At 71.5% G+C, this 56,086-nt stretch carries 51 protein-coding genes and 1 pseudogene (1 of these 52 cut by a window edge); 33 read left to right on the top strand and 19 right to left on the bottom strand.

The genetic code is table 11. From position 1 onward, the window contains the following. The 3 genes from ABZ896_RS21085 to ABZ896_RS21075 form a co-directional block, all read right to left on the bottom strand. Nucleotides 1-324: the 5' end (the start) of a cellulase family glycosylhydrolase gene (locus tag ABZ896_RS21085; protein ID WP_360930986.1), read on the bottom strand. It extends 1,203 nt beyond the left edge of the window; 324 of the gene's 1,527 nt are visible here — the first part of the coding sequence; it begins with the start codon at nt 322-324; its stop codon lies beyond the left edge, outside the window. Nucleotides 325-433: 109 nt separating this feature from the next. Next, complete coding sequence (locus ABZ896_RS21080; RefSeq protein ID WP_360930983.1) at nt 434-1,243, bottom strand: ABC transporter permease; 810 nt, start codon at nt 1,241-1,243, stop codon at nt 434-436. Then, nucleotides 1,240-2,208, bottom strand: a complete 969-nt coding sequence (locus tag ABZ896_RS21075) for an ATP-binding cassette domain-containing protein (RefSeq protein ID WP_360930980.1) — start codon at nt 2,206-2,208, stop codon at nt 1,240-1,242. Before ABZ896_RS21075 ends, ABZ896_RS21080 begins: the two co-directional genes overlap by 4 nt. 100 nt (nt 2,209-2,308) lie before the next feature. Here ABZ896_RS21075 and ABZ896_RS21070 point away from each other — a divergent pair, with 100 nt between their 5' ends. Continuing rightward, nucleotides 2,309-3,103, top strand: coding sequence for a TetR/AcrR family transcriptional regulator (locus tag ABZ896_RS21070; RefSeq protein WP_360930977.1), 795 nt, complete (start codon nt 2,309-2,311; stop codon nt 3,101-3,103). On the opposite strand, the gene ABZ896_RS21065 is transcribed toward ABZ896_RS21070, so the two are convergent. Next, nucleotides 3,065-4,102, bottom strand: coding sequence for a WD40 repeat domain-containing protein (locus tag ABZ896_RS21065; RefSeq protein ID WP_360931016.1), 1,038 nt, complete (start codon nt 4,100-4,102; stop codon nt 3,065-3,067). The genes ABZ896_RS21070 and ABZ896_RS21065 overlap by 39 nt on opposite strands. A gap of 139 nt (nt 4,103-4,241) precedes the next feature. Between ABZ896_RS21065 and ABZ896_RS21060 the strand changes: the two genes are divergently transcribed. Then, a complete protein-coding gene (locus tag ABZ896_RS21060; protein ID WP_360930974.1) occupies nt 4,242-4,916 on the top strand; it encodes a GDSL-type esterase/lipase family protein in 675 nt (224 codons plus the stop codon). 38 nt (nt 4,917-4,954) lie between these two features. Here ABZ896_RS21060 and ABZ896_RS21055 read toward each other — a convergent pair whose 3' ends face one another. Then, nucleotides 4,955-5,239: a hypothetical protein gene (locus ABZ896_RS21055; protein WP_360930971.1), complete on the bottom strand. Its 285-nt coding sequence runs from the start codon at nt 5,237-5,239 to the stop codon at nt 4,955-4,957. A 177-nt stretch (nt 5,240-5,416) separates the two neighbouring features. On the opposite strand from ABZ896_RS21055, the gene ABZ896_RS21050 reads away from it, so the two are divergent. Next, a complete protein-coding gene (locus ABZ896_RS21050; RefSeq protein WP_360930968.1) occupies nt 5,417-6,058 on the top strand; it encodes a PASTA domain-containing protein in 642 nt (213 codons plus the stop codon). Between the two features lie 12 nt (nt 6,059-6,070). On the opposite strand, the gene ABZ896_RS21045 is transcribed toward ABZ896_RS21050, so the two are convergent. Then, on the bottom strand, nt 6,071-6,610 hold the full coding sequence (locus ABZ896_RS21045; RefSeq protein ID WP_360930965.1) for a YcxB family protein: 540 nt from the start codon (nt 6,608-6,610) through the stop codon (nt 6,071-6,073). 39 nt (nt 6,611-6,649) lie between these two features. After that, nucleotides 6,650-6,787, bottom strand: a complete 138-nt coding sequence (locus ABZ896_RS21040; protein WP_360930962.1) for a hypothetical protein — start codon at nt 6,785-6,787, stop codon at nt 6,650-6,652. Nucleotides 6,788-6,954: 167 nt separating this feature from the next. On the opposite strand from ABZ896_RS21040, the gene ABZ896_RS21035 reads away from it, so the two are divergent. Continuing rightward, the gene (locus tag ABZ896_RS21035; protein WP_360930959.1) at nt 6,955-8,592 is read left to right on the top strand and encodes an alpha/beta hydrolase; all 1,638 of its coding nucleotides are present in this window, start codon (nt 6,955-6,957) and stop codon (nt 8,590-8,592) included. Between the two features lie 50 nt (nt 8,593-8,642). On the opposite strand, the gene ABZ896_RS21030 is transcribed toward ABZ896_RS21035, so the two are convergent. Together ABZ896_RS21030 and ABZ896_RS21025 are read right to left on the bottom strand one after the other, a co-directional pair. Beyond that, nucleotides 8,643-8,795, bottom strand: a complete 153-nt coding sequence (locus ABZ896_RS21030; RefSeq protein ID WP_360930956.1) for a winged helix-turn-helix transcriptional regulator — start codon at nt 8,793-8,795, stop codon at nt 8,643-8,645. Next, nucleotides 8,792-8,917 (bottom strand): hypothetical protein, encoded by a 126-nt coding sequence (locus tag ABZ896_RS21025; RefSeq protein ID WP_360930953.1) that lies wholly within the window; start codon nt 8,915-8,917, stop codon nt 8,792-8,794. The genes ABZ896_RS21030 and ABZ896_RS21025 overlap by 4 nt, the downstream gene beginning before the upstream one ends. A gap of 75 nt (nt 8,918-8,992) precedes the next feature. On the opposite strand from ABZ896_RS21025, the gene ABZ896_RS21020 reads away from it, so the two are divergent. Further along, nucleotides 8,993-9,937 carry an NADP-dependent oxidoreductase gene (locus ABZ896_RS21020; protein WP_360930950.1) on the top strand — a complete coding sequence of 315 codons (945 nt, stop codon included), beginning with the start codon at nt 8,993-8,995 and terminating at the stop codon, nt 9,935-9,937. Nucleotides 9,938-10,014: 77 nt separating this feature from the next. Here ABZ896_RS21020 and serC read toward each other — a convergent pair whose 3' ends face one another. Beyond that, nucleotides 10,015-11,133 (bottom strand): phosphoserine transaminase, encoded by a 1,119-nt coding sequence (gene serC, locus ABZ896_RS21015; RefSeq protein ID WP_360930948.1) that lies wholly within the window; start codon nt 11,131-11,133, stop codon nt 10,015-10,017. A 113-nt stretch (nt 11,134-11,246) separates the two neighbouring features. Between serC and ABZ896_RS21010 the strand changes: the two genes are divergently transcribed. The 8 genes and pseudogenes from ABZ896_RS21010 (at nt 11,247) to ABZ896_RS20975 (ending at nt 22,003) form a co-directional block, all read left to right on the top strand. Beyond that, entirely contained in the window at nt 11,247-14,168 is a 2,922-nt protein-coding gene (locus tag ABZ896_RS21010; protein ID WP_360931013.1) for an FAD-binding and (Fe-S)-binding domain-containing protein, read from the top strand. Between the two features lie 132 nt (nt 14,169-14,300). Continuing rightward, nucleotides 14,301-14,885 carry a hypothetical protein gene (locus tag ABZ896_RS21005; protein WP_360930945.1) on the top strand — a complete coding sequence of 195 codons (585 nt, stop codon included), beginning with the start codon at nt 14,301-14,303 and terminating at the stop codon, nt 14,883-14,885. A 59-nt stretch (nt 14,886-14,944) separates the two neighbouring features. Continuing rightward, nucleotides 14,945-15,421, top strand: a complete 477-nt coding sequence (locus ABZ896_RS21000) for a GNAT family N-acetyltransferase (RefSeq protein ID WP_360930942.1) — start codon at nt 14,945-14,947, stop codon at nt 15,419-15,421. Nucleotides 15,422-15,504: 83 nt separating this feature from the next. After that, nucleotides 15,505-16,489, top strand: a pseudogene (locus ABZ896_RS20995) (peptidoglycan bridge formation glycyltransferase FemA/FemB family protein). 178 nt (nt 16,490-16,667) lie between these two features. Continuing rightward, the gene (locus ABZ896_RS20990) at nt 16,668-16,802 is read left to right on the top strand and encodes a hypothetical protein (protein WP_360930940.1); all 135 of its coding nucleotides are present in this window, start codon (nt 16,668-16,670) and stop codon (nt 16,800-16,802) included. A gap of 71 nt (nt 16,803-16,873) precedes the next feature. After that, complete coding sequence (locus ABZ896_RS20985; protein WP_360930938.1) at nt 16,874-18,784, top strand: ABC transporter ATP-binding protein; 1,911 nt, start codon at nt 16,874-16,876, stop codon at nt 18,782-18,784. Between the two features lie 41 nt (nt 18,785-18,825). Continuing rightward, the gene (locus ABZ896_RS20980; RefSeq protein WP_360930935.1) at nt 18,826-19,782 is read left to right on the top strand and encodes an EamA family transporter; all 957 of its coding nucleotides are present in this window, start codon (nt 18,826-18,828) and stop codon (nt 19,780-19,782) included. 484 nt (nt 19,783-20,266) lie between these two features. Continuing rightward, nucleotides 20,267-22,003 carry an ABC transporter ATP-binding protein gene (locus tag ABZ896_RS20975; protein WP_360930932.1) on the top strand — a complete coding sequence of 579 codons (1,737 nt, stop codon included), beginning with the start codon at nt 20,267-20,269 and terminating at the stop codon, nt 22,001-22,003. Here ABZ896_RS20975 and ABZ896_RS20970 read toward each other — a convergent pair whose 3' ends face one another. After that, nucleotides 22,004-22,747, bottom strand: a complete 744-nt coding sequence (locus tag ABZ896_RS20970) for a class I SAM-dependent methyltransferase (RefSeq protein WP_360930929.1) — start codon at nt 22,745-22,747, stop codon at nt 22,004-22,006. Between the two features lie 488 nt (nt 22,748-23,235). Then, nucleotides 23,236-23,814: an XRE family transcriptional regulator gene (locus ABZ896_RS20965; protein ID WP_360930927.1), complete on the bottom strand. Its 579-nt coding sequence runs from the start codon at nt 23,812-23,814 to the stop codon at nt 23,236-23,238. A 113-nt stretch (nt 23,815-23,927) separates the two neighbouring features. On the opposite strand from ABZ896_RS20965, the gene ABZ896_RS20960 reads away from it, so the two are divergent. The 10 genes from ABZ896_RS20960 (at nt 23,928) to ABZ896_RS20915 (ending at nt 36,344) form a co-directional block, all read left to right on the top strand. Further along, nucleotides 23,928-25,496 carry an MFS transporter gene (locus ABZ896_RS20960; protein WP_360930924.1) on the top strand — a complete coding sequence of 523 codons (1,569 nt, stop codon included), beginning with the start codon at nt 23,928-23,930 and terminating at the stop codon, nt 25,494-25,496. Nucleotides 25,497-25,591: 95 nt separating this feature from the next. Further along, nucleotides 25,592-26,386, top strand: a complete 795-nt coding sequence (locus tag ABZ896_RS20955; protein WP_360930921.1) for a TIGR03084 family metal-binding protein — start codon at nt 25,592-25,594, stop codon at nt 26,384-26,386. Beyond that, a complete protein-coding gene (locus tag ABZ896_RS20950; protein ID WP_360930918.1) occupies nt 26,383-28,065 on the top strand; it encodes an acyclic terpene utilization AtuA family protein in 1,683 nt (560 codons plus the stop codon). The genes ABZ896_RS20955 and ABZ896_RS20950 overlap by 4 nt, the downstream gene beginning before the upstream one ends. After that, a complete protein-coding gene (locus tag ABZ896_RS20945) occupies nt 28,062-29,660 on the top strand; it encodes a carboxyl transferase domain-containing protein (protein WP_360930915.1) in 1,599 nt (532 codons plus the stop codon). Before ABZ896_RS20950 ends, ABZ896_RS20945 begins: the two co-directional genes overlap by 4 nt. A gap of 108 nt (nt 29,661-29,768) precedes the next feature. Further along, the gene (locus tag ABZ896_RS20940; protein WP_360930912.1) at nt 29,769-31,616 is read left to right on the top strand and encodes a biotin carboxylase N-terminal domain-containing protein; all 1,848 of its coding nucleotides are present in this window, start codon (nt 29,769-29,771) and stop codon (nt 31,614-31,616) included. A gap of 42 nt (nt 31,617-31,658) precedes the next feature. Next, nucleotides 31,659-32,789 carry an acyl-CoA dehydrogenase family protein gene (locus tag ABZ896_RS20935; protein ID WP_360930909.1) on the top strand — a complete coding sequence of 377 codons (1,131 nt, stop codon included), beginning with the start codon at nt 31,659-31,661 and terminating at the stop codon, nt 32,787-32,789. A 17-nt stretch (nt 32,790-32,806) separates the two neighbouring features. Beyond that, nucleotides 32,807-34,366, top strand: coding sequence for a 4-coumarate--CoA ligase family protein (locus tag ABZ896_RS20930; RefSeq protein ID WP_360930906.1), 1,560 nt, complete (start codon nt 32,807-32,809; stop codon nt 34,364-34,366). Continuing rightward, entirely contained in the window at nt 34,363-35,097 is a 735-nt protein-coding gene (locus ABZ896_RS20925; RefSeq protein ID WP_360930903.1) for an enoyl-CoA hydratase family protein, read from the top strand. Before ABZ896_RS20930 ends, ABZ896_RS20925 begins: the two co-directional genes overlap by 4 nt. Further along, nucleotides 35,085-35,723: a TetR/AcrR family transcriptional regulator gene (locus ABZ896_RS20920; RefSeq protein WP_360930900.1), complete on the top strand. Its 639-nt coding sequence runs from the start codon at nt 35,085-35,087 to the stop codon at nt 35,721-35,723. Before ABZ896_RS20925 ends, ABZ896_RS20920 begins: the two co-directional genes overlap by 13 nt. A 435-nt stretch (nt 35,724-36,158) precedes the next feature. Next, nucleotides 36,159-36,344: a hypothetical protein gene (locus ABZ896_RS20915; protein WP_360930898.1), complete on the top strand. Its 186-nt coding sequence runs from the start codon at nt 36,159-36,161 to the stop codon at nt 36,342-36,344. A gap of 16 nt (nt 36,345-36,360) precedes the next feature. Here ABZ896_RS20915 and pdxH read toward each other — a convergent pair whose 3' ends face one another. Then, a complete protein-coding gene (gene pdxH / locus ABZ896_RS20910) occupies nt 36,361-36,990 on the bottom strand; it encodes a pyridoxamine 5'-phosphate oxidase (RefSeq protein WP_360931010.1) in 630 nt (209 codons plus the stop codon). Nucleotides 36,991-37,219: 229 nt separating this feature from the next. Between pdxH and ABZ896_RS20905 the strand changes: the two genes are divergently transcribed. Beyond that, the gene (locus ABZ896_RS20905; protein ID WP_360930895.1) at nt 37,220-38,338 is read left to right on the top strand and encodes a citrate synthase 2; all 1,119 of its coding nucleotides are present in this window, start codon (nt 37,220-37,222) and stop codon (nt 38,336-38,338) included. A 38-nt stretch (nt 38,339-38,376) separates the two neighbouring features. Here ABZ896_RS20905 and ABZ896_RS20900 read toward each other — a convergent pair whose 3' ends face one another. Next, nucleotides 38,377-38,985 carry a TetR/AcrR family transcriptional regulator gene (locus tag ABZ896_RS20900; protein ID WP_360930892.1) on the bottom strand — a complete coding sequence of 203 codons (609 nt, stop codon included), beginning with the start codon at nt 38,983-38,985 and terminating at the stop codon, nt 38,377-38,379. Nucleotides 38,986-39,080: 95 nt separating this feature from the next. On the opposite strand from ABZ896_RS20900, the gene ABZ896_RS20895 reads away from it, so the two are divergent. The 3 genes from ABZ896_RS20895 to ABZ896_RS20885 all read left to right on the top strand — a co-directional run bounded on the left by ABZ896_RS20895 (nt 39,081) and on the right by ABZ896_RS20885 (nt 42,179). Beyond that, the gene (locus tag ABZ896_RS20895; RefSeq protein WP_360930889.1) at nt 39,081-39,860 is read left to right on the top strand and encodes an oxidoreductase; all 780 of its coding nucleotides are present in this window, start codon (nt 39,081-39,083) and stop codon (nt 39,858-39,860) included. Between the two features lie 325 nt (nt 39,861-40,185). Then, nucleotides 40,186-40,635: a GNAT family N-acetyltransferase gene (locus tag ABZ896_RS20890; RefSeq protein WP_360930886.1), complete on the top strand. Its 450-nt coding sequence runs from the start codon at nt 40,186-40,188 to the stop codon at nt 40,633-40,635. A gap of 122 nt (nt 40,636-40,757) precedes the next feature. Next, entirely contained in the window at nt 40,758-42,179 is a 1,422-nt protein-coding gene (locus ABZ896_RS20885) for a PAS domain-containing protein (RefSeq protein WP_360930883.1), read from the top strand. A gap of 162 nt (nt 42,180-42,341) precedes the next feature. On the opposite strand, the gene ABZ896_RS20880 is transcribed toward ABZ896_RS20885, so the two are convergent. Beyond that, a complete protein-coding gene (locus tag ABZ896_RS20880; protein ID WP_360930880.1) occupies nt 42,342-43,118 on the bottom strand; it encodes an SIS domain-containing protein in 777 nt (258 codons plus the stop codon). 251 nt (nt 43,119-43,369) lie between these two features. Between ABZ896_RS20880 and ABZ896_RS20875 the strand changes: the two genes are divergently transcribed. After that, the gene (locus ABZ896_RS20875) at nt 43,370-44,062 is read left to right on the top strand and encodes a metal-dependent transcriptional regulator (RefSeq protein ID WP_360930877.1); all 693 of its coding nucleotides are present in this window, start codon (nt 43,370-43,372) and stop codon (nt 44,060-44,062) included. 634 nt (nt 44,063-44,696) lie between these two features. Then, complete coding sequence (locus ABZ896_RS20870; protein ID WP_360930874.1) at nt 44,697-45,626, top strand: alpha/beta hydrolase; 930 nt, start codon at nt 44,697-44,699, stop codon at nt 45,624-45,626. A 26-nt stretch (nt 45,627-45,652) separates the two neighbouring features. Here the strand turns inward: ABZ896_RS20870 and ABZ896_RS20865 are convergent, their stop codons facing one another. Genes ABZ896_RS20865 through ABZ896_RS20855 form a run of 3 tightly spaced genes read right to left on the bottom strand, consistent with a single transcriptional unit; the run spans nt 45,653 to nt 48,738 of the window. After that, a complete protein-coding gene (locus tag ABZ896_RS20865) occupies nt 45,653-47,254 on the bottom strand; it encodes a transporter (protein WP_360930871.1) in 1,602 nt (533 codons plus the stop codon). A 26-nt stretch (nt 47,255-47,280) separates the two neighbouring features. Beyond that, nucleotides 47,281-48,051, bottom strand: a complete 771-nt coding sequence (locus tag ABZ896_RS20860; protein ID WP_360930868.1) for an ABC transporter ATP-binding protein — start codon at nt 48,049-48,051, stop codon at nt 47,281-47,283. Between the two features lie 24 nt (nt 48,052-48,075). Further along, on the bottom strand, nt 48,076-48,738 hold the full coding sequence (locus ABZ896_RS20855; RefSeq protein ID WP_360930865.1) for a bifunctional DNA primase/polymerase: 663 nt from the start codon (nt 48,736-48,738) through the stop codon (nt 48,076-48,078). A 336-nt stretch (nt 48,739-49,074) separates the two neighbouring features. Here ABZ896_RS20855 and ABZ896_RS20850 point away from each other — a divergent pair, with 336 nt between their 5' ends. Together ABZ896_RS20850 and ABZ896_RS20845 are read left to right on the top strand one after the other, a co-directional pair. Then, a complete protein-coding gene (locus ABZ896_RS20850) occupies nt 49,075-50,460 on the top strand; it encodes a transcriptional regulator (protein ID WP_360930863.1) in 1,386 nt (461 codons plus the stop codon). 700 nt (nt 50,461-51,160) lie between these two features. Then, complete coding sequence (locus tag ABZ896_RS20845) at nt 51,161-52,957, top strand: hypothetical protein (protein ID WP_360931007.1); 1,797 nt, start codon at nt 51,161-51,163, stop codon at nt 52,955-52,957. A 34-nt stretch (nt 52,958-52,991) separates the two neighbouring features. On the opposite strand, the gene ABZ896_RS20840 is transcribed toward ABZ896_RS20845, so the two are convergent. Next, nucleotides 52,992-54,332, bottom strand: coding sequence for an ABC transporter substrate-binding protein (locus ABZ896_RS20840; RefSeq protein WP_360930860.1), 1,341 nt, complete (start codon nt 54,330-54,332; stop codon nt 52,992-52,994). A 117-nt stretch (nt 54,333-54,449) separates the two neighbouring features. Here ABZ896_RS20840 and ABZ896_RS20835 point away from each other — a divergent pair, with 117 nt between their 5' ends. Together ABZ896_RS20835 and purU are read left to right on the top strand one after the other, a co-directional pair. Beyond that, nucleotides 54,450-54,950, top strand: coding sequence for a hypothetical protein (locus tag ABZ896_RS20835; protein WP_360930857.1), 501 nt, complete (start codon nt 54,450-54,452; stop codon nt 54,948-54,950). Between the two features lie 67 nt (nt 54,951-55,017). Further along, the gene (gene purU, locus ABZ896_RS20830) at nt 55,018-55,899 is read left to right on the top strand and encodes a formyltetrahydrofolate deformylase (protein WP_360930854.1); all 882 of its coding nucleotides are present in this window, start codon (nt 55,018-55,020) and stop codon (nt 55,897-55,899) included. Nucleotides 55,900-56,086: the final 187 nt, after the last annotated feature.

Here is a 56,086-nt window from a genome sequence, read left to right as displayed (position 1 = left end):
CTTGAAGATGTCGTCGCTGAACGGGATGCGGATCGTGTTGTAGCCCAGCGACTTCATCTGGTCGATCATGGACTTGTAGTCGCGGGACCAGAGGCCGTGCACGACGTAGTTGCCGGTCTCGAAGCCGAACCAGTTGATCCCGGCGATCCGGACCGGCTGCCCGGACGCGTCCAGGATCTGGCGGCCGCTGGTGTGCCAGTACCCGGCGCCGGCCTCGGCCACCCGGACCGGCCCGGCCTCGGCGGCGTGCGCCGACTGCGCTCCGACCAGGAGCGGTAACAGAAGTACCGCCGCGCACAGCACTCTTCGCAAGCTGCGGAACATGTCGCTGCTTCCTCTCGAAGGGGCGGGTCCGGAACGGGGTGGGAGCGCTCCCACCACCCGGCCCCTCCCATGGAAGTCAGGTCACATGGACACGTCAAGACACGGGACGCTACCTACTGAGCTTCTGGAACCTCCGTACCGCGAGCGGCAGGAAGACCGCCGTGAGCACCACCGGCCACACCCCGGCCATCAGCAGCGCGTGCCGCTCGACCCAGGAGTCGCCGCCGCCCACCGGTGTGCCGAACAGGTCGCGGGTGGCCGCCGCCGTCGAGGAGATGGGGTTCCAGGCCGCCACCGCGCCCAGCCAGTCGGGCATCAGCTGGGGGGCGACGAAGATGCTGGAGATCATCGTGAGCGGGAAGGCGACCGCGAACAGGCCGCCCGCCGCCTCCGGGTTGGGGACCATCAGGCCCAGCCAGACCCCGATCCAGATCAGCGCGAACCTGAGCCACAGCAGCAGTCCGAACGCGGCGAGGAAGCCGAGTCCGCCGTCCGGACGCCAGCCCATCGCCACCGCGGTGAGCATCATGATGGCCAACTCGGCGCAGGCGACGAGGAGATCGGTCACCCCGCGGCCCGCGACCACCGCGGAGGAGGCCATCGGCATCGAGCGGAACCGGTCGATCACGCCCTTGGTGGCGTCGTACACCACGAGGGTCGCGGTGTTGATGAAGCCGAAGGCCATCGTCATCACGAACATGCCGGGCATCAGGAAGTCCTTGTAGTCCCCGCCGCCGGGCACCTGCATGGCGCTGCCGAAGACATAGCCGTAGAGCAGGACGGAGAGGATGGGGAAGCCCAACTGCCAGGCGATGTTGACGGGTTGGCGGCGGTAGTGGGTGAGGCCGCGGCGGACGATGTTCCAGACGTCGGCCAGGGCCCAGTAGGTACGGCCGTGGGTGGCCTCCAGCGTGCTCACGCTGTCTCCTCCTTCTCCGTGCGGTGTCCGGTCAGGCGCAGGAACACGTCGTCGAGGCTCGGCCTGCGCAGTCCGATGTCCTCGACCCGCACCCCCTCGTCCTGGAGGGTGCGGGCGACCTCGGTGAGGGCGGCGACCCGGTCGACGACGGGGGCGTGGACCCGCAACTCGCCTTCCTCCGCCTCGGGTTCGCCGTCGCTGACCCGGGCGACGACCTTCACCACGCGCGGGATGTCGGTCCGCTCGGCGACCACGACCTCGATACGGTCGCCGCCGACCCGGTCCTTGAGCCCGTCGGGGGTGTCGTCGGCGATGGAGCGGCCCTGGTCGATGACGGTGATGCGGGAGGCGAGCCGGTCGGCCTCCTCCAGGTACTGGGTGGTCAGCAGGACGGTGGTACCGCTCGCCACCAACGCCCTTACGGATTCCCAGACTTCGCCGCGGCTACGGGGATCGAGGCCCGTCGTCGGCTCGTCGAGGAAGAGCACGGCGGGCGCGAGGATCATCGAGGCGGCGAGGTCGAGGCGGCGCCGCATGCCGCCGCTGTACTTGCCGACGCCCTTGTCGGCGGCGTCGGTGAGGTCGAACTGCTCCAGGAGCTCGGCGGCCCGCAACTTGGCCCGCCTGCCGCCGAGGTGGAAGAGGCGGCCGAACATCTCGAGGTTCTGCCGGCCGGTGAGCACCTCGTCCACGGCGGCGTACTGCCCGGTGAGGCCGATCCGCGCCCGCACCTCGCGGGGGTGCCGGGCCACGTCGAGCCCGGCGACGGTGGCCCGGCCGCCGTCCAGCCGGACCAGCGTGGACAGGATGCGGACGGCCGTGGTCTTCCCGGCGCCGTTCGGTCCGAGCAGACCGTGCACGGTGCCCTCGCGGACGGCCAGGTCGAAGCGGTCGAGGGCGCGTTTGTCGCCGTAGCGCTTCTTCAGGCCCTCGGCGTGGACGGCGTGTCCGTCGTCGGTGGTCATGGTTCCCCCTTCTCTCCCTTAACTGAGTACACCGTACCCGATTACGCGTACGCCGTACCCGGTTTTTCGCCGCCCCCGCCGCCGGAACTAAGCTGCCCCCATGACGAGCAGCGGTGACACCAGCGGGAGCGGCGACATCGTCCGCACGCTCGAACTGCTGTGGGACAGCGGGCCGCGGCCCAGCAGAGGGCCCAAGCCGGGGCTGACCCTCGACCGGATCGTGGAAGCGGCCGTCCGGGTCGCGGACGCGGAGGGGCTGGACGCGGTCTCGATGCGCCGGGTCGCCACCGAACTCGGCACCGGCGCGATGTCCCTGTACCGGTACGTGCCCGGCAAGGCCGAGCTGCTCGACCTGATGCTCGACCGCGTCCAGCGCCCCTCCGAGAACCCGGCCGACCTCGGCGACGGCACCTGGCGCTCCGCCCTGGAGGCGATGGCCCGCGCCACGCTCGCCCTCTACACCCGCCACCCCTGGCTGCTCGGCGTCAACCAGTCGCGCCCGCTGCTCGGCCCGAGCGCGCTGGACGGCATGGAGAAGGTGCTCGACCGGATCAAGCCGATGGGACTGACCGACCCGGAGCTGGTGTCGGCGGTCATCGCGGTCGACGGGTACGTCGTCGGGGCCGCGCGCACGCAGGTCTACGAGCGGGAGGCCGAGCGGACGTCGGGCATGACGACCGCCGAGTTCTACGCGGCCCAGGCGCCGTTCATCGAGAAGGTCATGGCGACCGGCCGCTACCCCGTGCTGGCCTCCCTCGCCGAGGACACCTGGAGCGCCGGCTTCGACCACTTCGAGTTCGGGCTTCAGCGGATCCTGGACGGGCTGGAGACGTGCGTACGGGCGCGGGTGCGGGCGTCAGCGGCGGCGGAACAGGCGGCGCAGGCCGAGGAGTAGGGCGATGCCGACCACGACGGCCACGCCCCCGACCTTGATGGTGTCACCGCCGGGGGTGCTGTCGCCGTCCGCCGAACTCCCGCTCCCCGAAGGGGACTTGGCCGAGTCTCCGCCGGGTGCGTCCTGCGCCTCCACCACGCTGTCGGCGCCCTCCATGCCGAGCAGGATCTTCGTGCCGTCCGGCGAGTAGGAGACGGACTCGCCCTGGCCGAGGGGGACGCTGATGCGGCCGCCGCGCTTGAGGTCGCCGCCGTTCCAGTCGTACCAGATACCGCCGAAGTAGCCGCGTACGACGACCCGTTGGCCGTCCGGGGAGAAGGCGGCGTCGGTGGCCCACAGGTCGACCGGCTTGACCGGCTTGAAGACGTTGGTGCCCGAGGAGGAGAGGGTCGCGGGGCCCTCGTAGAGGTGACCGCCGTCCTCCTGCTTGTCGATGATGTAGACGCGGCCGGTCTTGGGGTGGACGAGGAGGGACTCGGCGTCGCGGGAGCCGTCGGTGTACTTCACGACGTACTGCGTCGCCCTGATCGACTGGTCCTTGAGGACCTTCGGCTCGGGCAGCTTGTAGATCCAGACGAAGGGCCAGGTCACCCCGTCGTTGTCGCCGATGTCGCCGACCCAGAGCTCGTTGTCCGGGCCCATCTGGATCGCCTCGACGTCCCTCGGGGTGCCGACGCCGGTCATGGTGATCCGGGCGACCGTCCTGCCGGTGGCGCTGTCGACGGCGTAGAGGTAGGCGCCGGTGTCCTGGTCGTTGTGGGTCCAGTAGATCCCGGGGTGCTGCCGGGAGGCTGCGAGGCCGCTGGACTCGGTGATCCGGGGGTCGGAGATCGTGAACCCCCTGTCGCCCTTGCCGTCCGCGTCGGCGGAGGCGGTGCCGGCGGCCGAGGTGGTTTCGGCGGCGGAGGCGGCTCCGGCGGCGGAGGCGGTTCCGGCGGTGGGCAGGGTGAACACACCCACGAGCAGGAGCCCGGCGAGCAGGGCGGACGGTCGGCGCATGGCGACAAGCCTGCCATCCGGCTGCGCCCGCTGTGCCGGGTCGGCCGCGGTGGGGTGGGCGGGCGGGGTGGGAATCTTCACAGCCCGGAGATTGCCCAAGATCTGCTACCCGCCGGTAAGAATCACCGATGATGGGCGCATGCTGCGATTCATGTCCGTCGGTGACTCCATGACCATCGGCAGCGCCGGCGAACACACGTGGCGCTACCGCCTGTGGCAGCACCTGCGCGACTCCTACGGCGGCCCCTTCGCGCTCGTGGGCCCGCGCGAGACGCTGTACGACAAGGCGACGGACACGCCCACGTCGTACGAGTACGCCGATCCGGACTTCCCCCGCGCCCACCTCGCCGGCTGGGGCGAGGGCTGGCTGCACATGGCTCCGCTGATCGGCGAGGCGGTGCGGACGCACCGGGCGGATGTGCTCCTGGTGTCGTTGGGCCTGATCGATCTCGGCTTCTACACGAACGCCGAGCAGACCGCCGAGAACGCGGCCCGGTTCGTGGCGGCGGCGCGGGAGGCGAACCCGCGGGTCGCCATGGTGCTGCTGCCGGTGATCCCGAACGTCCGCGCGGAGTCCGACGCGCCCTTCGCCACGCAGGTCTCCCTCTTCAACGACCTCCTCGCGAAGACCGCCTCCGACCTGGACGAACCGCGCTCGCCGCTGCTGCTGGCGTCGCCGCCGGTGTCGTACGACATCAACCACGACACCTACGACGGCACGCACCCGAACACGAGCGGCGAGCACAAGATCGCGGCGGCGTTCGCGGACGCGATGCACCAGGCGTGGGACCTGGGCGAGCCGTACGGGGCCTGAGGGGGCGGCCGTCCTCTGGGAGGCGGTGCGGACCCGTCCTAGGCCGCGTCGATGGCCGCCCGCACCGCTTCCAACAGCGCGGCCAGGCCAGGGGCTTGCTCCCACTCCTCGGCCGTGTACCTCCATATATGGCACCTGCCCCGGAACTCCGGTCGACCGTGCCCGATCTCCACGACCCGCTTCCCCTTGCGGTCGGGGCTGGTGACGCGTACGTACATGTGCCGTATGTGGAAGCGAATGGGGCCGCCGCCGAAGATCTCGAGTATCCGCCCGTCGAACGAGTAGAACTCCCTGCCGACCGTGGTCGTGATCTCGTCGTTCATGGGGGGAACCCTATGCACGGTGATCAGCCGGTGCCAGGCCGTGCGGCGTCGAAGGCCGCGGGCGGCCCGCTACCCGCACCACTCCTTCAGGGCACAGCACCATCGTTCGGCCACGGAGCCACTGGCACCGCCCGTACTCTCCCCCTCCGTCAATCCGCGCATCACTGGGGGGCAACCATGGCGAACTGGAGACTCATCGGGGGCATCACGGCCGGCGTGCTCGTGCTCGGGGGCACCGCGACCGGCTGCGGGCCCGGCAACACCGCGAGTGGCGGGGGCAGTACCACCCCGAGCGCGGCTGCCAGTGAGCCGGCCGAGAGTGCCGGTTCGGTCGCCGAGAAGAAGACCGTCCCGAACTTCGTCGGCAAGGGGCTTCAGTCGGCACAGGACGAGGCGCAGGCGGCCGGGTTCTACAACCTCGACTCGCACGACGCCCTTGGCCGCGACCGCCTCCAGGCCCTCGACCGGAACTGGAAGGTCTGCTCGCAGAACCCCGCCGCAGGGAAGACGCTGTCGGTCGATACGGAGCTGGACTTCGGCGCGGTGAAGTTGGAGGAGAGCTGCCCTGCGAAGGACCAGGGCGAGCCGACGGCTGCCGGTGCGACGATGCCCGACTTCACGGGGAAGTCCGTGAAGTCGGCACGTGCCGCGCTCGACTCCAGTACGTCGATCACGGTGAAGGACGCGACCGGCGAGGATCGGTTGATTCTTGTCGAGTCGAACTGGCAGGTGTGCACACAGGATCCGAAGCCGGGCGTGAAGCTGACCGGGCAGCCGGTGACCTTCACGGCGGTCAAGTACGAGGAGAGTTGCCCCTGACCGGACGAAGCACTACTGCGCTCGCGTCGCGTTGCGGTCGAGGATTTCGCGGAGGCGGTCGGCGTCGGTGGGGTCGCCTAGGCCGCGCTTGGGCAGGACAGTGAGGCAGGTGGCGTTTCGGTCGGCGCTGAGCAGGACGAAGACGTCCCGGCCCTCGCGGTAGCGCGGCTGCGCCGCCCAGTTGACCGTCGTGGTGCTGTTGTCCGTGACGATCGTCAGCCCCTCGTCGGTCACCGTCGCCCGGTACTCCCCGTGGGGCTGAGCCGCACGCAGCAGCTGGCGGCCCTGCAGTCTCGGCAACAGGAAGAGCAGGACGGCGGCGGAGACGAGCGCCCAGACCGGCAGGAACACCGGTATCTCCCCCTGGGCCAGCTGGACGGCGGAGAACACACCCGCGAAGACGAGTGCCATACCGATGAGCCACTTCTGTCTCCGTGCCGACCGGCTGGCCCGTCCGCGCTCACGCAGCCCGGCGACGAAGTCCCCTGCCGTCGGCCGGTACGCCAGCTCCACCACGCCTTGTTCGGCGTCCCGCCCCATGTTCATGACCATGAGGCGGGATGGTACAAGGACGCGACTCCCGGACAGCACCTAAGGGAGTGGCCCGTCGAAGAGCAGCACGGCCACCACCATGTACGTCGGAATGGCCAGTGCCACGGCCAGTCCGGCGAGGGCGCCCCAGAGGGTCAGGCGTCTGCTGGTTCTCGCGTAGTCGTCGTCCTTCGTCATGTCTGTAGTGAACAGTGCGCTCGCCGCGCCCAAGCACCCCCTGATCAAAGGAGATTCAAATCTCTCGTTCAGGTGTTTCTCATTCGGGCGTATCTTCGGCAGGATTCGGTCGGGATCGTGAGGCTTTCGGTCCTGACCCCCAACCCCCCATGTGCTGAGGGAAGTTCATGAGAAGAAGCGCAGCTGTGCTGTGTGGTGCGGCCGTTGTCCTCGCCGGGACCGTCACCGCCGTTCCCGCGGAGGCCAGTACGTCGGCAGTCTCGGCCACCGCCCTTCCCGCGAAGGTCAGTTGGAAGAAGTGCGGGACCGACGACTACCCGACCCTGCAGTGCGGGTCGGTGAAGGTGCCGCTCGACTACGCCAAGCCCAAGGGACGCCAGATAACCCTGGCCCTGTCCCGGGTGCCGCACACCGCGAAGAAGTACCAGGGCCCGCTGCTGGTCAACCCGGGTGGTCCCGGTGGGAGTGGGCTGACGCTCGCCGGGTTCGTGGCCTCCAGTCTGCCCAAGGCCGTCGCCTCCCAGTACGACGTCATCGGCTTCGACCCGCGCGGCGTCGGCAAGAGCACGCCCGCCCTCGACTGCAAGCCGGGGTACTTCAACCCCGTGCGCCCGGCCTCCGTCCCGAGCACACCCGCGATCGAGAAGGCCAACCTGGAGCGCGCCAAGTCCTTCGCCGCCGCCTGCGGCCGCAAGTACGCGAGCGTGCTGCCGTACATCAACACGATCAGCGCCGTGAAGGACCTGGACTCGATCCGCAAGTCCCTCGGCGCGAAGAAGATCAACTACTTCGGCTACTCGTACGGCACCTACCTCGGCCAGGTCTACGCGAAGCTCTTCCCGACCCATGTGCGCCGGCTGGTGCTCGACTCGATCGTGAACCCCGACGGGGTCTGGTACGACGCCAACATCTCGCAGGACTACGCCTTCGACGCCCGCCACAAGGCGCTGATGGCCTGGATCGCCAAGTACGACTCCACGTACAAGCTCGGTACCGACCCGGCCGCGATCGAGGCCAAGTGGTACGCGATGCAGGCCGAGTTGGCGAAGAAGCCGGCCGGCGGCAAGGTGGGCGCGGCCGAGCTGGAGGACACCTTCCTGCCCGGCGGGTACTACAACGGCTACTGGCCCTACCTGGCCGACGCGTTCGCCGCGTACGTCAACGACAAGAACGCCGACCCGCTGGTCGAGGCGTACGAGAACTTCGCCGCGATCGACGCCTCCGGTGACAACGGCTACAGCGTCTACGCCGCCGTACAGTGCCGTGACGCCTCCTGGCCGCGGGACTGGAAGCAGTGGCAGAAGGACAACTGGGCGGTCTACGCGAAGGCGCCCTTCAACGCCTGGAACAACGCCTGGTACAACGCGCCGTGCGCCTTCTGGCCGACCAAGTCGCTGAAGCCGGTGAACGTCGCCAACTCCAAGCTCCCGCCGGTCCTGCTCTTCCAGGCGACGAACGACGCGGCCACCCCGTACCCGGGCGGTGTCCGGGTCCACCAACTCCTCAAGCACTCCAGCCTCGTTGTCGAGCAGGGCGGCGGCAACCACGGCATCACGCTGAGCGGCAACGCCTGCCTCGACAAGTACCTCGCGAAGTACCTGACCGACGGTACGGTCCCGCGCGGCCACGGCACGGCGGACGCGACCTGCAAGAAGCTCGCCGACCCGAAGCCGCTGGAGTCCCAGTCCCAGTCCCAGTCCCAGGCACAGTCCAAGTCGGCCAAGTCCCTGAGCACGGACTCCTCGCCGCTCACCGCGGTGCCCGGCGGCGCGAGCCTCCACGGCATGCTCGGCTTCCGCGGCTGATACCGACCTGAACTGCCCAGAGGGCGCCCGGTGTTCACCACCGGGCGCCCTCACTGTCGTACGGGCGCCACCGCCTCCTCGGCCACACGCGCGGCACGCTCGTCGAACTCCACGCGCGGTGGCACGGTCGGGTACACACTGCGGGTCAGCAGGCCCTCGCGTTCCAGGGCGCGCAGGGTCGAGGTCAGGACCTTCGGGGTCACCCCGCCACCAGCACCAGCATGGTCCACTTGCTCGCGATCAGTTCCAGCACCGCGCGGGTGGGGCAGTCGCGCAGGAAGACGTCCACGCCGCCGTGTTTCCTCAGGTCGAAACCGGTATCCATGAGGAACCTCGATATCAGAGAAGTGCCTTCTTCCGCCGCCCGATCGGCGGTCGGAGGATGACACCCGTGACATCCATGACACGCACGACGCGTATGCAGGCCATCGTCCAGTCCGTCTTCGGCGGTCCCGAGGTGCTCGTCGCCACCGAGACCGACGTCCCCGAACCCGGCCCCGGTGAGGTGCTGGTGCGGGTCGGGGGCGCCGGGGTCAACCCGGGGGACGCCGTACTCAGATCCGGGCGGGTTCCCGACCTGGTCGCCCTGCCCTGGACGCCGGGCAACGACCTGGCCGGGACCGTCGAGCGGGTCGGTGCGGGGGTGACGCGGTTCGGGCCGGGGGACGAGGTGTACGGGATGCTGCCGCTCTCCCCGCGGGGCGCGTACGCGGAGTTCACCGTCGCGCCCGCCACCGCGCTGGCGCCGAAGCCGAAGAACCTCGACCTCGCGCACGCGGCGGCCGTCCCCCTGGTCGCGATCACCGCCTGGCAGGCGCTGTCCGTACTGGCCCAAGTCCGCCCCGGTGACCGGGTGTTGGTCCACGCGGCGGCGGGCGGTGTCGGCCATGTCGCGGTCCAGCTCGGCAAGGAGCTCGGCGCGTACGTCATCGGGACCGCGCGCTCGGCCAAGCACGACTGGCTGCGCGAGCTGGGCGCGGACGAACTGGTCGACTACACAACCGGGGACTTCCGCAAGACCGTTGAGCCGGTGGACGTCGTTCTGGATCTGGTGGGCGGCGCGTACGGGCCGCGCTCCCTCGACGTGCTCAAGCCGGGCGGGCTGCTCGTCGGCGCGTCCATCGATCCCGGCACGGACGAACAGGCCGCCGCCACAAGGGGATTGCGGTACGTCTGGGTCACCGCCGAGCCCGACGGCCGCACTCTGGAGCCGATCACCGAGCGCATCGAGACGGGCCGGCTGCGGGTCGCCGTAGAACGCGCCTATCCGCTGTCCGAGGCATCCGAAGCCCACCGCGCGATCGAGGAACGCCGTACGACCGGCAAGCTTGTACTGGTGCCCTGACCTCGAGACGTCTCCCTGAACACGACGAAGGGCGCCCGGAGTTCACCGGGCGCCCCTCATCGTCGTAGAGCCGAGAACTACAGCTTCTCGATCACGTAGTCGATGCACTTCGTCAGCGCCTCGACGTCCGCCGGGTCGATCGCCGGGAACATCGCCACGCGCAGCTGGTTGCGGCCGAGCTTGCGGTAGGGCTCGGTGTCGACGATGCCGTTGGCGCGCAGGACCTTGGCGATCGCGGCCGCGTCGATCTCGTCGGCGAAGTCGATCGTGCCGATGACCTGCGAGCGCTTCGCCGGGTCCGTGACGAACGGGGTCGCGTGCTTGGACTCCTCCGCCCAGGTGTAGAGACGGGTGGACGAGTCCTTCGTGCGGGCCGTCGACCAGGCGAGGCCGCCCTGGCCGTTGATCCACTCCAGCTGCTGGTTCAGCAGGAACAGGGTGGACAGCGCAGGGGTGTTGTACGTCTGGTTCTTGCGGGAGTTGTCGATCGCCGTCGGGAGCGAGAAGAACTCCGGGATGTGGCGGCCGGACGCGTGGATCCGCTCGGCGCGCTCGATCGCGGCCGGGGAGAACACGCCGATCCACAGGCCGCCGTCGGAGGCGAAGGACTTCTGCGGGGCGAAGTAGTAGACGTCCGTCTCGGCGATGTCCACCGGGAGGCCGCCGGCGCCGGAGGTCGCGTCGACCAGTACCAGGGAGCCCGCGTCCGCGCCCGCGACCCTCTTCACAGGGGCCGCGACGCCCGTGGACGTCTCGTTGTGGGTGAAGGCGTAGACGTCGACACCCGCCTCGGCGACCGGCTCCGGGTGAGTGCCCGGGTCGCTCACGACGACCGTCGGCTCGGAAAGCCACGGCGCCAGCTTGGACGCCTTCGCGAACTTCGACGAGAACTCGCCGAAGGTCAGGTGCTGCGACTTGTTCTCGATCAGGCCGTGCGTGGCGACGTCCCAGAACGCGGTCGAGCCGCCGTTGCCGAGGATCACCTCGTAGCCCTCGGGCAGCGAGAACAGCGCGGAGATGCCCTCGCGCACCTGGCCGACCAGGTTCTTGACCGGGGCCTGGCGGTGGGAGGTGCCGAGCAGGGACGTACCGGTGGCGGCCAGCGCGTCCAGCGCTTCCGTCCGCACCTTGGAGGGGCCCGCGCCGAATCGACCGTCGGCGGGCTTGATGTCAGCGGGAATCTGGATCTCAGCCACGGAGCGAGGTTAGCCGGTCGGGGAAACGTGGACGAAATGTGGTCCGTCGGCTGAGACGTGGGTCCGGTCGGCGGACGGGCTGGGACGCTGGTCCCATGAGTCCTGTGAGTCCCATGACGGGTCTGGAAGCCGCGCTGAGCAAGGCCGTACGGGGCGAGGTCGCCTTCGACGTCACCTCGCGGGCCCTGGTCACCATGGACGCCTCCAACTACCGGCGGGTGCCGCTCGGGGTGGTCGCGCCGCGGGACGCCGACGACGTGGCCGCCGTGCTGGAGGTGTGCCGGGAGCGGGGGGTGCCGGTCGTGGCGCGGGGCGGGGGTACGTCCATCGCCGGGCAGGCCACCGGCACCGGGGTCGTGCTCGACTTCACCCGGCACATGAACCGGGTCGTGGCGCTGGACCCCGGGGCGCGGACCGCCGTCGTCCAGCCCGGGCTCGTCCTCGATCGGCTCCAGGAGGCCGCCGCCCCGCACGGGCTGCGCTTCGGGCCCGACCCCTCCACCCACAGCCGCTGCACGCTCGGCGGGATGATCGGCAACAACTCGTGCGGGTCGCACTCGGTGGCCTGGGGGACGACCGCCGACAGCGTCCGCGAGCTGGACGTGATCACCGCGCGCGGGCAGCGGCTGCGGCTCGGGCAGGAGTGGGCCGGGGCGCCGGAGGGGCTGCGCGAGCTGGTCGACGGGGAGCTGGCCCGGCTGCGGACCGGCTTCCCCGAGCTGCCGCGCCGTATCTCCGGATACGCCCTGGACGCGCTGCTGCCCGAGCACCGGGCCGATGTCGCCCGCTCCTTCTGCGGCAGCGAGGGCACCCTCGGCATCGTCACCGAGGCCGTCGTACGGCTGGTCGAGGCGCCACGCGCGCGTGCGCTCGCCGTGCTGGGGTACGCGGACGAAGGCGTGGCCGCCGAGGCCGCGGCCGGGATCCTGCCGCACGGCCCCCTGACAGTAGAGGGCATGGCGGCCGACCTGGTCCCTTCGGCGGCCGCGCTGCCCCGGGGCGGCGCCTGGCTCTTCGTGGAGACCGGCGGCTCCTCCGAGGCGGAGGCACGCGCGCGTGCGGAGGAGATCGTGCGCGCGGCCGATGTCCTCGACTCCCTCGTGGTGACCGACCCGGCCGGCCAGCGCGCCCTGTGGCGGATCCGCGAGGACGCCAGCGGTACGGCGACCCGCATGCCGGACGGCTCCGAGGCCTGGCCCGGCTGGGAGGACTGCGCGGTCCCGCCGCGGCGGCTGGGCGCGTATCTGCGGGACTTCCGCGGGCTGCTGGGGGAGCACGGGCTGCGCGGGACGCCGTACGGCCACTTCGGCGACGGCTGCATCCACGTCCGCATCGACTTCGACCTGCTCAGCGATACGGGCGTGAGTCGCTTCCGGCGCTTCTCCGAGGAACTCGCCGACCTGGTCGTCGCGCACGGCGGCTCGCTGTCCGGGGAGCACGGGGACGGGCTGGCGCGCGCCGAACTGCTGTCTCGGATGTACGGCGACGACATGGTCGCCCTGTTCGAGCGCGCGAAGGCCGTCTGGGACCCGGACGACCTGCTCAACCCGGGCGTGCTCGTCCGCCCGGCACCCCTCGACGCCGACCTCCGCTTCGCCGTCCTGCCCCGCGAGCCGGTCGACGTGGCCTTCGGCTACCCGGCCGACGGCGGTGACTTCTCCGCGGCCGTACGGCGCTGCGTGGGCGTCGCGAAATGTCGTACGACGTCGGCGACCGGGTCCGCCGTGATGTGCCCGTCCTTCCGGGCGACGGGGGAGGAGGCGCACTCCACGCGGGGCCGGGCCCGGCTGCTGCACGAAATGCTGGCGGGGGAGCGGGGTGGGGTGGTCACCGACGGCTGGCGGTCGACGGAGGTGCGGGACGCCCTCGACCTCTGTCTGTCCTGCAAGGGCTGCCGCTCCGACTGCCCGGTCGAGGTCGACATGGCCACGTACAAGGCGGAGTTCCTGCACCACCACTACGCGGGGCGCCGGCGCCCGGCCGCCCATTACAGCATGGGGTGGCTGCCGGTCTGGCTGCGCTGGGTGGCCCGTACGCGCACCGCCCGGCTGGTCAACGTGCTCGCGGCGGTACGACCCCTCGCGGCCCTCGCCAAGCTGCTCGGGGGGATCGCGCCGGAGCGGAGCATCCCGCGGGTGGCGCGGCGGACGTTCAGCCAGTGGTACGGGCGTCGGGCGCGGGTGGGGATGCGGGAGGACGTGGCCTACGACGAGACTCCCGACGGCGGGCTGCCCCGCACCGTCTTCCTGTGGCCGGACACCTTCACCGAGCACCTCTCACCCGGCGTGGGCCGTGCCGCCGTGGAGGTCCTGGAGGCGGCCGGGGTGAGGCCGGTGCTCCTGCCGAAGCTGGCCTCCCGGGTGACGGAGACGCGGGAGGAGGACGGCAGCACCTCGTACACCGTGAACCCGCTGCACCGCGGCCGGGTCTGCTGCGGACTGACGTATATCTCCACCGGCCAACTCGACCGTGCCCGCGCGGTGTTGAGCGAGACGCTGGACATGCTGGACGTGTTCCTCAGGCCCGAACTGGCCGACGATCCCGCGCACTTCGTCGTTCTGGAGCCGAGTTGCGCGGCCGCCCTGCGCACCGACCTGCCCGAGCTGCTGCACGACGACCCGCGTGCGGCCCGGCTCGCGGCGGGGATCCTCACCTTCGCGGAGGCGCTGGAGACGTACGCCCCCGGCTGGGTCCCACCGCGCCTCGACCGTCCGGCGGTCGGCCAGACGCACTGCCACCAGCACGCCGTCCTCGGCGACTCGGCCGACCGAAGGTTGCGTGAAGCGGCGGGACTCACCGGCGAGTTGGCCGGGGGCTGCTGCGGGCTCGCGGGCAACTTCGGCTTCGAGAAAGGGCACTTCGCGGTGTCGAAGGCGTGCGCGGAGGAGCAGTTGCTACCGGCCGTGCGCGAGGCACCGGAGGAGGCGGTGGTGCTGGCGGACGGGTTCTCCTGCCGGACCCAGCTGGAGCAGCTGGCCGGGGTGCGGGGGCGGCATCTGGCGGAGGTGCTGGCGGAGGCGCTGCGGCGGGGGTGAGCGGGCCGGCATGGGGTGATGTGGTGTGCGGGCCGTGAAGGGATCCGGCCGGCGTTGGCCTACTGATCAGTCATGTTTTAGGTATCAAGGAGTTCACGGTACGCACATAAGTGAAAGGGCGGACTCCGTCCCATGACACCCCCCACCGCACGACTCCTGCGCCGCGCCCTCGCGGTCACCGCGGCCGCGCTCGCCGCGACCCTCCCCTTCGCCGGCAGCGCGGCCGCCTTCCCGCTCGTCGGCCACGCCCACCGCACCGTCACCACCGCCGACGGCGAGACCTTCCACCTGCGGCTGACCGCGAAGTCCACGCTGCTGCCCGCCGCGGGCGGCACGGTCGACGTCCGCGGCAAGGGCTACAACCGCGCGCAGGGCGTCTTCCTCGCGTTCTGCCCGGTCCCGGAGGGTGTCGAGGTCGGCGACCCCTCGACGTACACCCGGCTGCCCACGGGCTGTCTCGGCGGCCGTGAGTCGACGGACGGCTCCGCCCGCCGCATCACCGACCAGGGCACGGGCACGCCGGGCGTCACGCTCCCGTACGAGAAGGGCGGCCGCTTCACTACCACGCTCAACCTCAGGCCCGAGATCGCGGACGGCGTGGTCTGCGACATGACGGTGCGGTGCGCGATCGTCACCCGCGCCGACTTCACGGCGACCGACGTCCGCCTGTACGACCAGTACATCCCGGTGCACTTCGCGCCGGCCGGCAAGGGCTGAGTCCGGGGTGGGCGGGAGGGGTGCCGGGGGCCTTCGGGGCCGCTGGGATACTCCCGCCCATGGACACCAGTACGACTGTGGCGGGCCGGGTGGCGTGGACCCTGCGGCCCGCCGAACTCGCCGACGTCGAGCCGATCGTCGAGCTGCGGGCCGTGGTGATGCGGCCGGATCTGGAGCGGCTGGGGCGGTTCGACGAGCATCGGGTACGGCAGCGGTTCCGGGACGCGTTCGTCGCGGCGCACACGTCGGTCGTCGTGGCGGACGGCCGGTTCGCGGGGTGTGTCGCGCTGCGGCCGGAGGCGGACGGGCACTGGCTGGAGCACTTCTTCATCACACCGGAACTGCACGGGCGGGGCCTCGGCACGGCCGTCCTGCGCACGCTGCTCACCCGCACCGACGCGACCGCTGAACCCGTCCGCCTGAACGTCCTCCAGGGCAGCGCGGCCCGATGGTTGTACGAACGGCACGGGTTCGTCGTGGAGGCGGAGGATCTGGTGGACGTGTTCATGGTGCGTGCGCCGGGGGCGGGTGGCTAGGAGGAGCGCTGCGTGGGGCGGCGGTGACGGCGGTCGTCCTGCCTAGGCTGGCGGAAGACCAGCTGGCCGAAGGAGTCGCCCGCATGCCCCTGCGGCCCTCCGCCGGCACCATGCAGGTCCCGTCCTGGGGCTCGTGCTCCACCGGCCGTTGCCCAAGCTGAAGAAGTACCTCGCGTATCTCCCCGAGGGACCGCTGATCGACTGGTCCGACCCCGAGCTGAGCGCGCGCTGGCTGGAGCCGATGCTCGCGTATCTGCGGGAACAGGGTGCCTTCTCCGTGAAGATGGGGCCGCCGGTCGTGATGCGGCGGTGGAGCGCCGAGACCGTGAAGGCGGCGATCGCCGATCCGGCCGCGCGGCGGCTGCGGGACGTGGCGGCGACCTCGTACGAACCGCGGTCCTTCGACATCGCCGACCGGCTGCGGCGCGCGGGCTGGCAGCAGACGGAACCCGGCGACGAGGAGGGGTTCGCGGTCGGACAGCCTCGGTACGTCTTCCAAGTGCCGTTCGCGGGGCGGACGTTGGAGGACATCCACCGCGGGCTCAACCAGCAGTGGCGGCGGAACATCAAGAAGGCCGAGAAGGCCGGTGTCACGGCGACCTCGCGGTGTTCCACGCGCTCTACACCGAGACCGCGGAACGCGACCGCTTCCTGCCGCGCCCCCTCGCCTACTTCCAGCGCATGTGGACCGCCCTCACCGCCGAACACCCGGACCGTATGCGGCTCTACCTCGCCCGGCACGAGGGGGAGACGCTGGCCGCGGCCACGATGCTGACCGTCGGCGAGCACGTCTGGTACTCCTACGGTGCCTCCACGAGCCGCCGCCGCGAGGTGCAGCCCAACAACGCCATGCAGTGGCGGATGATGTCCGACGCCCACGAACTCGGCGCCGCCGTCTACGACTTCCGAGGCATCACCGACACCCTGGAGGACTCCAACCACCTCCTGGGCCTCCTCCGCTTCAAGGCGGGCGCGGGCGGCGAGGCAGTCGAGTACCTAGGCGAATGGGACTACCCCCTCAACCGCCTCCTCCACAGGGCGCTGGACCTGTACCTGTCGCGCCGCTAGCGCCCGGCCGGGCCTCTTACCCAACCAACTCTCAGCCTTACCAAGGTTATTCACAGTGCCCCTTTGCCTTTCCTAGCGCTTCTCTTGGTGGGCGGCGTGTAAATTCTTCGGCATCGGGTTCCGGACGCGGAATTCGGCGAAATCCAGGAACAGCGCAACCCCCTTTCAAGGAGTTGGAATGAGCCTCAAGAAGCTCGCCCCCCTGCCGAAGCCGAAGTCGAAGCAGCTGCCTCCCCCGCCCCCGCCGAAGCCCAAGAAGCACCACCACAAGCCCCCGGTCCCCAAGCCGATCCCGGGCGACCAGGACAACTGATGTAGGAGGGTCCGGCGGTGCACCGTCGGACCCTTTGTCAGGTAAAGCGGCGGAGAATGGTGGAGTCGGGCATGGACGAGGAAGTTGAATTCGAGGACGAAGACGAATACGGCACCCCCACCATTCCCGCCCGCACCGCATTCCGCCGTTTCTGGCCGCTGACGAAAGGCCTCCGCGGCCGCCTCCTCACCGTCTGGCTGTGTACCGTCCTCGCCGCCCTCGCCGAGACGGAAGCGATCCTCCTCTTCGGCGACCTCACCGACCACGCCCTCCAGAAGGGCTCACTCGCCGCGTTCTGGGCCCCCGCGGGCAAGTGGCTCGCCGTGGCCGTCGTCGGCGCGATCGTCGCGTACGCCGGCAACTCCCTCGCCGCCTGGGCCACCGAACGCTTCGTGATGCGCCTGCGCGAGCACGTCTTCGACCACGTACAACAGCTACCTCCCCACTTCTTCCAGCAGCACAGACAGGGCGACCTCCTCTCCCGCCTCACCGGCGACATCGAGGCGATCGAGACGATGGTCGTCTCCGGCCTGGTCGGCGCCGCCTCCGCCGTCTTCTCGGCCCTCTTCTACGCGGCCGCCGCCTTCTGGCTGCGCTGGGACCTCGCCACCGCCACCTTCGTCCTCGCCCCCCTCTTCTGGCTCGCCGCGCGAAGGTTCTCCGGCTCCATCAAGGCCGTCTCCCGGGACGGCCGCGTCGCCGACGGCGCGATCACCTCGGTCGTCGAGGAGTCCCTCGGCAACATCGTGCTCACCCAGGCGTACGACCGCCGGGACGCCGAGCGCAGACGGCTGGCCGAGGAGGCGAACGCCTGGTTCCGCGCCTCCGTCCGCTCGACCCGCCTGAACGAGGCGTACGAGCAGCTCGTGACCGTCATCGAGACGGTCTGCGTACTCGCCGTGATCGGCATCGGCGCCTGGGAGATCTCCACCGGCCGGATGACCCTCGGCCAGCTCCTCGCCTTCTCCGCCTTCCTCGGCTACCTCTATCCACCGGTCCGCGGCCTCGCCCAGCTCGGCCTCACCGTCACCGCCGCCACCGCGGGCGCCGAGCGCCTCATCGAGATCCTGGACGCCCGCCCCGCGGTCACCGACCCGCGCCGCCCGTCCGACACCGGGCGCCCTGACGGCCGTATCGACATACAAGACGTGACCTTCCGCTATCCGGGCGCGGACACCGAAGCCCTGTCGCGGCTCTCCTTCACCGTCCACCCCGGCGAACTGGTCATCGTCACCGGCCCGAGCGGCGCCGGAAAGTCCACCGTGTCAAAACTCCTGCTGCGCTTCTACGACCCCGACGCGGGCGGCATCTACCTGGACGGCGTCCCGCTGCGGGACCTGCCGCTCGCCCGGCTGCGCGCGTACGTCACCCTCCTGCCGCAGGAGACCCTCGTCCTGCACGACACCGTGCGCGCGAACATCGCCTGCGGGCGGCCCGGCGCGAGCGAGCAGGCGATCGTGGCGGCGGCCCGGGCCGCCGACGCGCACGAGTTCATCGTGCGGCTGCCCGAGGGCTACGACACGAAGGTCGACCCCAACTCGGCGCGCCTGTCCGGCGGTCAGCTCCAGCGACTCGCCATCGCCCGCGCGATCCTGCGGGACTCACCGGTCCTGGTCCTCGACGAACCGACCACGGGCCTCGACGCGCTGGCCGCGCGCAGGGTCGTCAAGCCGCTGCGCCGTCTGATGGCGGGCCGTACGACGATCATGATCACCCACGACCTCAACCTCGCCCCCGACGCGGACCGCATCCTCGTCGTCGACCGCGGCCGGATCGTGGAGGTCGGCCGGCACGAGGAGCTGCTCGCCCGCGGCGGCGCGTACACCCGGCTGCACCGCTCGCAGAACGACGCGCTCATGGACACGGGGGAGTTGAGGCTGCCGCTGTTCCAGGAGACCACCCAGCCGTGGGTGTCAGCTGCTTACGGGGTTCACACACCTGTCGAGGTCCAGTACCCTGGACCGAGCAGTGCATCATGGTGAACCTACCCTGAAGCACCCCCCGAGCCGCTTCTGGACGCCCCGTGACGACCCCCAGCCCAGCCACTTCGAGCCCAGCCACTTCCAGCCCAGCCGTCGCCTCGTCGTCGGCCCTCGCCGGCAGCGCACCCGGCACTCCGCACCGCTGGGGCTCCCTCGGCCCCGTCGGCCTGGTCCTCGCCGGTGGTGTCTCCGTGCAGTTCGGCGCCGCCATCGCCGTGACCCTGATGCCCCGCGCGGGCGCGCTCGGTGTCGTGACCCTGCGCCTGCTGGCCTCCGCGGTCGTCCTGCTCCTGGTCTGCCGCCCCCGTCTGCGTGGCCACTCCCGCACCGACTGGGGCACGGTCGTCGCGTTCGGCCTGGTCATGGCCGCGATGAACGGCCTCTTCTACCAGTCCGTCGACCGCATCCCCCTCGGCCTCGCCGTCACCCTCGAAGTCCTCGGCCCTCTCGCGCTCTCCGTCCTCGCCTCCCGGCGCGCGGTCAACGCCGTCTGGGCCGCCCTCGCCCTCGCCGGCGTCTTCCTGCTCGGCGGCGGTAACTTCCACGGCCTCGACCCGGTGGGCGTCGCCTTCGCACTGGCCGCGGGCGGCATGTGGGCGGCGTACATCGTCTTCAGCGCACGCACCGGCCGCCGCTTCCCGCAGGCCGACGGACTGGCCCTCGCGATGGCGGTCGGCGCCCTCGCCTTCCTGCCGCTCGGCGTCGCCGAGTCCGGCGCGAGGCTCCTCGACCCGGTGACGATCGGCCTGGGCGCGGCCGTGGCGATGATGTCCTCCGTGCTGCCGTACACCCTCGAACTCCTCGCCCTGCGCCGCCTGCCCGCCTCCACCTTCGCCATCCTGATGAGCCTGGAGCCCGCCCTCGCCGCGCTCGCGGGCTTCCTGATCCTCCATCAGGCCCTCTCGGTGCTCCAGGCACTCGCCGTCGCGCTCGTCATCGGGGCGAGCATGGGAGCGGTCCGCACGCAGGTCGGACGGGGTGACCCAGGTATTTCCTAGGAATCCCCAAGGTATTCACAGCGATTATCGGAGCCTTTCTTCCTGAGTTTTCGCTTGCGCCGTCCGCGGAGCTGTTAAGTTCCTTCTCATCCGGCGCACGAACTGGAAACTCAGGAGGATTCTTATGAGCTTCAGGGTGATCGCTCCACTCACTCCCCGTGGGAACGGAAACGCGGGTCAGAACCCCGGACCGGGCGCTAACCAGAATCTGAACCAGGTTCCGCCGCCCCGACAGCCGGGCCGTCGCCGCCCGCGTCCGGGTGAGCCCGTCCCGCCGCGCCAGGCCGGCTGACCTGCGGTGACCAGGCGCAAGGGGCGGGTGCGAAGTAATCCTGAGCCGGTTTATCCGGAGCCTGTTCATCCAAAGGCTGTTCCACCGGATATTCTGCTCTCCGAATACGGTTTTCCCATAACGCCATCAAGGGAATACGAACCCACCGCACCCACCCTTGCGCCCCGCGCGGCATTCCGCCGCTTCTGGCCCATGACCAAGGGATTACGGCGCTGGCTCGTCGCCGTGTGGCTCTGCACGGTACTCGGCGCGCTCGCCGAGACCGCCGCCATCCTGCTCTTCGGCGAACTCACCGACAACGCCCTCCAGAAAGGCTCGCTCGACGCTTTCTGGTCGCCCGCCGTGCAGTGGCTCGTGCTCGCCGTGGTCGGCGCGGCCATCGGCTACACGGGCGGCTCCCTCGCGGTCTGGGTCTCGGAACGCTTCGTGATGAGACTGCGCGAGCACGTCTTCGACCACGTCCAGAGACTCCCCCCGCACTTCTTCCAGCGCCACCGCCAGGGCGACCTGCTCTCCCGGCTCACCGGAGACGTCGAGTCCATCGAGCAGATGGCCGTCTCCGGGCTGATCGGCACCGCCTCGGCGCTCTTCAGCGCGGTCTTCTACGCGGCCGCCGCGTTCTGGCTGCGCTGGGACCTGGCCGCGGCCACCTTCGCCCTCGCGCCGCTGTTCTGGCTGGCCGCGCGGAGGTTCTCGGCCGGGGTCAAGTCGGTGGCCCGCGACGGCCGGGTCGCCGACGGCGCGGTCACCTCCGTCGTGGAGGAGTCCCTCGGCAACCTCGTCCTCACCCAGGCCTACGGCCGCGAGGACGCCGAACGCCGACGGCTCAGGCAGGAGGCGCACGCGTGGTTCCGGGCCGCCGTCCGCTCGGCCCGCCTCAACCAGGCCTACGGCCAGCTCGTCCAGGTCATCGAGACGGTGTGCGTGCTCGCGGTGATCGGCATCGGCGTCTGGGAGATCTCCGAGGGCCGGCTGACCCTAGGCCAACTCCTGTCCTTCGCCGCCCTGTTGAGCTACCTCTACCCGCCCGTCCGCAGCCTCGCCCAACTGGGCCTGCTGATCACGGCGGCCACCGCGGGCGCCGAGCGCCTGGTCGAGGTCCTGGACGCCAGGCCCGCCGTACGCGACCCGGCGCGGGGCGCCGACACCGGGCGCCCTGACGGCCGTATCGACGTACGAGAGGTGTCGTTCGGCTATCCCGGCGCGGACGGACCGACGCTGGACGGGCTGTCGTTCACCGTCCACCCCGGCGAACTGGTCATCGTCACGGGCCCGAGCGGCGCCGGCAAGTCGACCGTCTCCAAGCTCCTGCTCCGCTTCTACGACCCCGACGCGGGCGGCATCTTTTTGGACGGCGTCCCGCTGCGGGACTACCCGCTGGCGCGACTGCGCGAGTACGTCACCCTCCTCCCGCAGGAGACACTCGTCCTGCACGACACGGTCCGCGCGAACATCGCGTGCGGGCGGCCCGGCGCGAGCGAGCAGGCGATCGTCGAGGCGGCCCGCGCGGCCGACGCGCACGACTTCGTGACGAACCTGCCCGAGGGCTACGACACCCAGGTCGACCCCAACTCGGCCCGCCTGTCCGGCGGTCAGCTCCAACGCCTGGCCATCGCCCGCGCGATCCTCCGCGATGCACCGGTCCTGGTCCTCGACGAACCGACCACCGGCCTCGACGCGTTGGCCGCCCGCCGGGTGCTCGACCCCCTGCGCCGCCTGATGGCCGGCCGCACGACAATCATGATCACCCACGACCTGGACCTGGCCCCCGACGCCGACCGCATCCTCGTCGTCGACAACGGCCGAATCGTGGAGACGGGCCGCCACGAGGAGCTGTTGCTGCGGGGCGGGGCGTACGCGCATCTGTACCACTCGGGGCGGGAGCCCGAGGCGTACGCGGGTCAGGTGTACGGCGGTTGCGCGTCCTGATCAGGCGCCGGTCTTCTCCCAGACGGACACGTGCTGGCGGCTGTCGCCGGTGAAGGGGGTGCGGGACCAGTTCTCCCAGCGGTCGCGCAGGCGCATTCCGGCGAGGCGGGCCATCAGGTCCAGTTCGGCGGGCCAGACGTAGCGGAACGGGACGGACCAGAACGAGCCGTGGCCGTCCTCGTCGACCTTGACGTGGTGGGAGCTCATCGCCTGGGTGGCGAGGTCGTAGGTGTCGAAGCCGACGCGCCGCTCGCCGACGTGGAAGGGCACGGTGTTCTGGCCGGGCGGCAGCCGGCGCAGGTCGGGGACCATGACCTCGACGACGAAGGTGCCGCCGGGGGTGAGATGCGCGGCGACGTTGCGGAAGCAGTCGACCTGGGCGTCCTGGGTCGTGAGGTTCATGAGTGTGTTGTAGACGAGGTAGGCGAGCGAGAACTCCCCGGGCACGCGCGCGGTCGCGAAGTCCCCGATGGTCACGCCGATCGCCGCACCACCGGGCTTGGCGTGCAGGCGCTTCGCCATCGCCCGCGACAGCTCGATCCCGTGCACCTCGACCCCGCGCCCGGCCAGCGGCAACGCGATCCGCCCGGTCCCGACGCCCAGTTCGAGGGCGCGCCCCCCGGCCGCCAGCTCCGCCAGCAGGTCCACGGCCGGCCCAACCGCCTCCACCGCGAACATCTCCGCCGCCGACTCGTCGTACCCCGCCGCAATGGACTCTCCGAAGAAACCGTCTTCATCGATCACCGGGGGACGGTACTGCGGGGCGCGACGACGGCGCGCGGGAATTACGGGCGACCGGAGTCTTCTCCGGGTGGGGACCGCGGCGGGTCGGAGTCTTCTCCGGGTGGGGACCACGGCCGGGTGGGGACCACGGCTGGGCGGGGACCACGGCTGGGCGGTGACCATGGCCGGGTGGGGACTGGCGTGCGGGTATTGCGGCGGGCTGGAGTGTCCTCCGGGTGGGGATCACGGCCGGGCGGTGACCATGGCCGGGTGGGGACTGGCGCGCGGGTATTGCGGCGGGTCGGAGTCTTTTCCGGGGGGGGGGGGGACTATGGCCGGGCGGGGATCACGGCTGGGCGGTGACCATGGCTGGGCGGGGACTGGCGTGCGGGTATTGCGGCGGGCCGGAGTCTTCTCCGGGCGGGGACCATGGCCGGGCGGCGAGCACGGCCAGGTCGGGACCACGGCCGGGTGGTGGCCGCCGCCGGGCGGCGCCCGGCGCGCGGGAATTACGGCCGGCCCGAGTCCTCGCCGCGCTGGTGTCCGCGGCGCGCGTCGCGGTCGAAGATGCCGAGGATCTCGCAGGGGCCGCCCTCCGCGCCGATGGCGTGCGGCAGCATCGTGGGGAACTCCGCCGCCTGGTTGGTCTCGACCCGGAAGCGCCGGTTGCCAAGGAGCAGGACCGCCGTGCCGGACAGCACGACGAGCCACTCGCGGCCCGGGTGCGCGCGCAGCCGCGCGGGGCTGTCGGGCGGCGGATCGGTCATCCGCTGCCGTACGACGGTCATGCCCGGCTCCGCCCGCACCGGCCAGCGCATCAGCCCGTGCGCCGCGTCGATCATCGGGCTGAAGACGACGTCGTCCGAAGCCGTCTCCACCAGCTGGTCCAGCGAGGTGTCCAGAGCACGCGCGAGCGTCACGAGCTGGTCCAGGGCCAGCCTGCGCTGCCCGTTCTCGATCCGGCTGAGCGTGGACTGGCTGACCCTGGCCCGCGACGCCAGCTCCTCCAGGGACCACCCCTGGGCCACCCGCAGCGCCCGGATGCGTTTGCGTACGAGGCCGTCCAGCTCGCCATTGTCTTGCGTCATGGGCAAGAGCGTATGCCTCCAGGGCAAGGCCCGCCTAGCGTCGTCGATGTCGACCGCACGTCCGGCCGATCCGCCGCTACCACTACCGCTACCGCCGCCGCTGAGAGGACCCCATGACTACGAACCTGCCCGGCCGGGTGAGCGCCGAGCCACCCCGCGCCCCCGGCGAGGACCTCCCCACCGACCCCCACCCCGACGCCCGCCAAAGACGCACCATCCTCACCTCCGTCTGCATCGCACTGATGGCCGTCATCGCCTCGGTGTCCGGCCTCGGCGTCGCCCAGCCCGACCTCGCGGTCGCCTTCGGCGCCTCACAGAGCACGATCCTGTGGATCATCAACGTCTACACCCTCACCCTGGCCGCACTCCTCCTGCCCCTGGGCGCACTCGGCGACCGCGTCGGCCGCAAGCCGGTGCTCCTCGCCGGCCTGGTCCTCTTCGGCGCCGCGAGCGCCCTGGCCGGCCTCGCCCCGTCCGCCGAAGTCCTGTTCGCCGCCCGCCTGTTGAGCGGAGTCGGCGCCGCGATGATCATGCCGATCACGCTGGCCGTCATCACCTCCACCTTCCCCGAGGAGGAGCGCGGCCGGGCGATCGGCGTGTGGACCGGCGTGGCCGGAGGCGGCGGCATCCTGGGCATGTTCCTCTCCGCCGCGCTGGTCGACCTGGCGAACTGGCGCTGGCTCTTCGTCCTCCCCGTCGCCCTGGTCGCCGTAGCCCTCGCGATGACCGTGCGCTCGGTCCCCAACTCCACCGAGAAACACGGGCATTCCTACGACACCGTGGGCGCCCTGACCTCAGTCGTCGCCGTGGTGGGGCTCATCCTCGTCCTCCAGGAGGGCCCGGAACGAGGCTGGACCGCACCCCTGACCCTGACCGCCCTGGCCGTCGGCGTCCTCGCCGCCGGAGCCTTCGTGGCCTGGGAACTGCGCCGCCGTGACGCCGCGTTGCTGGACGTGCGGCTGTTCGGCGAACGCGCCCTGGCCGCCGGTTCGCTCACGCTCCTCGCGGTGTTCGGGGTCCAGGCGGGCGTCTTCGTGGTGCTCTTCCCGTTCCTCCAGGCCGTCCTCGGCTGGTCGGGGCTGCTGGCCACGCTGGCGTTGATGCCGATGGCGGTCCTGATGATGGGGGCGTCCGGAGCGGCGCCCGCCCTGGCCGCGCGCATCGGCCCCCGGGCGACGATGGCCACGGGCGTCCTCCTCTCCGGCGCCGGCCTCGCGCTCATGGCCTCCCTCGTCTCGGTCGGCGGCGGATACCTGTCCGTCCTGCCCGGCATGCTCGCGATGGGCGTCGGGATGGGCCTGTCGATGACCCCGTCCACCGAGGCCATCACCGGCGCGCTGCCCGCCGACCGGCAGGGGGTCGCGTCCGCCCTCAACGACGTCACCCGCGAACTCGGTACGGCGCTGGGGGTCGCGCTGCTCGGAGCGCTCCTGTCCGCAGGCTACCGCCACGCGATCGACCCCCGGCTCGACGGGGTTCCCCAGGGGGTGGCGGCCACCGCCCGCGAGGGCATCGGGAACGCGCTCGACGTCGCGGGCGGCCGGGCCGGCCCCGACGGACAGGTACTGATCCGGGCGGCCCGGGAGTCCTTCGTCGACGGCTGGCAGGGGGCGATGTGGGTGGGGGTCGGCGTGATGGCGGTGCTCTTCGTCCATGTGCTGACCCGGGGGCCGAAGAAGTGAACTGATTCCGGGGCCGCTGCATCGGGGGCCCAAGAAGTGCCCCAATTAATGCAAGCACGCTTGCTTGTTTCTGAGGGCGCTGGCATCCTCGCCCCATGGCCGACCCCACCCCCGTCATCGACGACCTGTGCGCGGAGAGCGAGGAGCTCGACCTGCTCGTGGCCGGGCTGAGCCCGGAGCGGTGGGCCCTCGCGACCCCCGCGCCGGGCTGGACCGTCGCGCACCAGATCGCGCACCTCGCCTGGACCGACCACTCCTCGCTGCTGGCCGTGACCGACCACGACGCCTTCGCCCGGCAGATCGAGAAGGCACTGGCCGAGCCCGGGGACTTCGTGGACAACGGCGCGGAGGAGGGCGCCGGCAAGGAGCCGGAGCAGCTGCTCGCGGACTGGCGGACGGGCCGCACCGCCCTCGCCGAGGCCCTGCGGTCCGCCCCCGAGGGCGCCCGTTTCCCCTGGTACGGCCCGCCCATGTCGACCGCCTCCATGGCCACCGCCCGCCTCATGGAGACCTGGGCCCACGGCCTGGACGTCGCCGACGCGCTCGGGGTGACCCGGAAGCCGACCGACCGGATCCGGCACATCGTCCGCCTCGGCGTCCGCACCCGCGACTTCGCCTTCGGCGTGCGGGGACTGACCCCGCCGTTCGAGGAGTTCCGCGTTGAACTCGTCGGCCCGGGCGGGGAGTTGTGGGTCTACGGCCCTGAAGACGCCGGCGACCGCGTCAGCGGCCCCGCCCTCGACTTCTGCCTCCTGGTCACCCAGCGCGCCCACCGCACCGACCTCGCCCTGACCGCCGTCGGAGAGGACGCCGACCGCTGGCTGGACATCGCCCAGGCGTTCGCGGGGCCACCCGGTGAGGGGCGCGCGCCCAAGGGAGCGGACCGGTGACGGCCCCCCTCCGCATCGGCAACGCCTCCGGCTTCTACGGCGACCGCTTCGACGCGCTGCGCGAGATGCTCACCGGCGGTGAACTCGACGTCCTCACCGGCGACTACCTCGCCGAACTGACCATGCTCATCCTGGGCCGCGACCGGCTGAAGGACCCCGGTGCAGGGTACGCCCGCACGTTCCTGCGGCAGTTGGAGGAGTGCCTGGGGCTGGCGCACGAGCGGGGCGTGCGGATCGTCGCGAACGCCGGCGGGCTGAACCCCGCCGGACTCGCCGTCCGCATACGGGAGTTGGCCGCCCGCCTCGGCCTTCCGGTCCGGGTCGCGCACGTCGAGGGCGACGACCTCACCGCCGCACACCCCGGCACCCTCGCCGCCCACGCCTACCTCGGCGGCTTCGGCATCGCGGAGTGCCTGCGTGCGGGGGCCGATATCGTCGTCACCGGCCGGGTGACGGACGCGGCCCTGGTCACCGGGCCCGCCGCCGCCCATTTCGGCTGGGGGCCGGGGGAGTTCGACCGGCTCGCGGGCGCCGTCGTCGTCGGGCACGTCCTGGAGTGCGGGACACAGGCGACCGGCGGCAACTACGCCTTCTTCGCCGACCGGGCGCACGACCTGCGGCGCCCCGGCTTCCCCCTCGCCGAACTCCACGAGGACGGCACCGCCGTCATCACCAAACACCCCGGCACCGGCGGCTTCGTCGACGTCGGCACGGTCACCGCGCAGCTCCTGTACGAGACCCAGGGCGCCCGGTACGCCGGACCCGACGTCACCGCCCGCCTCGACACCGTCCGGCTCACCCAGGACGGCCCCGACCGCGTTCGGATCTCGGATGTCCGCGGCGAGGCCCCGCCCCCGACCCTCAAGGTCGGCCTCAACAGGCTCGGCGGCTTCCGCAACGAGGTCGCCTTCGTCCTGACGGGCCTCGACATCGAAGCCAAAGCGGCGTTGGTGCGCGCCCAGTTGGAGCCGGTACTCACCAAAGTCGCTTACAGCAGCTGGGAGTTGGTCCGCACCGACCGCCCCGACGCCCCCACCGAGGAAACGGCCAGCGCCCTGCTCCGGCTCGTCGTACGGGACCCCGAACAGGACGCGGTGGGACGGGCGTTGAGCGGCGCCGCCGTCGAGCTGGCGCTCGCCAGCTACCCCGGGTTCCATGTGGTGGCTCCCCCCGGCAAGGGCTCGCCGTACGGCGTCTTCGAGGACGTCTACGTCCCTCAGGGCGCCGTTGACCACGTGGCGGTCCTGCACGACGGCCGCCGGATCCCCGTGCCCCCGGCCCCCGACACCGCCGTACTCGAAGACCCGCCGGAACCGCCCCTGCCCGAGCCGTTGGCGCTCGAAGGACCCCTGACCAGGGCGCCCCTCGGCCGGGTCGTCGGCGCCCGCAGCGGAGACAAGGGCGGGAACGCCAACGTCGGGGTCTGGGCCCGGAGTGACGAGGACTGGCGGTGGCTCGCGCACACGCTCACCGTCGACCTCTTCCGTGAACTCCTGCCGGAGACGGCCGACTTGAAGGTCACCCGGCACCCGCTGCCCAACCTCCGCGCCCTCAACTTCGTCGTCGAGGGGATCCTCGGCGAGGGCGTCGCCGCCCGGCACCGCTTCGACCCGCAGGCCAAGGCCCTCGGCGAATGGCTGCGCTCCCGCCACCTGGACATCCCGGAGGCCCTGCTGTGACCGTCATCAACTCCGCCCTGGACACGGCGGGTTCGGACTACCGGGCCAACCGCGAGGCCATGCTCGCCAAGCTCGACGAGCTGACCGCCGAACACGCCAAGGCGCTGGCGGGCGGTGGCGAGAAGTACGTCCAACGGCACCGGAAACGCGGCAAGTTGCTCGCCCGTGAACGGATCGAGCTGCTCCTCGACCCCGACACGCCCTTCCTGGAACTGTCCCCGCTGGCGGCCTGGGGGAGCGACTACACGGTCGGCGCCTCGCTGGTCACCGGGATCGGGGTGGTGGCGGGCGTGGAGTGCCTGATCACCGCCAACGACCCGACCGTGCGCGGCGGTGCGAGCAATCCCTGGTCGCTGAAGAAGGCCCTGCGGGCGAACGACATCGCGCTCGCCAACCGGCTGCCCTGCATCAGCCTGGTGGAGTCGGGAGGTGCCGATCTGCCGTCGCAGAAGGAGATCTTCATCCCCGGCGGCGCCATCTTCCGTGATCTGACCCGGCTTTCGGCCGCCGGGGTCCCCACCGTCGCCGTCGTCTTCGGCAACTCCACGGCCGGGGGCGCCTACATCCCCGGCATGTCCGACCACGTCATCATGGTCAAGGAGCGCGCGAAGGTCTTCCTCGGCGGTCCGCCCCTGGTGAAGATGGCCACCGGTGAGGAGAGCGACGACGAGTCCCTCGGCGGCGCCGAGATGCACGCGCGCGTGTCGGGTCTCGCCGACTACTTCGCCGTGGACGAACAGGACGCGCTGCGGCAGGCGCGGCGGGTCGTGGCCCGCCTCAACCACCGCAAGGCGTACGCCGATCCGGGCTTCGCCGAGCCGCCCAAGTACGCCGAGGAGGAACTCCTCGGGATCGTCCCCGGCGACCTCAAGGTGCCCTTCGACCCGCGCGAGGTCATCGCCCGGATCGTCGACGCCTCCGACTTCGACGAGTTCAAGCCGCTGTACGGGAGCAGCCTCGCCACCGGCTGGGCCGCCCTGCACGGCTACCCGGTCGGCATCCTGGCCAACGCCCAGGGGGTCCTGTTCTCCGAGGAGTCCCAAAAGGCCGCCCAGTTCATCCAGTTGGCCAACCAGCGGGACATCCCGCTGCTCTTCCTGCACAACACCACCGGCTACATGGTCGGCAGGGAGTACGAGCAGGGCGGCATCATCAAGCACGGCGCGATGATGATCAACGCCGTCTCCAACTCCCGGGTCCCGCACCTCTCCGTGCTCATGGGCGCCTCCTACGGCGCCGGGCACTACGGCATGTGCGGCCGCGCCTACGACCCCCGCTTCCTCTTCGCCTGGCCCAGCGCCAAGTCGGCCGTCATGGGCCCGCAGCAGCTCGCCGGCGTGCTCTCCATCGTGGCCCGCCAGTCGGCGGCCGCCAGGGGACTGCCGTACGACGAAGAGGGCGACGCGGCGCTGCGCGCGATGGTGGAGCAGCAGATCGAGTCCGAGTCGCTGCCGATGTTCCTGTCCGGGCGGCTCTACGACGACGGCGTCATCGACCCGCGCGACACCCGGACCGTCCTCGGCCTGTGCCTGTCCGCCCTCCACACGGCGCCCTACGAGGGCGCACGCGGTGGCTTCGGCGTCTTCCGGATGTGAGGGGCCCCTCTTTGCGGCTAAACCGCCGCCGCTCTCGCGGACCTGGTTGCTCGCCGTCGTGGTTCCTCAATTGATGGTTGCGGTGATCTAGTGGAAAGAGAATCCTTCGTGATCGGATCCGTTCTGGTCGCCAACCGTGGCGAGATCGCGTGCCGTGTCTTCCGTACTTGCCGTGAGTTGGGAATCCGGACGGTCGCCGTGCACTCGGACGCCGACGCGAACGCCCGCCACGCGCGCGTGGCCGACGCGGCGGTACGACTGCCCGGGTCGGCCCCCGCCGACACCTACCTGCGCGCCGACCTGGTCGTGAAGGCCGCCCTGGACGCCGGCGCGGACGCCGTGCACCCCGGCTACGGCTTCCTCTCCGAGAACGCGGACTTCGCGCGGGCCGTCCTCGACGCGGGCCTGACCTGGATCGGCCCGCCCCCCGAGGCGATCGAGGCGATGGCGTCCAAGACGCGCGCCAAGGAACTGATGGGCCTCAAGCCCCTCCACGCGGTCACGGAGACCGACCTCCCGGTCCTGGTGAAGGCGGCCGCGGGCGGCGGCGGGCGCGGAATGCGGATCGTGCGCCGCCTCGACGAGCTGCCCGCCGCCCTGGAGGGCGCCCGCGCCGAGGCGGCGAGCGCCTTCGGCGACGGCGAGGTCTTCGTCGAGCCGTACATCGAGAACGGCCGCCACGTCGAGGTGCAGATCCTCGCCGACGCCCACGGCACGGTCTGGGCCCTCGGCACCCGCGACTGCTCCCTCCAGCGCCGCCACCAGAAGGTCGTCGAGGAGGCCCCGGCCCCCGGCCTCTCCGCGGACCTCACGGAGGAACTGCGCATCCTGTCCGTACGCGCCGCCCGCGCGGTGCGCTACGTCGGCGCGGGCACGGTCGAGTACCTGGTCGCCGACGGTCGCGCCCACTTCCTGGAGATGAACACCCGCCTCCAGGTCGAACACCCGGTGACCGAGGCGGTGTTCGGCCTCGACCTGGTGGCCGAGCAGATCAGGATCGCGGAGGGCCGGACGCTGGACGCCGAGCCGCCACCCGCGCACGGCCACGCCGTCGAGGCCCGCCTCTACGCCGAGGACCCTTCCCGTGACTGGTCCCCGCAGACCGGCACCCTGCACCGCCTGGCCCTGCCCCCGTCCGTCCGCCTGGACACGGGCTACGAGGACGGCGACGAGATCGGCGTCCACTACGACCCGATGCTGGCCAAGGTGGTCGCGTACGCCCCCACACGCGAGGAGGCGATCCGCAAACTGGCGGGCGCGTTGCGGGGGGCGACCCTCCACGGCCCGACAACCAACCGCGACCTCCTGGTCCGCTCCCTGCACCACGAGGAGTTCGTCTCCGGCCGCATGGACACGGCCTTCTACGACCGCCACCTGACCGAACTCACCGATCCCGTCTCGGAGGAGTACGCCCCCCTGGCGGCAGCCCTCGCCGACGCGAGCGCCAACTCCCGCCCCGGATTCGGCGGTTGGCGCAATGTCCCGTCCCAGCCCCAGCTGAGGCGCTACGAGATGGCGGGCGAGGAACACGAGGTCCACTACCGGTGGACCCGGACGGGCCTGGAGGCGGACGGGGTCCGCGTGATCCACACGGACGCGGGCTCGGTCGTACTCGAAGTGGCAGGCGTACAACGCAAGTTCACGGTCTCCCGCTACGGCGACGAGGTCTACGTCAACACCACAGCACTGAGGTCCCTCCCCCGCTTCCCCGACCCCACGACCCAACACGCCCCGGGCTCCCTGCTGGCCCCCATGCCGGGAACGGTGGTCAGGGTGGCGGAGGGCTTGACGGTGGGAGCCACAGTGGAGGCGGGCCAGCCACTGCTCTGGCTGGAGGCAATGAAGATGGAACACAAGATCACAGCCCCGCATGCGGGAACGCTCAGCGCATGGGAGGTAGTGCCTGGCCAACAGGTAACGGTCGCCTCTCTATTGGCAGTCGTCGAACCCACCTAGGGGCGCGGGGAACTGCGCGACCAGCCCCCACGAAGGAGCCACATGCCCACGATCGAAACCGAAGAGCACAAGTCTCTGAGGCAAGCCGTAGCCGCCCTCGGCAAACGCCACGGCCGCACCTACGACCGAGAGCAACTCTGGTCAGAAGCCGCAAAACTCGGCTACCTAGGCGTCAACCTCCCGGAGGAATACGGCGGAGGCGGCGGCGGAATAGCCGAACTCTCCATAGTCCTGGAGGAGTTGGGGGCAGCAGGCTGCCCCCTCCTGATGATGATCGTCTCCCCGGCGATCTGCGGCACAGTGATCGCCCGCTTCGGCACAGACGCCCAAAAGCAGGAGTGGCTACCGGCGTTGGCGGACGGCACCCGCACCATGGCCTTCGGCATCACGGAACCAGACGCCGGCTCCAACTCCCACCGCATCACCACGACGGCCCACCGCGACGGAGACGACTGGCTACTCACCGGCCGCAAAGTCTTCGTCTCCGGAGTAGACCTGGCAGACGCCACCCTCATAGTCGGCCGCACCGAGGACTCCCGCACCGGCCGCCTCAAGCCCTGCCTCTTCATCGTCCCGAGGGACGCCCCCGGCTTCGCCCGCCGTCAGATCGACATGGAACTCAACGCCGTGGAGAAGCAGTTCGAGCTGACCCTCGACGACGTACGACTCCCCGCCGAAGCCCTCGTGGGAGACGAGGACGCAGGCCTCCTGCAACTCTTCGCCGGCCTCAACCCCGAACGCATCATGACGGCCGCCTTCGCGATCGGCATGGGCCGCTACGCCCTCTCCCAGGCGATCACGTACGCCCGCGAGCGCACGGTCTGGAACACCCCCATCGGTGCCCACCAGGCGATCGCCCACCCCCTCGCCCAGGCCCACATCGACCTCGAACTGGCCCGTCTGATGATGCAGAAGGCGGCGCACCTCTACGACGCCGGCGACGACGCGGGAGCCGGAGAGGCCGCCAACATGGCGAAGTACGCGGCCGGGGAGGCCTGTGTGAAGGCCGTGGACCAGGCCGTCCACACCCTCGGCGGCAACGGCCTCACCCGCGAGTTCGGGATCGCCTCGCTGATAACGGCCTCGCGCGTGGCTCGTATCGCCCCGGTGAGCAGGGAGATGATTCTCAACTACGTCTCCCACCAGACCCTGGGCCTGCCCAAGTCGTACTAGGCGCTCTTGGAGGAACCGTGTTCCGCAGCGAGTACGCGGATGTCCCGCCCGTAGAACTCCCCATCCACGACGCCGTGTTGGGCCGCGCCGCCGAGTTCGGCGAGCTGCCCGCGCTGGTCGACGGCGTCGACGGCACCACCCTCACGTACGGCCAACTCGACTCGTTCCACCGGCGGGTGGCCGCCGGTCTCGCCGAGGCGGGGGTCGCGAAGGGGGACGTGCTCGCGCTGCACAGCCCCAACACGGTCGCCTTCCCGACCGCGTTCTACGCGGCCACGCGCGCGGGCGCCTCCGTCACGACCGTGCACCCGCTCGCCACCCCGGAGGAGTTCGCCAAGCAGCTCACCGACTCGGCCGCCCGCTGGATCGTCACCGTCTCCCCGCTCCTGGAGACGGCCCGCCGGGCCGCCGAACTCGCGGGCGGGGTACGGGAGATCTTCGTCTGCGACAGTGCCCCCGGCCACCGCTCCCTGATCGACATGCTGGCCTCGACGGCCCCCGAGCCGGTCGTCGACCTCGACCCGGCGACGGACGTCGCGGCGCTGCCGTACTCCTCGGGGACCACCGGCATCCCCAAGGGCGTGATGCTCACCCACCGGCAGATCGCCACCAACCTCGCCCAGCTCGAACCGATGGTGGCCGCGGGCCCCGGCGAGCGCATCCTCGCCGTGCTGCCGTTCTTCCACATCTACGGCCTCACCGCCCTGATGAACGCGCCGCTCAGGCTCGGCACCACCGTGGTCGTCCTGCCCCGCTTCGAGCTGGAGACCTTCCTCGCGGCCATCCAGAACCACCGCATCACCGGCCTGTACGTCGCCCCGCCGATCGTCCTCGCCCTCGCCAAGCACCCGCTGGTCGAGCAGTACGACCTGTCGTCCCTGAAGTACGTGATCAGCGCCGCCGCCCCGCTGGACGCCGGCCTCGCGGCGGCCTGCTCGCGCCGCCTGGGCCTGCCGCCCGTGGGACAGGCGTACGGCATGACGGAACTCTCGCCCGGCACCCACATCGTCCCCCTGGCCGCGATGCACGACGCGCCTCCCGGCACCGTCGGCAAGCTCATCGCCGGCACCGAGATGCGGATCGTGTCCCTGGACGACCCCGACAAGGACCTCGGCGTCGGCGAGGCCGGCGAGATCCTCATCCGGGGCCCGCAGGTCATGAAGGGCTACCTCGGCCGCCCCGACGCCACCGCCGCGATGATCGACCCGGACGGCTGGCTGCACACCGGTGACGTCGGCCGGGCCGACGCCGACGGCTGGCTGTTCGTCGTCGACCGCGTCAAGGAGCTCATCAAGTACAAGGGCTTCCAGGTGGCGCCCGCGGAGCTGGAGGCGCTGCTCCTGACCCACCCGGGGATCGCCGACGCGGCCGTCATCGGCGTCTACAACGACGAGGGCAACGAGGTGCCGCACGCCTATGTCGTCCGCCAGGGTGAGCTTTCCGAGAGCGACGTCATGATGTACGTCGCCGAACGCGTCGCCCCCTACAAGCGGGTCCGTCAGGTCACCTTCATCGACGGCGTTCCCCGGGCCGCCTCCGGCAAGATCCTCCGACGGCAGCTCAAGGAGCACACGTGACACTGATCGGCCGCACGCGCGCGCGTGGCGTCGAGACCCTCACCCTGGACTCCCCGCACAACCGCAACGCCCTGTCGGCGGCGCTGGTGGGGGAGCTGGCGTCCGGTCTGGCGGACTGCGCCAAGGACGCGGACGTCCGCGCGGTCGTGGTGGCGCACACCGGCACGACCTTCTCGGCGGGCGCCGACCTGCGCGACCCGCCGCCCCCGGACGCCCTGGTCGGCCTCCTGCGCCGGATCGTCGACCTGGACAAGCCCGTCGTCGCCCGCGTCACCGGCCACGTCCGCGCGGGCGGCCTCGGGCTGCTCGCCGCCTGCGACATCGCGGCCGCGTCCACGGAGTCGAGCTTCGCCTTCACGGAGGTACGGATCGGGGTCGCCCCCGCGGTGATCTCCCTGACGGTCCTGCCCCGCGTCGACCCCCGCGCGAGCGCCCGGTACTACCTCACCGGCGAGCGCTTCGACGCGGCCGAGGCGGCCCGAATCGGCCTGGTGACCGCGGCGGACGACGACGTGGACGCCGTACTGGAACCGGTTCTGGACGGTTTTCGCCGATCGTCCCCCGAGGCCCTGGCGGAGACCAAACGCCTGCTCACGGCTAGGGTTCTCGAGACCTTCGACCGGGACGCGGCCGACCTGACCGCGCTCTCGGCCCGGCTGTTCGCCTCGCCCCACGCGCGCGAGGGCATGACGGCCTTTCTCGAACGACGGGATCCTTCATGGGCGGTGTGAGCACGATCGGCGGCCGGGCGGGTCAGCCCAAGGAGCCGAAGGAGCCCAAGCAGGACCGCAGCCGCGCCACCCGGCAGCGGCTCCTGGAGGCCGCCGTGTCCTGCCTCGCCGAACACGGCTGGGCGGGCTCCACCGTCTCGGTCGTCGCCGAACGCGCCGGGGTCTCCCGGGGCGCCGCCCAGCACCACTTCCCGACCCGCGAGGACCTCTTCACGGCGGCCGTCGAGTATGTCGCCGAGGAGCGCTCCACGGCCCTGCGCGCGCTGTTCCCGCAGAACGCGAGCGGCGCGACCGTCGACCGCCGGGCCGTCGTCTCGGCCCTCGTCGACCTCTTCACCGGCCCGCTGTTCCGCGCCGCCCTGCACCTGTGGGTCGCCGCCTCCGACGAGGACCAGCTCCGCTCCCGCGTCACCGAACTGGAGGCCCGCGTCGGCCGCGAGACCCACCGCATCGCCGTGGACCTTCTCGCCGCCGACGAGTCCCGCCCCGGCGTCCGCGAGACCGTCCAGGGCCTCCTCGACATGGCCCGCGGCCTCGGCCTCGCCAACCTCCTCACCGACGACACGGCCCGCCGGGAGCGGGTGGTGGCGCAGTGGGCCGTACTGCTGGACGAGGCGCTGGACTGAACTCGCGGCCCGTTGTCAGTGGTGGGGGCTACGGTTTCGGCATGGGGGATTACTTCGAGAGCGTCGTCGATCTCGACGCGAGGGCCGGGGACGCGGCGCGGCTTGCCGAGCGGATGGTTGGGTGGCTCGTGGGGGAGGGCATCGTGCAGGCAGAGGAGGTCGCGGGCTGCGTGTACGGCCGGCCGCTCGGGCATCTGGCCGGGCCCGGCTGGGGGCGGGCGGTGGCACCGGAGGACATCCGCTACGGCCCGGGGGACGGGCTCGCCGTCCACACCGAGCGGGACGTCTTCGCCGATCCCGGCGGGGCCGAGGCGGCCCACTGCCCGCGCTGCACCGCGACCGCGCGCTTCGAATCCGCCGACGGGCGGTTCATCGAGGAGGCGTCGGCGCCCTTCATGGCAGCGGTCGGCGACTGGTACAAGACGGGCGCGGGCGTTGTCGTGTGCCCGGGCCTGCACCGAGACCGTCCCGGTCGCGGAGTGGACCTGGGACGGTTCCTTCGCCCCCGCCCACCTGGGGTTCGTCTTCTGGAACTGGCCGCCGCTGTCGCCGGAGTTCCGCGCCCGAATAGCCGGGCTCCTGGACGGCCACCGCGTGGTGCGCGTCCGGGGCAAGCTCTGACCGTCGGCCTCGGGCCTCAAGGGCTGAGCCGCTCCACCCGCCAGCTCCCGTCCGGCTCCGCCACGTACCGCAGCCGGTCGTGGAGGCGGTTCTCGCGGCCCTGCCAGAACTCCACCGACTGCGGGGCCACCCGGAAGCCGCCCCAGTTCGGCGGGACGGGGACCTGCTCGCCCTCCGGGTAGCGCGCGGCCAGTTCGGCGTAGGCGGCGTCCACCTCCGCGCGTGTGGCGATCACCGAGGACTGCGCACTGGCCCAGGCACCCAGCTGGGAGCCGTGCGGCCGGGTGCGGAAGTACGCGGCGGTCTCGTCCCGCCCGGTGCGCCGGGCCAGGCCCGTCACGATGACCTGGCGGGCCATCGGATGCCAGGGGAAGAGCAGCGAGACGTACGGGTTCTCCGCGAGGTCGCGCGCCTTGCGGGAGTCGTAGTTCGTGTAGAAGACGAAGCCCTGCTCGTCGAACTGCTTCAGCAGCACCGTGCGCGAGGAGGGCCGCCCGTCGGCGTCCACGGTGGAGACCACCATGGCGTTCGGCTCGAAGAGGTGCGCCTCACCGGCCGCCTGCTTGAACCAGCGCGCGAACTGCTCCACGGGCGTGGCGGCCAGGTCGGTCTCGGCGAAGCCCTCCGCCCGGTACTGCTTGCGCATGGCGGCGGGATCGGGCGCGGGGGAAGCGGCGTCTGCGTCGGGCACGCGGTCATCTTGCCGTATCGGAGCCGTCTCCCACGGGTGGTGGCACTCAGTGCCGCAAGACTCCCCAAAGGTGACACTCGGGGATAGCATCACAGGAGCGACCGCCCGAGGACCGCGAGCTTCCCACGGCCGTGGATCCACCGGCGCGGCGCCATCCGTCGCACACATCATGAGGAGCCGCCTGATGTCCGACCCCGGTTTTGACCCCGCCTTCGTACCTGGCCTCGAAGGAATCGTCGCGTTCGAGACGGAGATCGCCGAACCGGACAAGGAGGGCGGCGCCCTGCGGTACCGGGGCGTCGACATCGAGGACCTGGTCGGCCATGTCTCCTTCGGCAACGTCTGGGGGCTGCTCGTCGACGGCGCCTTCAACCCCGGCCTGCCGCCCGCCGAGCCCTTCCCGCTCCCCATCCACTCCGGCGACATCCGCGTGGACGTCCAGTCCGCGCTCGCCATGCTCGCCCCCGTGTGGGGCCTCAGGCCGCTCCTCGACATCGATGCCGAGACGGCCCGCGACGACCTCGCCCGCGCCGCCGTCATGGCGCTCTCCTACGTCGCCCAGTCGGCCCGCGGCCAGGGACAGCCGATGGTGCCGCAGCGGGAGATCGACAAGGCCGCGTCCGTCGTCGAGCGCTTCATGATCCGCTGGCGCGGTGAGCCCGACCCCAAGCACGTCGCCGCGGTCGACGCGTACTGGACCTCGGCCGCGGAACACGGCATGAACGCGTCCACGTTCACCGCGCGCGTGATCGCCTCCACCGGGGCGGACGTCGCGGCGGCGCTCTCCGGGGCCGTAGGGGCGATGTCCGGACCGCTCCACGGCGGCGCGCCCTCCCGGGTCCTCGGCATGATCGAGGAGATCGAGCGGACCGGGGACGCGGAGGCGTACGTCAGGCAGGCCCTCGACAAGGGGGAGCGCCTGATGGGCTTCGGCCACCGGGTGTACCGCGCCGAGGACCCCCGCGCGCGTGTGCTCCGCCGCACGGCCCGCGAACTGGGCGCCCCCCGCTTCGAGGTAGCCGAAGCCCTCGAAAAAGCGGCCCTCGCAGAACTCCACGCCCGCCGCCCCGACCGAGTCCTCGCCACGAACGTCGAGTTCTGGGCCGCGATCGTCCTCGACTTCGCCGAGGTCCCGGCCCACATGTTCACCTCGATGTTCACCTGCGCCCGCACGGCGGGCTGGTCGGCCCACATCCTCGAACAGAAGCGCACGGGCCGCTTGGTCCGCCCGTCCGCGCGGTACGTGGGACCGGGTACACGGGGCCCGCAGGAGATCGAGGGCTACGGGGAGATCGCGGGCTGAGGCGCCCCTGAAAGAGCGGGGCCTTCGGGCCCCCTTTTTCATGTGCCGGACGCCAGCGCCCGTAGGAGTGGCTTCGTCTGGACGGTCATTTCCGTCGGTGTCTGCGGGCAGCCGCGCTGGAGCCAGTCCGTGGCCACGCCGATCAGGGCGCCGGCGACGAAGGCCGCGGGGACGTCGTGCGGGGTGTTGTCCGCGGCCGGGAGTTGGTCGGAGGCGTGTGCTGCCGCTGTCGTGCGCAGGCGTACGTGTTCGATGACGCGCGCGCTTCCCGTCGGGCCCAGGAGGCTGCGGTAGAGGCCCGCGTGTTCGGCGAAGTGCGCGAAGAACGCCGTCAGGGCGGGGTCGGGGTCCTCCGGGGGGCCGGACGGGTCCGGGTCGGCCGGATGGGCAGGGTCGAGGGCGACGACGACCCCGATCAGGTCGTCGATCATCGACGTGGAAGCCGCCTCGGCCAGTTCGTGTACGTCCCGGTAGTGGTCGTAGAACGTCGAGCGGCTCACCTCCGCCCGCTCCACGACGTCCGCGACGCCGATCTGGGAGAGCTCCCGCTCCTCGACGAGCCCGATCAGGGCGCGCTGCAGCGCCGCCCGCGTGCGCCGCACACGTCGGTCGCCCGGCGGGGCGCTGCTGTCGTTTGCCGTGGTCATCTCCCCGAGCCTACCGCTCTCCACACCTCAAGCCTACAGATGAAGGTTTACAGGCACCTGATGGAAAACCTACATATGTAGGCTAACGTGAAGCCATGAACCTCGACCTCACCGCCAAGACCGCCGTCGTCACCGGCGCGAGCCGCGGCATCGGACTCGCCACCGTCCGCACCCTCATCGACGAAGGCGTCCGCGTCGTCGGCGCCGCCCGCACCGTCACACCCGAACTGAAGGAGACCGGCGCGCACACCGTCGCGGCGGACCTGAGCACCGCGGAAGGAGTCACCGCCCTCATCGACACCGCGCTCGCCGAACTGGGCGGCATAGACCTGCTGGTCAACAACGTGGGAGGCGGAGACCGGGCGACCGTCGGCTTCCTCGACGTCGACGACACCGAATGGGCCGACCTGTTCGACATCAACGTCCTCAGCACCGTCCGCGCCACCCGCGCGGCCCTGCCCAGCCTGATCGAACGCCGGGGCGCGATCGTCAACGTCTCGTCCATCCTCGCCCTGACCCCCGGCGGCTTCCCGGTCGCCATGAGCTCGGCCAAGGCGGCGCTCAACGCCCTCGGCAAGTCCCTGTCCGAGGAGTTCGGCGCCCGGGGCGTCCGCGTGAACACGATCTCCCCCGGCCTGGTCCGCACGTCCGTCTACCAGGACCCCGACGGCCAGGTCGCCCGGTGGGCCGCCGCGTCCGGCACGACGCTCGCCGAGTTCGTCCAGCAGATGGTGACGTCCCAGAACGTCACGACGGGCCGTATGACGGAACCCGAAGAGGTGGCGGCCCTGATCGCCTTCCTGCTGTCGGACGCGGCGGGCAACATCACCGGCGCGAACTACGTCATCGACGGCGGCACGACCAAGGCGGCCTGAAAGCCCCCCAAACGCAGACGACCCACGAGCTCGGGTCCCCGCCTCGCGGCGGGAAGCCGGCCGGACGTACCGGCGAGCTCGTGGGTCGGGTGACTGCTGGGATTGGGCCGGCTGCACGCGTCGTTCGCGTACTGGTCCGGCACCGCACTGAGTGTGGTGGCGAGCCGCTAGCCCGCAGTCACCTCACGCGTCCGGTATTCATACATCTGCCGAACCACCTCCCTTCTCGTGTGCCCACACCCTAAGAAACGGGTCGGCGTACGATCAACCACTTTTTTCAAAGGACGCCCACCGGGGATTTCGGTGATCGCCTAGCGTTCCCGGCATGGGTGAGTTGCGGATCGAGGCGGTCGTAGGGGATGCGATGGCCGAGCAGTGGCGGCACGTGCACAACGTGGTCGTGCCGCCTGCTGCCATGTCGATCGAGGACGTGCGGGAGCGGGTCGGGCGGTATCGGCTGGTCAATGGCTATCTGGATGACGTGCTCGTCGGGTGTTCCACCGTGCGGCCGCCGGAGGCAGGGGTCGCCACCGTGATCGCGCGTGTGCTGCCCGAGTTCCGGGGGCGGGGTTTCGGTGGGGCTCTGTATGAGAAGGGTCTTGATCATGCGCTCGCGCTCGGGGCCGAGGTGATCGAGACGTGTGTGCTGGCCGTCAATGAGGACGGGGTGCGGTTCGCGGAGGCGCGTGGGTTCGTCGAGGTCGATCGGTACACGCTGGACGGTGAGTCCGACGTCTGGATCGATCTGCGGCTCCGGGCCGCCGGGGGCCGATGACAGGCGCGTGGCGCGTTTCCGGCGTACAACGATTCCTTCAATCTTGCGGGAACCCGGTGTGTGCTGCGTCACGTTCGAGTTGAATGATTGTTAGTGAGCGAAGCAGCCGGCAGGGGGTCCAGGTGAGTGCTTCCCGGCGTAGTGGGACCACCGACGAACTGGGGCCGGACGGACCCGGGCCCGAGGGCCCGGACGGCCCGGAGGGCTCCGGCGGCGGTTCGGATCTCCTTGCCGCCCTCCTCGACGGGATGGACGCGGCGCTGTGCGCCTTCGACGCCGACGGCGTCGTCACCCACTGGAACCGCGAGGCGGAGCGGATTCTCGGCTGGACCGCCGCGGAGGCGGTGGGGCGGCACGGGTTCGCGGGATGGGCCGTACGGCCCGCGGACGCCGAGGAGGTCGAGGGGCGGCTGCTGTCCGCCATGCGGGCTCCCGGCCGGCAGGTCCACGAGTTCGCGCTGCTGACCAAGGACGGCGGGCGGGTCCTCGTACGCACGCAGTCCGCGGCCGTACGCGGGCCCGACGGGAAGCCCGCCGGGGTGTACTGCGCCTTCAGCGAGGTGCACGCGCAGATCGACCTGGAGCGGTCGATCGCGCTCAGCGAGGCGCTGTTCGAGGACGCGTCGTGGGGTGTCGTGCTGGTCGACGCCGATCTGCGGCCCGCCGTGGTGAACGCGCACGCGGCGCGGTCGCTCGGCATCGGGCGTACGTCCGTGCTGGGGCGGCCCCTCGGGGAGCTGCTCGGACAGGGCGTGGAGGAGCTGGAGAGCGCGCTGACCCATGTGCTGGCCGAGGGCGCGCCGCCCGCGCCCGCGGAGATCTGGGTCGGGGTGCGCACGCCGGACGGCGAGAAGCGGCGGTGCTGGCGGTGCGGATTCGTACGGCTGGCCTCGCCGCTCGCGGAGGAGCCGGTTCCGCTGGGTGTGGGGTGGCTGTTCCAGGACGTCACCGAGGCCAAGCAGAGCGAGCAGGAGGCCTCGCTGCTGCGGTTCAGGACCAACCAGCTGCACCGGGCGGCCCGGGCGGCGGCGGAGTGCGAGGACCCGGCCGAGGCGGCCGTCGTCCATCTGGACTTCGCGCTGGCCGGGTTCGCCGATCACGCGGTGATCGACCGGGTGGCGGGCGGTGCGCTGGCGGACGGGGAGGCGTCGGGGCCGGTACGGCTGGTGCGGGTCGCCGCGACGCCGTCCGGCGGACCGGGGCCGAGCCTGCCGGCGGGGGCCGCGGGGCTGCCCGTGCGGTACGGCGAGGGCCATCCGGCGCTGCAGTGCGTGGACCGGGCCGGGTCGGTACGGGCGAGCGTGGGGACGGTGTCCGGGGAGCGGGCCCGCGAGTGGGCGGTGGCCCGCCAGTGGCCGCCGGACGTGGTGCACGCGCTGTGTGCGGTACTGCGCAGCCGGGGCCGGACGCTGGGCGTGGTGACGTTCCTGCGGGGGTCCGGCAGGAGCCAGTTCGAACGGACCGACGCGGTGTACGCCGAGGATGTGGCGGTACGGATCGCGGCGGCGCTGGATCTGGCGGGGCTGGCGGGGGAGTCCCGTTAGGGCATGTCCGGGCGGATCGGGCCGGCCGCGAGGGGCGTCGCTGATCGGTGCGGGTGAGCGGGGGTGTGCGGGGTGGGCGCGGCAGGCCGCAGGTCGGAGGAGGGGCGTGGCACGCTCCGTCCCCGACCGGCCGTAGGACTGCCCGCTCCGCCCCCGATTGACCTAGCCCTGCTGGTAGAAGATCCGGTCCGCGTACTGTTCGAACACCTGGTCGTTCCAGGCGAGGCCGCCGTCCACGTTGCCCGAGCGCAGCAGCGGCGGCTCGATGCCGCGCGACGCCAGGTTCCCGGCCGCCTCCGCCATGACCGACTGGAGGATCGCCGAGGTCACCACGGTCGACGCGGGGGCGAAGGGCGCCGGGATCGTGTCGAGGGTGAGTTCCGCGTCGCCGACGGCGATCTTGGAGTCGAGGACGACGTCGCAGTGGTCCTTGAGGAACGTGCCCGAGGAGTGCCGCGGCTTCGTCTCCCTGGTGTACGCCACCGATGTGACACCGATGACCTTCACGCCACGCGCGCGTGCCGTCATCGCCATCTCGACGGGGAGCGCGTTGCGGCCGGAGAGGGAGATGATCACCAGCGCGTCGCCCGCGCGGAGCGGTGACGTGGCGAGGACCGCGCTCGCGAGGCCGTCGACGCGCTCCAGGGCGGAGCCGAGCGTCGCCGGCATGACGTCGACGCCGACCGCGCCGGGGACGGCGAGCAGGTTCATCAGGGCGAGTCCGCCGGCCCGGTAGACGAGGTCCTGCGCGGCGAGCGAGGAGTGTCCGGCGCCGAAGGCGAAGAGCCGGCCCCCGTCGGCGACGGTGTCGGCGAGCAGCGCCCCGGCCGCGGCGACCGCGTCGGCCTCCTCGTCCCGGACCCGCGCCAGCAGCCCGATCGCCGCGTCGAGGAACCGGTCGGACAGCCTGCCGTCGTCTGCACCGCTCGTCGCACCCATGCGGAAACCCAACCCCTTCGCGGCCGTGTGGCGCGGTGGCGCGCCGTGTCGCGGATCACCGTGCGGTCTGGACCAGTGGGATGTCAATACGGCCCCCAGGGGGCGTCGAGGTGGCCGTGGGGTCGTCCGTAACCCCTTGGTTTCAACGGCGCGGCACGCTTGTCAGTGGTATCCGGCAGAATTGACGTCAGGGCCAGCGCACGCGCCGCGAAGCTTGTCGTGCTTCCGGCAGATCTCATCAAGGGGCACGTATGTCCGGACTGATCGACACCACGGAGATGTATCTCCGCACCATCCTCGAGCTGGAGGAGGAAGGTGTGGTCCCCATGCGCGCCCGGATCGCCGAGCGGCTGGACCAGAGCGGACCGACGGTCAGCCAGACCGTGGCGCGCATGGAGCGCGACGGCCTGGTGTCCGTCGCCAGCGACCGCCACCTGGAGCTGACGGACGAGGGCCGCCGGCTGGCCACGCGCGTGATGCGCAAGCACCGCCTCGCCGAGTGCCTCCTGGTCGACGTGATCGGCCTGGAGTGGGAGCAGGTCCACGCGGAGGCGTGTCGCTGGGAGCACGTGATGAGCGAGGCCGTGGAGCGCCGCGTCCTGGAGCTGCTGCGCCACCCCACCGAGTCGCCGTACGGCAACCCGATCCCGGGCCTTGAGGAGCTGGGCGAGAAGGACGGCGCCGACCCGTTCCTGGACGAGGGCATGGTCTCGCTGGCCGACCTGGACCCGGGTCTGGACGGCAAGACGGTCGTCGTACGCCGGATCGGCGAGCCGATCCAGACGGACGCGCAGTTGATGTACACGCTGCGCCGGGCGGGTGTGCAGCCCGGTTCGGTGGTGAGCGTGACGGAGTCGGCCGGCGGGGTGCTGGTGGGCAGCGGCGGCGAGGCGGCGGAGCTGGAGGCGGACGTCGCCTCGCATGTGTTCGTGGCGAAGCGCTGAAGCGTGGCGAAGCGCTGAGCGGGCGCCGGGGGCGGCGCCGGGGTCTGTCGTAGCGCTTCACCACCGGGGACGGGGGATCAAGTCCTGTGGTCGGTGGGGTGGTTGTGGCGTTTCCGGGTTCCGCCGGAGTGAAGATTCACTGTGCGGAATCGCAGCGCTTCGACGCTTCCCGTGCCAGGCTGTCGCGTGAGGCATATGACCTGAGGGGGCGGGCGGATGTGCCGTGGGCGTGGGGGCTTGGAACGCAGAGGTCATGGGGATGGCCCCGGCACCTTGCGATGCCGGGGCCTGTCCTCCCCTGTGCTGACCCGGAGCCCCGAGCTCTCAGGGTCATTCCCCTCGGACCGGTTTCCCCGAGCGGTCCGCCTCCCGGTGAAGATCTCCCCTCGGCAGCGGCGATCATTCCTTGAGGGAGGTCACTCGAACGAGGGGTGTTGGCGGCCGAGAGGCCATTTTCGAATGCGTATTCGATAGTCTGCGAGTGACGGGACGCACGTGACGTGCGCTGCACAGGGCAGAGAAGGTACGACGCGACAGACGGGACAGACCGACAGGCACGGCAGTCAGGACGCGGTTCACAGGGCCGGCGGCTCGCGCGGGAGCGAGCGGTCCGAGCGGAGCTAGGGGGGTGCCAATGGCGCGGCGCATCGACGTGACCGGAGCGGGCGGTGTACGTCTCGCGGCCTGGGAGTTCGGTGACCCTCCCAAGTCCGACCCGACGGCGACCGTGGCGGAGAAACGATCTCCCGGGGTGCTGTTACTCCACGGCCTGATGGGCCGCGCCTCGCACTGGGCGTCCACCGCCCGCTGGCTCTCCGAGCGGTACCGCGCCGTCGCGCTCGACCAGCGCGGACACGGCCAGAGCGACAAGCCCCCGCGGGCCTCCTTCACCCGTGACGCGTACGTCGAGGACGCCGAAGCCGCACTCGAACAGCTGGACCTCGCCCCGGTCGTCCTCATCGGACACGCGATGGGCGCCCTGACCGCCTGGCAGCTCGCCGCCCGCCGCCCCGACCTGGTCCGCGGGGTGATCATCTGCGACATGCGGGCCTCCGCGCTCGGCTCGGCCTCGCAGCGGGAGTGGGGCGAGTGGTTCAAGTCCTGGCCCGTGCCCTTCGCCACCCTCGCCGACGTACGCAAGTGGTTCGGCGAGGACGACCCCTGGGTGGAGCGGCCCAACGCGGCCCGCGGGGAGTTCTACGTCGAGGTGATGGCCGAGTCCCCCGACGGCTGGCGGCCCGTCTTCGACCCCGAGCAGATGCTCCAGTCCCGCGAGACCTGGGTCTACGACGCCCACTGGGAGGAACTCACCCAGGTGCGGTGCCCCGCCCTGGTCGTCCGCGGCCTCGACGGCGAACTCGGCCGCGCCGAGGCCCAGGAGATGGTCCGTGTCCTGCCCCGCGGCGAGTACGCGGAGGTCGCCGACGCGGGCCACCTCGTCCACTACGACCAGCCGGAGGCGTGGCGCGCGGCGATAGAGCCGTTCCTGGACGGACTGGAGGGTGCGGACGGGGCGGAGGGCGTGGACGGGGCAGAGGGTGCGGACGGGGTGGGCCGGGACTGACGCGGGGCGTCGCGGGGTCGGCCGCGTCACCCCTTGCTGACCGCCAGCAGGATCTCCGGCAGCTGCCGAGCCGTCCGTGGCGCGGCCAGCCGCAGCCCCGCCACCGTCACCACCGCCCCGTACACCGCGCCTACCGGCAGCAGCAGCCGGCTCCACTGCTCCCCGTCCCTGCTGACGTTCGCCCAGATCGTCAGGGCGATCACCGGGGCGCAGAGCAGCGCGGCCGAGACCATGCCGCCGACCACGGCCGCGGCGGCGAGGCCCGACTGGCCCGGCGCCACGTTCTTGTAGCCCTCGGAGGGGATCGAGTAGGGGAAGCGGGCCGACGTCCACGCCCCGGTCGCCAGCATCGCGCCGAGCAGCGCGAAGGACAGACCGAGCACCTCGGGCAGCTTGGGCCAGTCGTCGACCAGCGCGGTCGTCAGGACGGTGACGAGGGTGGCGTACGGCAGGGTGATCACCAGCAACGCCAGTGCGCGGGCCCGGAGTTCGACGTACGCGTCCCGGGTCGAGGAGATCGTCGTCGCGACCATCCAGAACGCGGACGTGTCCTGCCCGAACTGGTTGTACATCTGCACCCCGAGCATCCCCGCCGCGAAGCACGAGAAGTAGATCGACCCCGTGCCCTGCACCGCGTTGAACACCGGCACGATCAGCCCGATCGCCAGCGAAGTCACCCACGCCGCCTTGGTCTTGGGGTCGCGCCACACATAGCGCAGGCTGCGTTCCATGACCGTGCCGGTGCGCCCGGGAGGCAGCAGCCGGGCGAGTCCGGTCGAGGCCCGCTCCCGGGCGGCGCCCTCGGCGGAGGGCAGTGTGGAGCCGTCGGGCGAGGCCATCAGCCGGGTCAGATGCCGGGTCCAGAGCCCGATCAGGCCCGCCAAAGCGGCGGCGGACAGGGCGAGTTGGAGGAGCGCGACGCCGTACGACCCCTCGCTCGCCGAGTCGACCGCGCCGATCGCCGACGCGGGCGGCACCCACCGCAACACCTCGGCGGGACCGTCGAGTTGCCCCAGTCCGCCCGAACCGAGCTTCTGCGCACCGAAGTTGACGACCTGCGCCCCGATCGCGATCACCAGTCCGCTCAGCACCGCGAGGTCACGGCCCTTGCGGCTGGTCAGCAGCCGGGTGTTGGCGGTGGCGACGGCCCGCGCGAGGGCCACGCAGACCAGCAGCGCGAGCACGACCCCGACGACCGAGACGACGTACGCGACGAAGCCGTGCGCGACCGCGATCACGGATCCGACGAGCAGGCAGAGCGTGAACACCGGCCCTACGCCCACCAGCGAGGCCACCAACAGCGCCCGCACCAACGGCCGGGGCCGCAGCGGGAGCATCACCAGGCGGGTCGGGTCGAGCGTCTCGTCGCCGCCCGGGAAGAACAGCGGCATCACCGCCCACCCCACCGCGAGCACCAGCGCCAACGGGACGGCCACGGAAGCGGCGTGCGTGTTGCCGCGCAGCGCGATCATCCCGAGCATCTGGAGCACGGAGACGATCAGGACGACGACGGCCGTGACGATGTACACGGTCTGCCGCTCGGTCGACTGCCGCAGCCCGTTGCGCAACAGCGACAGCTTCAGTCGTACGACGACGGAGGTCACGTCCGTCGTTGCGGCCGGAGTCATTGCGGCCGGAGTCATGTCCGCCGGAGTCATCGCGCCCCGCCGCCCAGCCAGTCGAGGTCGGCACCGGCGTCCCGGCCCTGTGCCCCGACGAGTTCGAGGAACGCGTGCTGGAGCGAGGGCGCGGAACCGCGCACCGCGTCGAGCGGCCCGTGGGCCCGGATCCGTCCGGCGGCCATGACGGCGACCCAGTCGCACAGCGACTCGACGAGCTCCATGACGTGCGAGGAGAAGACGACGGTGGCGCCGGAGGCGGTGTACCGCTCCAGGACGCCCCGGATGATCTGCGCGGAGACCGGGTCGACACCCTCGAACGGCTCGTCCAGGAACAGGACTTCGGGATTGTGCAGCAGGGCCGCGGCGAGCCCGATCTTCTTGCGCATGCCGGTCGAGTAGTCGACGACGAGCTTGTGCTGGGCCCCCGCGAGATCCAGCACATCGAGCAGCTGCCCGGCCCGCTTGTCCACCTCGGCACCGGGCAGTCCGCGCAACCGCCCGCTGTAGCCGAGCAGTTCACGCCCGGACAGCCGCTCGAACAGCCGCAGCCCCTCGGGCAGGACCCCGATCCGCGCCTTGACGGCCACGGGGTCCTGCCACACGTCGTGCCCGACGACCGACACGGCCCCCTGATCGGGCCGCAGAAGCCCGGTCACCATGGAGAGCGTGGTGGTCTTCCCGGCCCCATTGGGCCCGACAAGCCCGATGAACTGACCGGCGGGCAGCTCCAGATCAATGCCGGCAACGGCAACCTGCTGCCCAAACCGCTTCCAGAGCCCACGCACACTCACAGCCGACGTCATAGACGCCAACCCTAGGGGCGCAAGCTACCGATCCCGCCCGCACGCATAGGCAAGCGGCGAGATCAACTCCTCGGCATCCGGCAACCACCGATTGGCCGCAGTGGGCCGACAAGCCCACTGCACGGCCCCAGAAGACCCGTACCGGGTCGGAGGCGCCGCAACGAACGAACCCTCTCCCAGCACCACGAGATCCAGCGAGGTAGGCGCCCACCCCAACCGCCGCACCAGATCCGGCACCTTCGCCGCAGCCCCCGGCAGCACGAAGAAGTGCATCCGACGATCCGGCGTCAACGTCACGGGACCCAGCGTCAACTCCATGCGCTCCATGCGGGCCAGCGCGAGGAACCCCGCGGTGTCCCGTACGGAGATCGCGTCGAACGTACGCCCCGTAGGCAGCAGGATCGAAGCCGACGGCAGCTTCTGCCACAACCGGCGCGCGACGGTCGCACTGCCGGTGGCCTGCGTCGCCCAGTCGTCCCGCGAGGGATGCGCACCGGGCACGGCGCACGCGGCGTCGCCGCAGGAGCAGCGCTGCACCCCGTCGACGGCTTCCAGCCAAGTGCCGGGGAAGACGTCCCAGTGGCGCTCCTCGGCGTATCGTACGGCTGTCTCCAGCAGCGATTCGCCTCGCTGCTTCGGAATCTGGGCGGCTTCGTTGCCGACGATCGTCTCTTCCACGCTCAACACAACTCCCGCGCCCACCTCGGGTTACGGCTGTAGCGCGCGCGGGGGAGGAGCATTGATTCGGCATCTGGGGCGCATGGATGCACGTGTGGGGGCGCGCGGGAGGAACCGGGGCGTGGGCTGGGTACGCACAAACGGGGTCGGCTTCCGCCTTTACCCCGGCAATCCTCGCATGCCTCGCATTTTAGCCGTCCTGGCGGGGCATTGATCTTCACGGCCGGAACTTTTCGTTCACACCGATGTCGTTCCGCGACATCGTTCACAACGACGGGCCCCGGCGAAGGGAAGACACGTCAACTCGGTGCGTGGGCAGGCACCGCAGCCACAGGGGGTACGCCAATGGCCGCAAGGCCGCTTGTCGCGCGGCAGCCGAACGAACGGCTGCAGGCGCTCATCCAGGAGGCGGGGTGCTCGAACGCCGGGCTCGCCCGCCGCGTCAACATGTGCGGCGCGGAGCACGGCCTCGATCTGCGCTACGACAAGACGTCCGTGGCCCGTTGGCTGCGCGGACAGCAGCCGCGGGGCCGGGCACCCGCGATCATCGCGGAGGCACTGGGCCGCAAGCTCGGCCGTACGGTCACGATCGACGAGATCGGCATGGCCAACGGCAAGAACCTCGCCTCGGGTGTGGGCCTCCAGTTCTCGCCGACGGTACTGGGCGCCATCGAGCAGGTGTGTGAGCTGTGGCGCAGTGACGTGGGCCGCCGGGACTTCCTGTCCGGCTCCTCCGTCGCCGCCTCCGCGCTGGTCGAACCCAGCCGCGACTGGCTCATTTCCTCACCGGATTCACAAGTGGCGCGCGCCTCCGGCCCCCGGGTCGGGCAGTCGGACGTGGCCGCCGTGCGCGCGATGACCCAGGCCCTCACGGACCTCGACCACCAGTACGGCAGCGGGCATGTGCGCCCGGTCGTCGTGCACTACCTCAACAGCGTGGTCTCCGGACTCCTCGCCGGGTCGTACCGGGAGGCCGTCGGTCGTGAACTGTTCGCCGCGGTCGCGCGGTTGACGGAGCTTGCCGGCTACATGGCCGTCGACACCGGGCAACCGGGCCTGGCCCAGCGGTACTACATCCAGGCGCTGCGGCTCGCGCAGGCGGCGGGCGACCGCGGTTACGGCGGCTATGTGCTCGCCGCGTCCATGAGCCACCTCGCCGCGCAGCTCGGAAACCCGCGGGAGATCGCCCAGTTGGCGCGGGCGGCGCAGGAAGGGGCGCGTGGTCGCGTGACACCGCGCGCGGAGGCGATGTTCTTCGCGGCGGAGGCGCGCGGGCACGCGCTGATGGGTGACGCGCGGGCCGCGCAGTCGGCGTCGGGGCGGGCGGTGCACGCGCTGGAGGCGGCGGACGCGTCCTCCGGGGACGACCCGGCGTGGATCGCACACTTCGACGAGGCCTACCTCGCCGACGAGTTGGCCCACTGCCACCGCGACCTCGGCCAGGCCGACGCGGCGGCCCGGTGCGCGCAGGAGTCCCTCGACGGGCTTCCCGAGACCAAGGCGCGCCGGCGCGCGATCGGTTACGTCCTGCTCGCCAGCGCGCAGGTGCAGCAGCGCGAGGTCGAGCAGGCCTGCCAAACCGGCCTCAAAGCGGTGGAGTTGCTGGAGACCCTGCGCTCCAACCGGGGCGCCGAGTATCTCGACGACTTCCAACAACGCCTCGAACCCTTCCGGGAGGAGCCGGTGGTACGGGAGTTCGGGGCGCGCCTTGAGCTCCAGGCGGCGGCGTGAAACGGGCGCCGACGAGGGTGTGAACGTCCGGGAAACTTACGCATCGGCGGTGAAAGGAGAGCCAGAAGAGCGCATACGGGCCCGGATCTGTTACGGCGGTCACAGGGACGCAGGTCTAGTCCTGTGCTGCGTGGCACCGGGCTCGGGGGACCCGGTAGCGTGAGCCGACGATTCCGAAGTTCCCCCATAAGCAGGAGTCCCGGTGAAGCAGAGTGGACACGGCGAGGAGCCGCGCGAGGGCATAATCCTGCCCTCGGACGGTGGGGAGCCCCTGCTGCCGGGACAGACGGGCACGAGCGCGGGCCGCGCGGGCGGGTACGGCGGCCCGCAGCCTGTTTACGGCGCCCCGCAGTCCCCGTCCGCGCAGGGCGGCTCCGACGGCTCGCAGTTCCCGTCCGCGCAGGGCGGTTACGGGGCCCCGCAGCCCGGTTACGGCCCGCAGGGCGGTTACGGCGCCCCCCACCAGGGGGACGGATCCGCCGCGGCGCCCAGCACGCCGTACGACCAGCAGCCCGGCGCGGCTCCGACCGGCGCCCAGTCCTGGGGTACGCCCTGGGGTCCCGACCAGCAGAGCCCGGACCAGCCGCCCGCGCAGGACTGGCCGCAGCCAGCCACGCAGACCTGGGGCACCCCGCAGCAGCCGGCCGGCACGCCGTCCCAGCCCGCGGGCTATGACACGAACGAACCCACGTCGTACTACTTGCCGCCGGTCGGCCAGCCGCTCCCGTCGTCCTCGGCGCCGCAGGCGCAGCCGCTCCCGGCGCAGGAGGGGCAGGTGGCGACGTACAACGCCCCCGGCGCGGGCGGTGTCCCGCAGCAGCCGCAGTCCGCCGCCGCGGGCCACGGCGCGCAACCGCAGCCACCAGCTGTGGGCCACGGCATCCAGCCGCCGCCGCAGCCCCCGGCCTTCGACACGAACGAGCCGACGTCCTACTACCTCCCGCCGGTGGGTCAGCCCCTGCCGTCGGCCCCCGCGCCGCAGTCGCAGCCGCTCCCCGCCCAGGAGGGCCAGGTGGCCGCGTACGGCGCCGCCTCCGCCTCCGGTGAGCCCACGCCCGGCGCGCAGGCCGCCTATCCGCACGCACCCGCCGCTCCGGCCCCTGGCACACCCGCGTTCGGCGCTCCCGCCTCCGGCGCACCTTCACCCGGGGCTCCTGCCTCCGCCTTCGGCGCCCCCTCACCCGGCACGCCCGCTTCCGCCCCGGGCGCCTACCCGCCCGGCGCTGCCGCTTCCGCCCCGCCCGGCACGCCCGCCTCAGCCTCCGGCGCGTATCCGCCCGGCGCTCCCGCCTCCGGCGCCTACCCGCCCGGCGCTCCCGGCGCATCCCCCTCCGCCCCCCTGCCCCCCGCCGACGAGGGCGCCACGCAGTACATCCCCCCGGTCCCGGCCGCCGCCAGCGAGGGTGTCACCCAGTACCTCCCGCCCGTGGGCCCCGGCGCGCTGCCGCCCGAGTCGCCCGCGGGGTACCCGGGCCGACCGGGAGCCGCCGTACCCGGTAGCGGTGCGGATGCAGGTCCGCTGCCGCAGGCCGTCCCCGGCCACCCCGACTCCCAGGCCACCCAGTTCATCCCGCCCGTCCCCGGGGGCCCCGGCCCCGCCCCCTACGGCGGAGACCGGCAGCCGCCGTCCGACTTCGACAACCTCTTCCGCAGCGCGTCCGGTGCGGACGGCGCGGCCGGGGCCACCCAGCAGATCCCGCGGTACGCGCAGCCCGAGGCGGCCCCCGGCTACGGCTACCCGCAGCCCCAGTCCGGGTACGGCTACCCCCAGCCTCAGTCCCAGTCCGGTGGCTACGGCTACCCGCAGCCCGCGTACGTCCCCCCGGGACCCGGCGGTCACGACGACGGCCGGTACGACGACGGCGGCAGCCGTAAGTCCCGTGTCCCGCTCCTCGCGGCGGTCGGCGTCGGCATCATCGCCCTCGGCATCGGCGCGGGCGCGCTGCTCGCCGGCGGCGGGGGCGACAAGGACGGCGACAAGAACCAGACCGTCTCCGCCACCGCCCCCGCGACCGACGGCTCCGCCTCGCCGTCCGCCGACGCGGCGAAGGCGCAGGCCGTGGAGCTGGACAAGCTGCTCGCCGACAGCGGCAACAGCCGTTCCGCGGTGATCAACGCGGTCGCCGACGTGAAGTCCTGCAAGAACCTCGGCCAGGCCGCCCAGGACCTGCGGGACGCGGCCAAGCAGCGCACCGAACTGGTGACCCGGCTCAAGACCGTGGCCGTGGACCAGTTGCCGAGCCACGCGGAGCTGACGTCCGCGCTGACCCAGGCCTGGCAGGCGTCCGCGTCCGCCGACAACCACTACGCGGCCTGGGCCGACCAGACGGCCGGCAAGAAGGGCTGCAAGAAGGGCCAGGCCCGCACCACCGGCCAGACCCAGGCCGGCAACCGGGCCAGCGGAACGGCCAGCCAGGAGAAGGCGGAGGCGGCCAAGCTCTGGAACGCCATCGCCCGCAAGTACGGCCTGACGGAGCGCTCGGCGACCCAGCTCTGAGCGGCCCACCGACCGACCGCCGACCGGCCGGGTCCTAGTCGATGTCCGCGTTCTGCAGCGTCGTCGTCACATCGGTGAAGCCCTTGTGGGCCGACACCAGTTGACCCTGACGGACCACCTGGAGGGTCACGTCGGCGTTCACCATCCGGGGGAAGCCCGCGGCGGAGAGGCCGTCGCGGGCGCTGAAGCCGCCGGAGGTGTTCCAGCGCAGGACGGGCGTCAGCCCGCCCGTGTCGATCTTGAGACCGTCGTTGAGCGCGCTGCGCACGGTGTCCGCGGAGACCTCCCCGCTGCCCAGCGACTCGACGACCTTCGTGAACACGGTGTACGCGATCCAGGTGGTCTGCACACCGGTGTCCGCCGCGTCGATGCGGTTGTCGTCGAAGGCCTCCTCGCTGACGACCTTCTTCATCGCGTCCCAGCGGGCGTCGCTGGCCGGCGGGTACCAGCCGGTGATGTACGAGCCCTCGTACGGCCCGGACCGTCCGCCGGAGGTGTTGAGGACCGTCTGGTCGACGCTGCCCATCGTCATGGCGGTCCGCACGCCCGGGTAGTCCTCGCGGTCGCGCCGGAAGGAGTCCATGAAGGTGCTGGTGCGGTCGCCGAGCGCGGGCACCACACAGCCGTCCTTCGCGGCGGCGGCGGACGTGCTCTTCGAGGTCGCGTTCTTGAGCGCCCGCGTCGACTGCGCCGAGTACTCGCTGGCGTCGTCCGCCGCCGGCAGGTCCGTCGCCTCCGCGTGTCCGCCCGAGGTCAGGCCCGCGTCCAGCAGCACGGGCAGCTCGTCGCCCGCGATGTTGTCCGGCCGTACGAGACTCACGGCGCCGCAGGCCCGCGCCAGCTCCTTGCCGAGGCCGGCCAGCAGGGTCGGCTGGCCGCCGTTGACCGGGTAGGAGAGCGGGCTGGTGAACTCGGCGTTGGTGACGCCGTAGCCGCCTATGTAGGGGATGCCCGCGCCCTCCAGGGCCGGGAAGAAGGAGTCGCCGTACTGGCTGTAGGAGCCGACGACCGCGGCGACGTTCTCCTTGACCGCGCGCCGGGCGCACTTCGCGGCGGTCACGCCGTCGTTGTGGTCGTTGCAGGTCAGGACGGTGAGCTTACGGCCGTTGATGCCGCCCTTGGCGTTGATCCAGCGGGCGTAGGCCAGGGCGAAGGCGGGCATGCCGGGCTTGTTGGTGGCGCTGGTCTCCGACGGCGCCCAGGTCATGACCTTGATCGGGCCGTCCCCCGCACCCCCCGTGGTACCGGGGACGACCCCGCAGCCGGCGGCGAGCGACGCGCACGCCGCCAGGGCCCCCGCCGCGCGGGCGGTGGCTCTGACGGGCCGGTGGTGCAGGGGGAGGAAGGTGCTGCGGTCGCGTCGCCTACCGGTCATGGGCACACACGCTTCCGTCACATCACCAACCCGGGTGTGACCCTGGGTCAACGAACAGTGACGTGACGGTGAACAGGAGGGGGCTGCGAGGCCGGTGTGAGGGAGAACGTACGATCGATGACCGTGCAAGGTTCGGAGAACTCTTCCCGTCGCGGCCGTCGCTCCTCCACCATGGGCGGCATGCCACTGAACGACATGCCGTGGTGGCGCTGGCGCAGCAATGTGCGCTCCGCGCTGCACATGCTCTCCGACCCACAGTTCCAGCAGAACGTCTGGCTGGCCGGAGTCGAGGGGTACGGGGACGTCACCGACGCCGTGTACCGCCTCGTCGAGGACACCTGGCTGGACAGCTGGTCCGCCGAGAAGTACGTCGGCACGATCTTCCGGGACTCCCAGGAGGCGGCCCTCGTCGACACCGCCGTGCTGCGGGTGCTGCGGATCATGCACCAGGTCGGCCCGGACGCCCCCGTCTCCGCCTACCTCGGCCACGAGAACTGGCCGGAAGCCGTACGGGCGGCGCGCGACGCGCACGTACGCCTGTCGGCGAGCGACGGCGAGGAACCCGACACCCCGCCCCGGACCCTGGAAGTGCTGCGGATCATGACGCGGGCCGCGTAGACCATGACGCGGGCCGCATGGCGGACGCCTTTCGTCGCGTTCATACGGTCATGAGACCCTGTCCGGCATGAACGCGCAGTCCACTCCCGCCGCCGAACCGGCCGAGCAGTACGTCCTGACCCTGTCCTGCCCCGACAAGCAGGGCATCGTGCACGCCGTGTCGAGCTACCTCTTCATGACCGGCTGCAACATCGAGGACAGCCAGCAGTTCGGCGACCGGGACACGGGTCTGTTCTTCATGCGCGTGCACTTCTCGGCGGAGACGCCGGTGACCGTGGAGAAGCTGCGGGCCAGCTTCGCGGCGATCGGCGACTCCTTCCGCATGGACTGGCAGATCCACCGGGCCTCGGACCGGATGCGGGTCGTACTCATGGTCAGCAAGTTCGGGCACTGCCTCAACGACCTGCTGTTCCGGGCGCGGATCGGGGCGCTGCCGGTCGACATCGCGGCCGTGGTGTCCAACCACACCGACTTCGCCGAACTCGTGGGGTCGTACGACGTTCCCTTCCACCACATTCCGGTCACGCGGGAGAACAAGGCCGAGGCGGAGGCGCGGCTGCTGGAGCTGGTGCGGGAGCAGGGGGTCGAGCTGGTCGTCCTCGCCCGGTACATGCAGGTGCTCTCCGACGACCTGTGCAAGCAGTTGAGCGGGCGGATCATCAACATCCACCACTCGTTCCTGCCGAGCTTCAAGGGCGCGAAGCCGTATCACCAGGCGCATGCGCGCGGTGTGAAGCTGATCGGGGCGACGGCGCACTACGTCACCGCCGACCTCGACGAGGGGCCGATCATCGAGCAGGAGGTCGAGCGGGTGGGGCACGATGTCACGCCGGATCAGCTGGTGGCGATCGGGCGGGATGTGGAGTGCCAGGCGCTGGCGCGGGCCGTGAAGTGGCACGCTGAGCGTCGGATTCTTTTGAACGGGCGGCGGACGGTGGTGTTCGCCTAGGAGCTCGGGGGTTCGTGTTGTCGGGCGGCTGCGGGTGGTTCGTGGTTGCTCGCGCAGTTCCCCGCGCCCCTAAAAAAGCTGCAGTGGACGTCTTTTAGTCGGTCGCGGGGAAGACCCCGTGGGCGGCCGATGCTCCCTGGCACGGGCGGGCCACGTGCTCCCCGTCGTGGTGAGCCGCGACGGCGCC

Origin of the sequence: Streptomyces sp. NPDC047072 (genome assembly GCF_040643855.1) — a bacterium.
In the GTDB taxonomy this organism is placed as follows: Bacteria; Actinomycetota; Actinomycetes; order Streptomycetales; family Streptomycetaceae; genus Streptomyces.
The sequence above is the reverse complement of the archived record's forward strand: the minus strand, read 5'-3'. Positions and strand labels throughout refer to the sequence as shown.

Excerpts from the sequence above, each read along its gene's own strand:
- ABZ896_RS21075 (WP_360930980.1), bottom strand. The coding sequence starts at position 2,208 with ATGACCACCGACGACGGACACGCCGTCCACGCCGAGGGCCTGAAGAAG.
- ABZ896_RS21070 (WP_360930977.1), top strand. The coding sequence starts at position 2,309 with ATGACGAGCAGCGGTGACACCAGCGGGAGCGGCGACATCGTCCGCACG.
- ABZ896_RS21065 (WP_360931016.1), bottom strand. The coding sequence starts at position 4,102 with ATGCGCCGACCGTCCGCCCTGCTCGCCGGGCTCCTGCTCGTGGGTGTG.
- ABZ896_RS21060 (WP_360930974.1), top strand. The coding sequence starts at position 4,242 with ATGCTGCGATTCATGTCCGTCGGTGACTCCATGACCATCGGCAGCGCC.
- ABZ896_RS21055 (WP_360930971.1), bottom strand. The coding sequence starts at position 5,239 with ATGAACGACGAGATCACGACCACGGTCGGCAGGGAGTTCTACTCGTTC.
- ABZ896_RS21050 (WP_360930968.1), top strand. The coding sequence starts at position 5,417 with ATGGCGAACTGGAGACTCATCGGGGGCATCACGGCCGGCGTGCTCGTG.
- ABZ896_RS21045 (WP_360930965.1), bottom strand. The coding sequence starts at position 6,610 with ATGGTCATGAACATGGGGCGGGACGCCGAACAAGGCGTGGTGGAGCTG.
- ABZ896_RS21040 (WP_360930962.1), bottom strand. The coding sequence starts at position 6,787 with ATGACGAAGGACGACGACTACGCGAGAACCAGCAGACGCCTGACCCTC.
- ABZ896_RS21035 (WP_360930959.1), top strand. The coding sequence starts at position 6,955 with ATGAGAAGAAGCGCAGCTGTGCTGTGTGGTGCGGCCGTTGTCCTCGCC.
- ABZ896_RS21025 (WP_360930953.1), bottom strand. The coding sequence starts at position 8,917 with ATGGATACCGGTTTCGACCTGAGGAAACACGGCGGCGTGGACGTCTTC.
- ABZ896_RS21020 (WP_360930950.1), top strand. The coding sequence starts at position 8,993 with ATGACACGCACGACGCGTATGCAGGCCATCGTCCAGTCCGTCTTCGGC.
- ABZ896_RS21010 (WP_360931013.1), top strand. The coding sequence starts at position 11,247 with ATGACGGGTCTGGAAGCCGCGCTGAGCAAGGCCGTACGGGGCGAGGTC.
- ABZ896_RS21005 (WP_360930945.1), top strand. The coding sequence starts at position 14,301 with ATGACACCCCCCACCGCACGACTCCTGCGCCGCGCCCTCGCGGTCACC.
- ABZ896_RS21000 (WP_360930942.1), top strand. The coding sequence starts at position 14,945 with ATGGACACCAGTACGACTGTGGCGGGCCGGGTGGCGTGGACCCTGCGG.
- ABZ896_RS20990 (WP_360930940.1), top strand. The coding sequence starts at position 16,668 with ATGAGCCTCAAGAAGCTCGCCCCCCTGCCGAAGCCGAAGTCGAAGCAG.
- ABZ896_RS20985 (WP_360930938.1), top strand. The coding sequence starts at position 16,874 with ATGGACGAGGAAGTTGAATTCGAGGACGAAGACGAATACGGCACCCCC.
- ABZ896_RS20975 (WP_360930932.1), top strand. The coding sequence starts at position 20,267 with ATGACCAAGGGATTACGGCGCTGGCTCGTCGCCGTGTGGCTCTGCACG.
- ABZ896_RS20965 (WP_360930927.1), bottom strand. The coding sequence starts at position 23,814 with ATGACGCAAGACAATGGCGAGCTGGACGGCCTCGTACGCAAACGCATC.
- ABZ896_RS20960 (WP_360930924.1), top strand. The coding sequence starts at position 23,928 with ATGACTACGAACCTGCCCGGCCGGGTGAGCGCCGAGCCACCCCGCGCC.
- ABZ896_RS20955 (WP_360930921.1), top strand. The coding sequence starts at position 25,592 with ATGGCCGACCCCACCCCCGTCATCGACGACCTGTGCGCGGAGAGCGAG.
- ABZ896_RS20935 (WP_360930909.1), top strand. The coding sequence starts at position 31,659 with ATGCCCACGATCGAAACCGAAGAGCACAAGTCTCTGAGGCAAGCCGTA.
- ABZ896_RS20920 (WP_360930900.1), top strand. The coding sequence starts at position 35,085 with ATGGGCGGTGTGAGCACGATCGGCGGCCGGGCGGGTCAGCCCAAGGAG.
- pdxH (WP_360931010.1), bottom strand. The coding sequence starts at position 36,990 with ATGCGCAAGCAGTACCGGGCGGAGGGCTTCGCCGAGACCGACCTGGCC.
- ABZ896_RS20905 (WP_360930895.1), top strand. The coding sequence starts at position 37,220 with ATGTCCGACCCCGGTTTTGACCCCGCCTTCGTACCTGGCCTCGAAGGA.
- ABZ896_RS20900 (WP_360930892.1), bottom strand. The coding sequence starts at position 38,985 with ATGACCACGGCAAACGACAGCAGCGCCCCGCCGGGCGACCGACGTGTG.
- ABZ896_RS20895 (WP_360930889.1), top strand. The coding sequence starts at position 39,081 with ATGAACCTCGACCTCACCGCCAAGACCGCCGTCGTCACCGGCGCGAGC.
- ABZ896_RS20890 (WP_360930886.1), top strand. The coding sequence starts at position 40,186 with ATGGGTGAGTTGCGGATCGAGGCGGTCGTAGGGGATGCGATGGCCGAG.
- ABZ896_RS20880 (WP_360930880.1), bottom strand. The coding sequence starts at position 43,118 with ATGGGTGCGACGAGCGGTGCAGACGACGGCAGGCTGTCCGACCGGTTC.
- ABZ896_RS20875 (WP_360930877.1), top strand. The coding sequence starts at position 43,370 with ATGTCCGGACTGATCGACACCACGGAGATGTATCTCCGCACCATCCTC.
- ABZ896_RS20870 (WP_360930874.1), top strand. The coding sequence starts at position 44,697 with ATGGCGCGGCGCATCGACGTGACCGGAGCGGGCGGTGTACGTCTCGCG.
- ABZ896_RS20865 (WP_360930871.1), bottom strand. The coding sequence starts at position 47,254 with ATGACTCCGGCCGCAACGACGGACGTGACCTCCGTCGTCGTACGACTG.
- ABZ896_RS20860 (WP_360930868.1), bottom strand. The coding sequence starts at position 48,051 with ATGACGTCGGCTGTGAGTGTGCGTGGGCTCTGGAAGCGGTTTGGGCAG.
- ABZ896_RS20850 (WP_360930863.1), top strand. The coding sequence starts at position 49,075 with ATGGCCGCAAGGCCGCTTGTCGCGCGGCAGCCGAACGAACGGCTGCAG.
- ABZ896_RS20840 (WP_360930860.1), bottom strand. The coding sequence starts at position 54,332 with ATGACCGGTAGGCGACGCGACCGCAGCACCTTCCTCCCCCTGCACCAC.
- ABZ896_RS20835 (WP_360930857.1), top strand. The coding sequence starts at position 54,450 with ATGACCGTGCAAGGTTCGGAGAACTCTTCCCGTCGCGGCCGTCGCTCC.
- purU (WP_360930854.1), top strand. The coding sequence starts at position 55,018 with ATGAACGCGCAGTCCACTCCCGCCGCCGAACCGGCCGAGCAGTACGTC.